52 protein-coding genes (2 of these 52 cut by a window edge) are annotated in these 56636 nt (G+C 65.9%); 22 read left to right on the top strand and 30 right to left on the bottom strand.

Features of this window, described 5'->3' with window-relative positions; genetic code table 11:
• The 5 genes from OYT13_RS13035 to OYT13_RS13015 all read left to right on the top strand — a co-directional run.
• Positions 1–664: the end of a 3-hydroxyacyl-CoA dehydrogenase NAD-binding domain-containing protein gene (locus OYT13_RS13035; protein ID WP_261938481.1), read on the top strand. 1433 nt of this gene lie to the left of the window's left edge; 664 of the gene's 2097 nt are visible here — the last part of the coding sequence; its start codon lies off the left edge, out of view; its stop codon occupies positions 662–664.
• Positions 665–725: 61 nt separating this feature from the next.
• Complete coding sequence (gene pncA, locus OYT13_RS13030; RefSeq protein WP_261938482.1) at positions 726–1331, top strand: bifunctional nicotinamidase/pyrazinamidase; 606 nt, start codon at positions 726–728, stop codon at positions 1329–1331.
• A gap of 113 nt (positions 1332–1444) precedes the next feature.
• Entirely contained in the window at positions 1445–1885 is a 441-nt protein-coding gene (locus tag OYT13_RS13025) for a PaaI family thioesterase (protein ID WP_017234792.1), read from the top strand.
• Between the two features lie 121 nt (positions 1886–2006).
• The gene (locus tag OYT13_RS13020) at positions 2007–3002 is read left to right on the top strand and encodes an NADP-dependent oxidoreductase (RefSeq protein WP_017234793.1); all 996 of its coding nucleotides are present in this window, start codon (positions 2007–2009) and stop codon (positions 3000–3002) included.
• A gap of 268 nt (positions 3003–3270) precedes the next feature.
• On the top strand, positions 3271–3906 hold the full coding sequence (locus OYT13_RS13015) for a class I SAM-dependent methyltransferase (protein WP_268567882.1): 636 nt from the start codon (positions 3271–3273) through the stop codon (positions 3904–3906).
• Between the two features lie 75 nt (positions 3907–3981).
• On the opposite strand, the gene OYT13_RS13010 is transcribed toward OYT13_RS13015, so the two are convergent.
• The 20 genes from OYT13_RS13010 to ygfZ form a co-directional block, all read right to left on the bottom strand.
• Positions 3982–5229, bottom strand: a complete 1248-nt coding sequence (locus tag OYT13_RS13010; RefSeq protein ID WP_268566350.1) for a beta-ketoacyl-[acyl-carrier-protein] synthase family protein — start codon at positions 5227–5229, stop codon at positions 3982–3984.
• Positions 5229–5708, bottom strand: a complete 480-nt coding sequence (locus OYT13_RS13005) for a hypothetical protein (RefSeq protein ID WP_017234796.1) — start codon at positions 5706–5708, stop codon at positions 5229–5231. Before OYT13_RS13005 ends, OYT13_RS13010 begins: the two co-directional genes overlap by 1 nt.
• Before the next feature lie 48 nt (positions 5709–5756).
• The gene (locus tag OYT13_RS13000) at positions 5757–6986 is read right to left on the bottom strand and encodes a beta-ketoacyl-ACP synthase (protein WP_268566349.1); all 1230 of its coding nucleotides are present in this window, start codon (positions 6984–6986) and stop codon (positions 5757–5759) included.
• The gene (locus OYT13_RS12995; RefSeq protein WP_150562948.1) at positions 6986–7711 is read right to left on the bottom strand and encodes a 3-ketoacyl-ACP reductase FabG2; all 726 of its coding nucleotides are present in this window, start codon (positions 7709–7711) and stop codon (positions 6986–6988) included. The genes OYT13_RS13000 and OYT13_RS12995 overlap by 1 nt, the downstream gene beginning before the upstream one ends.
• Entirely contained in the window at positions 7708–8175 is a 468-nt protein-coding gene (locus OYT13_RS12990) for an ApeP family dehydratase (protein WP_017234799.1), read from the bottom strand. Before OYT13_RS12990 ends, OYT13_RS12995 begins: the two co-directional genes overlap by 4 nt.
• Complete coding sequence (locus tag OYT13_RS12985) at positions 8175–9380, bottom strand: beta-ketoacyl-ACP synthase (RefSeq protein WP_017234800.1); 1206 nt, start codon at positions 9378–9380, stop codon at positions 8175–8177. The genes OYT13_RS12990 and OYT13_RS12985 overlap by 1 nt, the downstream gene beginning before the upstream one ends.
• A complete protein-coding gene (locus OYT13_RS12980; protein WP_261938488.1) occupies positions 9377–11803 on the bottom strand; it encodes an MMPL family transporter in 2427 nt (808 codons plus the stop codon). The genes OYT13_RS12985 and OYT13_RS12980 overlap by 4 nt, the downstream gene beginning before the upstream one ends.
• Positions 11800–12489: a LolA family protein gene (locus OYT13_RS12975; protein ID WP_017234801.1), complete on the bottom strand. Its 690-nt coding sequence runs from the start codon at positions 12487–12489 to the stop codon at positions 11800–11802. The genes OYT13_RS12980 and OYT13_RS12975 overlap by 4 nt, the downstream gene beginning before the upstream one ends.
• Positions 12474–12932, bottom strand: a complete 459-nt coding sequence (locus OYT13_RS12970) for an acyl-CoA thioesterase (protein WP_017234802.1) — start codon at positions 12930–12932, stop codon at positions 12474–12476. Before OYT13_RS12970 ends, OYT13_RS12975 begins: the two co-directional genes overlap by 16 nt.
• Positions 12922–14562 carry an HAL/PAL/TAL family ammonia-lyase gene (locus OYT13_RS12965; RefSeq protein ID WP_254440946.1) on the bottom strand — a complete coding sequence of 547 codons (1641 nt, stop codon included), beginning with the start codon at positions 14560–14562 and terminating at the stop codon, positions 12922–12924. Before OYT13_RS12965 ends, OYT13_RS12970 begins: the two co-directional genes overlap by 11 nt.
• Positions 14559–16355, bottom strand: coding sequence for a glycosyltransferase family 2 protein (locus OYT13_RS12960; protein ID WP_017234534.1), 1797 nt, complete (start codon positions 16353–16355; stop codon positions 14559–14561). The genes OYT13_RS12965 and OYT13_RS12960 overlap by 4 nt, the downstream gene beginning before the upstream one ends.
• Positions 16352–18283: an AMP-binding protein gene (locus OYT13_RS12955; protein ID WP_261938490.1), complete on the bottom strand. Its 1932-nt coding sequence runs from the start codon at positions 18281–18283 to the stop codon at positions 16352–16354. The genes OYT13_RS12960 and OYT13_RS12955 overlap by 4 nt, the downstream gene beginning before the upstream one ends.
• On the bottom strand, positions 18280–18834 hold the full coding sequence (locus tag OYT13_RS12950; RefSeq protein ID WP_017234536.1) for a hypothetical protein: 555 nt from the start codon (positions 18832–18834) through the stop codon (positions 18280–18282). Before OYT13_RS12950 ends, OYT13_RS12955 begins: the two co-directional genes overlap by 4 nt.
• A gap of 105 nt (positions 18835–18939) precedes the next feature.
• Positions 18940–19185, bottom strand: coding sequence for an acyl carrier protein (locus tag OYT13_RS12945; RefSeq protein ID WP_026132055.1), 246 nt, complete (start codon positions 19183–19185; stop codon positions 18940–18942).
• 33 nt (positions 19186–19218) lie between these two features.
• Positions 19219–19482, bottom strand: a complete 264-nt coding sequence (locus OYT13_RS12940) for a phosphopantetheine-binding protein (protein WP_026132056.1) — start codon at positions 19480–19482, stop codon at positions 19219–19221.
• Positions 19463–20131: a lysophospholipid acyltransferase family protein gene (locus OYT13_RS12935; protein ID WP_017234539.1), complete on the bottom strand. Its 669-nt coding sequence runs from the start codon at positions 20129–20131 to the stop codon at positions 19463–19465. The genes OYT13_RS12940 and OYT13_RS12935 overlap by 20 nt, the downstream gene beginning before the upstream one ends.
• Positions 20132–20288: 157 nt before the next feature.
• Positions 20289–21101: a beta-ketoacyl synthase chain length factor gene (locus OYT13_RS12930; protein WP_268566348.1), complete on the bottom strand. Its 813-nt coding sequence runs from the start codon at positions 21099–21101 to the stop codon at positions 20289–20291.
• 351 nt (positions 21102–21452) lie between these two features.
• Entirely contained in the window at positions 21453–22286 is an 834-nt protein-coding gene (locus OYT13_RS12925; protein ID WP_017234541.1) for an NRDE family protein, read from the bottom strand.
• Complete coding sequence (locus OYT13_RS12920) at positions 22277–22582, bottom strand: DUF4936 family protein (protein ID WP_017234542.1); 306 nt, start codon at positions 22580–22582, stop codon at positions 22277–22279. Before OYT13_RS12920 ends, OYT13_RS12925 begins: the two co-directional genes overlap by 10 nt.
• A gap of 23 nt (positions 22583–22605) precedes the next feature.
• Positions 22606–23721 carry a CAF17-like 4Fe-4S cluster assembly/insertion protein YgfZ gene (gene ygfZ, locus OYT13_RS12915; RefSeq protein ID WP_017234543.1) on the bottom strand — a complete coding sequence of 372 codons (1116 nt, stop codon included), beginning with the start codon at positions 23719–23721 and terminating at the stop codon, positions 22606–22608.
• 182 nt (positions 23722–23903) lie between these two features.
• On the opposite strand from ygfZ, the gene mltG reads away from it, so the two are divergent.
• From mltG to OYT13_RS12890, 5 genes are all read left to right on the top strand, one after another.
• Positions 23904–24899 carry an endolytic transglycosylase MltG gene (gene mltG / locus OYT13_RS12910; protein WP_130026127.1) on the top strand — a complete coding sequence of 332 codons (996 nt, stop codon included), beginning with the start codon at positions 23904–23906 and terminating at the stop codon, positions 24897–24899.
• Complete coding sequence (gene tmk, locus OYT13_RS12905; protein ID WP_150562955.1) at positions 24896–25567, top strand: dTMP kinase; 672 nt, start codon at positions 24896–24898, stop codon at positions 25565–25567. The genes mltG and tmk overlap by 4 nt, the downstream gene beginning before the upstream one ends.
• 109 nt (positions 25568–25676) lie before the next feature.
• Positions 25677–26717, top strand: coding sequence for a DNA polymerase III subunit delta' (gene holB / locus OYT13_RS12900; protein ID WP_017234546.1), 1041 nt, complete (start codon positions 25677–25679; stop codon positions 26715–26717).
• 29 nt (positions 26718–26746) lie between these two features.
• Complete coding sequence (locus tag OYT13_RS12895; protein ID WP_261938493.1) at positions 26747–27529, top strand: TatD family hydrolase; 783 nt, start codon at positions 26747–26749, stop codon at positions 27527–27529.
• A gap of 73 nt (positions 27530–27602) precedes the next feature.
• Positions 27603–28277, top strand: coding sequence for an ankyrin repeat domain-containing protein (locus OYT13_RS12890; RefSeq protein WP_017234548.1), 675 nt, complete (start codon positions 27603–27605; stop codon positions 28275–28277).
• 78 nt (positions 28278–28355) lie between these two features.
• On the opposite strand, the gene otsA is transcribed toward OYT13_RS12890, so the two are convergent.
• Both otsA and otsB read right to left on the bottom strand, forming a co-directional pair.
• Complete coding sequence (gene otsA, locus OYT13_RS12885) at positions 28356–29786, bottom strand: alpha,alpha-trehalose-phosphate synthase (UDP-forming) (protein ID WP_261938494.1); 1431 nt, start codon at positions 29784–29786, stop codon at positions 28356–28358.
• Positions 29783–30604: a trehalose-phosphatase gene (gene otsB / locus OYT13_RS12880; RefSeq protein WP_150562957.1), complete on the bottom strand. Its 822-nt coding sequence runs from the start codon at positions 30602–30604 to the stop codon at positions 29783–29785. Before otsB ends, otsA begins: the two co-directional genes overlap by 4 nt.
• A 354-nt stretch (positions 30605–30958) precedes the next feature.
• Between otsB and OYT13_RS12875 the strand changes: the two genes are divergently transcribed.
• Together OYT13_RS12875 and OYT13_RS12870 are read left to right on the top strand one after the other, a co-directional pair.
• On the top strand, positions 30959–33547 hold the full coding sequence (locus OYT13_RS12875; RefSeq protein WP_268566347.1) for a sulfite reductase flavoprotein subunit alpha: 2589 nt from the start codon (positions 30959–30961) through the stop codon (positions 33545–33547).
• 109 nt (positions 33548–33656) lie between these two features.
• The gene (locus tag OYT13_RS12870) at positions 33657–33941 is read left to right on the top strand and encodes an acylphosphatase (RefSeq protein ID WP_017234551.1); all 285 of its coding nucleotides are present in this window, start codon (positions 33657–33659) and stop codon (positions 33939–33941) included.
• Positions 33942–33957: 16 nt separating this feature from the next.
• Here the strand turns inward: OYT13_RS12870 and OYT13_RS25165 are convergent, their stop codons facing one another.
• Positions 33958–35601 carry a methyl-accepting chemotaxis protein gene (locus OYT13_RS25165; protein ID WP_026132061.1) on the bottom strand — a complete coding sequence of 548 codons (1644 nt, stop codon included), beginning with the start codon at positions 35599–35601 and terminating at the stop codon, positions 33958–33960.
• A gap of 272 nt (positions 35602–35873) precedes the next feature.
• Here OYT13_RS25165 and OYT13_RS12855 point away from each other — a divergent pair, with 272 nt between their 5' ends.
• Entirely contained in the window at positions 35874–37565 is a 1692-nt protein-coding gene (locus OYT13_RS12855; RefSeq protein ID WP_261938496.1) for a sensor histidine kinase, read from the top strand.
• Here the strand turns inward: OYT13_RS12855 and trhA are convergent.
• The 3 genes from trhA to OYT13_RS12840 all read right to left on the bottom strand — a co-directional run bounded on the left by trhA (position 37556) and on the right by OYT13_RS12840 (position 39537).
• Positions 37556–38200 carry a PAQR family membrane homeostasis protein TrhA gene (trhA, locus tag OYT13_RS12850; protein WP_130026117.1) on the bottom strand — a complete coding sequence of 215 codons (645 nt, stop codon included), beginning with the start codon at positions 38198–38200 and terminating at the stop codon, positions 37556–37558. The two genes, OYT13_RS12855 and trhA, sit on opposite strands and share 10 nt — an antisense overlap.
• 28 nt (positions 38201–38228) lie before the next feature.
• A complete protein-coding gene (locus OYT13_RS12845; protein ID WP_017234555.1) occupies positions 38229–38786 on the bottom strand; it encodes a peroxiredoxin in 558 nt (185 codons plus the stop codon).
• A gap of 274 nt (positions 38787–39060) precedes the next feature.
• Positions 39061–39537 carry an Lrp/AsnC family transcriptional regulator gene (locus OYT13_RS12840; RefSeq protein ID WP_017234556.1) on the bottom strand — a complete coding sequence of 159 codons (477 nt, stop codon included), beginning with the start codon at positions 39535–39537 and terminating at the stop codon, positions 39061–39063.
• A 172-nt stretch (positions 39538–39709) separates the two neighbouring features.
• Between OYT13_RS12840 and ilvB the strand changes: the two genes are divergently transcribed.
• The 6 genes from ilvB (at position 39710) to astA (ending at position 46837) form a co-directional block, all read left to right on the top strand.
• Positions 39710–41551, top strand: coding sequence for a biosynthetic-type acetolactate synthase large subunit (gene ilvB, locus OYT13_RS12835; protein WP_268566346.1), 1842 nt, complete (start codon positions 39710–39712; stop codon positions 41549–41551).
• A gap of 204 nt (positions 41552–41755) precedes the next feature.
• The gene (locus OYT13_RS12830; RefSeq protein WP_017234558.1) at positions 41756–42535 is read left to right on the top strand and encodes a basic amino acid ABC transporter substrate-binding protein; all 780 of its coding nucleotides are present in this window, start codon (positions 41756–41758) and stop codon (positions 42533–42535) included.
• 150 nt (positions 42536–42685) lie between these two features.
• A complete protein-coding gene (locus OYT13_RS12825; protein ID WP_017234559.1) occupies positions 42686–43438 on the top strand; it encodes an amino acid ABC transporter permease in 753 nt (250 codons plus the stop codon).
• The gene (locus tag OYT13_RS12820; RefSeq protein WP_017234560.1) at positions 43422–44144 is read left to right on the top strand and encodes an amino acid ABC transporter ATP-binding protein; all 723 of its coding nucleotides are present in this window, start codon (positions 43422–43424) and stop codon (positions 44142–44144) included. Before OYT13_RS12825 ends, OYT13_RS12820 begins: the two co-directional genes overlap by 17 nt.
• A 207-nt stretch (positions 44145–44351) precedes the next feature.
• A complete protein-coding gene (locus OYT13_RS12815; RefSeq protein WP_150549997.1) occupies positions 44352–45593 on the top strand; it encodes an aspartate aminotransferase family protein in 1242 nt (413 codons plus the stop codon).
• 179 nt (positions 45594–45772) lie between these two features.
• Positions 45773–46837, top strand: a complete 1065-nt coding sequence (astA, locus tag OYT13_RS12810) for an arginine N-succinyltransferase (protein WP_026132063.1) — start codon at positions 45773–45775, stop codon at positions 46835–46837.
• Between the two features lie 29 nt (positions 46838–46866).
• On the opposite strand, the gene OYT13_RS12805 is transcribed toward astA, so the two are convergent.
• The 4 genes from OYT13_RS12805 to OYT13_RS12790 all read right to left on the bottom strand — a co-directional run bounded on the left by OYT13_RS12805 (position 46867) and on the right by OYT13_RS12790 (position 51741).
• Positions 46867–47844 carry a Csu type fimbrial protein gene (locus OYT13_RS12805; protein ID WP_017234563.1) on the bottom strand — a complete coding sequence of 326 codons (978 nt, stop codon included), beginning with the start codon at positions 47842–47844 and terminating at the stop codon, positions 46867–46869.
• On the bottom strand, positions 47841–50330 hold the full coding sequence (locus tag OYT13_RS12800) for a fimbria/pilus outer membrane usher protein (protein ID WP_268566345.1): 2490 nt from the start codon (positions 50328–50330) through the stop codon (positions 47841–47843). Before OYT13_RS12800 ends, OYT13_RS12805 begins: the two co-directional genes overlap by 4 nt.
• Positions 50331–50430: 100 nt before the next feature.
• A complete protein-coding gene (locus OYT13_RS12795) occupies positions 50431–51180 on the bottom strand; it encodes a fimbrial biogenesis chaperone (protein ID WP_017232248.1) in 750 nt (249 codons plus the stop codon).
• Between the two features lie 33 nt (positions 51181–51213).
• Positions 51214–51741 (bottom strand): Csu type fimbrial protein, encoded by a 528-nt coding sequence (locus OYT13_RS12790; RefSeq protein WP_268566344.1) that lies wholly within the window; start codon positions 51739–51741, stop codon positions 51214–51216.
• Positions 51742–52488: 747 nt separating this feature from the next.
• Between OYT13_RS12790 and dps the strand changes: the two genes are divergently transcribed.
• The 3 genes from dps to corA all read left to right on the top strand — a co-directional run.
• On the top strand, positions 52489–52974 hold the full coding sequence (gene dps / locus OYT13_RS12785) for a DNA starvation/stationary phase protection protein Dps (RefSeq protein WP_017232245.1): 486 nt from the start codon (positions 52489–52491) through the stop codon (positions 52972–52974).
• Positions 52975–53117: 143 nt separating this feature from the next.
• Complete coding sequence (locus OYT13_RS12780) at positions 53118–55823, top strand: bifunctional acetate--CoA ligase family protein/GNAT family N-acetyltransferase (RefSeq protein WP_150562963.1); 2706 nt, start codon at positions 53118–53120, stop codon at positions 55821–55823.
• Positions 55824–55898: 75 nt separating this feature from the next.
• On the top strand, positions 55899–56636 hold the 5' portion of the coding sequence (gene corA / locus OYT13_RS12775; RefSeq protein WP_017232243.1) for a magnesium/cobalt transporter CorA. The gene runs 240 nt beyond the window's last position; the window shows 738 of its 978 coding nt (coding positions 1–738); it begins with the start codon at positions 55899–55901; its stop codon lies off the right edge, out of view.

Here is a 56636-nt window from a genome sequence, read left to right as displayed (position 1 = left end):
CGACGGCTTTATCGGCAATCGCATGCTCGAGCCGTATTTCAAGCAGTCTCAGTGGATGGTCGAGCAGGGCGCGACGCCCGCGCAGATCGACGCCGCCATAGAGCGCTTCGGCTTCGCGATGGGGCCGTTCCGCACCAGCGATCTGGCCGGAAACGACGTTAGCTGGGCCATTCGCAAGCGCCGACATGCCGAACATCCCGGCATCGTCTATCCCAAGATTGCCGACGTCGTATGCGAAGCCGGACGCTTCGGCCAGAAAACGCACGCGGGTTGGTACGATTACGCCGAGGGCGATCGCTCGCCTCGTGAATCGGCCAAGGTCGGGCAGATGATCGACGACTATCGCAAGGCGAACGGTATCGCGCCGCGCCCCTTCTCGGACGAAGAGATCGTGGATCGCCTCGTCTACGCGCTGGTGAACGAAGGTGCGAAAGTGTTGGCCGACGGCACGGCGGCACGCCCGTCGGACATCGACATGGTGTATCTGAACGGCTACGGCTTCCCGTTGTGGCGTGGCGGGCCGATGCACTATGCCGATGCGGTGGGGCTCGACAAGGTGCTCGCACGGGTGCGCGAGTTTGCGCAGGACGCGCACGGCGAAGATTGGATGCCTGCCGCGCGGCTTGTTGAACTTGCCGACGCCGGCAAGCGCTTCAACGGATAAGCGGGACGCGCGCGATGGGGCCAGAATGGGGCGGTCGCTGCGACGAATGAGGGGCAAACCCATGAAACCGATGGACGAAGTGCTGCTCGTGATAGACGTGCAGAACGATTTCATGCCGGGCGGCGCGTTGGCGGTTCCCGAGGGCGACGCCGTGGTGCCCGCGATCAACGCCTTGGCGGGCAAGTTCGCGCGAGTGGTGTTGACGCAGGACTGGCATCCCGCGGGGCATGTGTCGTTTGCCGAGAATCACGCGGGGCGTCGGCCGTTCGAGACGATGGTTCTGCCGTATGGCGAACAGGTCTTGTGGCCGACGCATTGCGTTCAGGACACGCCTGGCGCCGCATTGCATGCCGGGCTACGAATTCCGCATGCGCAGGCGGTGGTGCGCAAGGGGTATCACGCGCACGTCGATAGTTATTCGGCGTTTCTGGAGGCGGATCGCAAGACGCCGACCGGTCTGGCGGGATATCTGCGCGACAAGGGCGTGAGGCGGGTGCATTGCGTAGGATTGGCGACGGATTTCTGCGTGGCATGGAGCGCGCTCGACGCGAAGGCGGCGGGTTTCGATGTCTGTGTGATCGAGCACGCCTGTCGTGCCATCGATCTCAATGGCTCGCTCGCCAACGCTTGGGCTTCGCTGAGCGCGGCCGGCGTGTCGCGCGAGTGAGTCGAAGGCGACTGATTGAATACCAGACGCCGCGCATGATGCGCGGCGTCGCAAGCTGATGAAATGACGATGGACAAGCTTTACCGTAATGGCCGGTGCGGCCGGAGTGCCCGATGAGTACGCTATCGATTCGTTCTGGGTTTACCGACCATCTCGGCATCGAACTGCTGCGCGCTGAAGGAGGCGAGTCGGAACTGCGTCTCCCGCTGGCGCCTCACCATCTCAATAGCTGGGAGGTCGTGCATGGCGGCGCGACGATGGCGCTGCTCGACATTGCAATGAGCACCGCCTGCCGGAGCGTGGCGCCGGAAGGCACGGGCGTCGTGACGATCGAGATGAAGACGAGCTTCATGCAGCCGGGTGCCGGTGAGATGCGGGCGTTTGGTTGCCTGCTGCACCGCACGACAACGATGGCGTACTGCGAGGGCGAGGTGCGCGACGCCGATGGCAAGCTCGTCGCCAAGGCGATGGGCACCTTCAAGTATTTGCGTCGACTCGCGGTGGGGCGCGCCGTGCGTGAGCAGCGACGTCCGGACGAAGCGCGCGGCGACTGACTGCGGTCGATGCTTTGCGTCGTTGCCAGACGACTCATCAACGATGTCACTGAGATGATGTCACCGCGAGACAACGCGCATTCGAGATGTCGCGGCGACTCACTAACGTGGAGGAAAGGCCATGACGATTAATCGACAGATTCTGCTGGTTTCACGCCCGAAGGGCGAAGCCACGCTTGACAATTTTCACCTGGCGGCGCCCGAATTGCCGGAGATCGGCGAAGGGCAGTTGCTGGTGCGCAACTTCTATCTTTCCCTCGACCCGTACATGCGCGGGCGGATGAACGACACCAAGTCGTACGCGCCGCCGCAACCCCTCGACACGGTCATGATCGGGGCGACCGTGGGTGAGGTGATCGAGTCGCGCCATCCGGACTGGCAGCCGGGCGACGCCGTTGCCGCCATGTTTGGCTGGCAGGAATATGGCATTTCGGACGGCAGCAACCTGCGCCGTATCGACGATGCACGCATTCCGATGAGCGCCTATCTTGGCGCAGCGGGCATGCCGGGCGTGACGGCCTGGTATGGCCTGAATCGAATCATCGCGCCGAAGGCCGGAGAGACGGTCGCGGTCAGCGCGGCCTCGGGTGCCGTGGGCAGCGTGGTCGGTCAACTCGCGAAGCGCGCCGGTTGTCGCGTGGTCGGGATTGCGGGGGGCGCCCAGAAGTGCGCCTACGTCGTGGAGACGCTTGGCTTCGATGCGTGCGTCGATTACAAGGCGGGTCATCTCGACGAAGCACTGCGCGCTGCTGCGCCGGATGGCATCGACGGCTATTTCGAGAACGTCGGCGGCGACGTGTTCGACGCGGTCATGCGCAACCTCAATGCCCACTCGCGTATCGCGCTGTGCGGCATGATCTCCGGCTACAACGGCGAGCCCATTCCGCTGAAGTACCCGGGGCTGCTGTTGACGAACCGGGTTCGGCTCGAGGGCTTCATCGTGACCGAGCATCTGGACGTCTGGCCACAGGCACTGAAGGAGCTCACCGACGCCATCGCCGCAGGTGAGCTGCGCTATCGCGAAACGATGGCGCAAGGGATCGAGAACGCGCCTGCCGCATTCCTCGGTCTGCTCAAGGGCGAGAACTTCGGCAAGCAGATCGTGAGGCTCGTGTGATTCGGGATTTTTCTCGAATTTAGAAAGCATCCCTGAATTTCAGGAGTATTGCACTTTACGTACTTCTCATGGACTCGTGCAGTGGGCACAATAGCGGGCTTCCACCCGATAAGCCGCCAGGGCGGTATTCGCTATTGTGACCACTGCTGCCAAACCGCCTCCCGCACCGCCTGCGCTTCCCCCGCGCCCCGAATCGTGCGCAAAGGCCTTTGTTCCCGAGACCCGCTTCGGGAACTGGTTTCTGAAGACCTACACCTGGCGTCATCACGTGCTGCGCGTCGCCATCGAAGACCTGATGAGGCTGGCGCACGGTGCGATACCGCAGGCCCCCGTCATTCTCGATGCGGGATGTGGCCACGGACAATCTCTGCCGCTTCTGCATCGCTATTTCGCACCGTCGCGCCTGATCGGGTTCGACTGCTTCGCCCCGGCGCTGAGCGAAGCGCAGACACACGTGCGAAGCGCGGGGATTTCCGTCGATCTGCGCGCGGGCGATTGCGCCGCGATCCCGCTGCCCGACGCCAGTTGCGACATCGTGTTCTGCCATCAGACCTTCCACCACCTCGTGCACCAGGAGGCGGCTCTGTCTGAGTTCTATCGGGTGCTGAAGCCGGGCGGTTTGCTGTGTTTCGCCGAGTCGACCGAGGCCTATATCCGCTCGTGGGTGATCAGACTGCTGTTCCGGCATCCGATGCACGTTCAGCGAAGCGCAACGGGGTATCTCGAGATGATCCGCGCGGCGGGATTTACCTTTGGTCCCGAGAACGTGTCTTATCCGTACCTGTGGTGGAGCCGAGCCAAGGACTTCGGGCTGCTGGAGCGGTTGAAGTTGCAGCGTCGCCCGGCATTCGGCGCGCGTGAGGAGACGCTGGTCAACGTCGTTGCGAGAAAGCCGCTCGCGTAAGCGTTTAACGGGTTTGACGTGTTTAACGTGTTTGTCGCGTCTAAGGTCTAATGCGTGGAAGGTCGGGCGGGGGCGTTAAACCCGTGCGAGCGTCAGCGCGCCGTAAGTGCCGCCGAAGCCAAAGGTGTTGATCAGCACGCGGCTCACCAGCGTCTCTTGCAGGGTTGTCTGGATCGGAAAGGGTGCGGCGTCGGCGTCCAGGCATGCCAGATTGGCTACGCCCGGCACGAAATCCTCTTGCATCGCCCAGATCGCGCACGCGATCTGCATTGCCCCCGCGGCCGCCACGGTGTGTCCCGTCAGGCCCTTGATCGAGGTGATGGCCGGGACCTCGGCCACCCCACCGAAGGCGTGCGCCAGCGCATGCAGTTCCGCGATATCGCCGTCGATGGATCCGTTGGCGTGGGCGCTGATGAAGGTGGGCGGTGCCGTCAGCCCACGACACGCTGTTTCGACCACCGCGCTCATGGTCGGGATGTCGACACCGAACGCTTGCGACGCGCAGGTGGCGGAACCGACCCCCGTGATCTCGGCGAGCGGGCGTGCGCCTCGCGCCACGGCGTGGGCGAGTGTTTCCAGGACGAGGATGGCGGCACCACCGCCGAGGACGAAACCGTCGCGTTGGGCGTCGAACGGGCGCGAGGCGCCCTCGGGCGTCGCATTGTGGGCGCGCGAGAGTACCCCCATCGCATCGAAACACATCGCCGCGCCCCAGGGGGCCTCTTCGCTGCCGCCCGCGAGCATCACGTCCTGCCGTCCGAGCTGCAACACATCGACGGCGTGCCCCACGCAGTGAATCGATGTCGAACACGCCGACGAAATGGCATAGCCGACCCCGCGCAGGTCGAAGAGCGCGGAGAGGGCGGCTTGCGCGGTGCTCGACATGGCGCGTGGCACCACGTAGGGCAGCACCCGCGCCGTGCCGCTTTCGCGCGCGACGTCCAGCGCCGCTTCAAAATCCTTCATCGCCCCGGTGCCGGAGCCGACGACGACACCACATCGCCCGCGACTCAATGTTGCGGTATCGAGCCCAGCGTCGGCCACGGCGCGAAGGCCGGCATGGCAGGCATACAGCGCCGTGTCCCCCATGAAGCGGCGCAGCTTGCGCGGCACCACCGTGTCGTCGAGCGATCCGGCGTGAGGGCGTCCGGTGACTGTCGTGCGCAGGTCGTGAGCGACATAATCGGGCGCCTCATGAACGCCGCTCGTCCGATGTCGCAGGGCGTCCACGATGGCATCGCGCGTGTGACCGGCGGCGGACACCATCCCGATGCCGGTGACGACGACCCGGGGCAATCCGTCGGGGCGATGATAGGACGTCATCAGAGACGGCGCAGCTCCGTGTTGATGTCGCGGATGAGCGTGTCGACCCAACGGTTGTAGTTGGGATGGATCAACGGCGTATTGGGGGGCGGCGCGGAGGGGAAGTCCTCGCGGCGCGCCGAGGCGTTGGGGTGGGAGAGTTGGTACTCAAGATTGGTGCTGTCGCGATAGGTCACCGAGTAAGCCGTTTCGGTGTATTTGATCGTCACCGAGGCAAAGTGCTTGTTGCGCACGTTCAGCGAGGCCACGAGTTCTCCCGGATGCACGGGGCTCACCGTCCAGTCGTGCACGGCGGCGCCGCGCGCAATGGCGCCGCGAATCTCGTCGAGCGAGAGTGTTTTGCCGCTGCCGGAGACGATCGGCACGTTATCGTGCGGCACGATGGGCACCGCCGGGCGCGCCGCGTGGGCGGCGGGCGCGAGGACGGCCGAAGCGGTGATGGCAAGCGAGGCGATCAGCCAGTGTCGACGAGTCTGCATAGGTTCTCCTTCTCCGTTGTGAATGGACGTTGCGCTGCGCAACGCCCGTCAACCCGCAAATCGATGAAAGATCAGCGACGTGTTGATGCCGCCAAACGCAAAGTTGTTGCTCATGATTCGCTGCGTTTCCAGATCGCGGCCCTGAGCGCCCGCGATGTGATCGAGCGGCGCACAGGCCGGATCCGGTGTGTCGAGATTGAGCGTGCCGGCAAACCAGTCGCGAAGCATCATCTCAATAGCCCACCATGCTTCGATGGCGCCGCACGCACCGAGGGTATGGCCCAGATAGCTCTTCATGGCGCTGATCGGCACGTGCGTTCCGAAGAGGCTGCCGGTGGCTTCGCTCTCGGCAACATCGCCGCGGTCCGTGGCCGTGCCGTGTGCGCTGATGTAGTCGATGGCCTGCGGGGCGAGACCCGCATCGTCGAGCGCGAGCCGCATGGCGCGTGCCATCGTGGCCGCGGTCGGTTGCGTGACGTGATTGCCGTCGGTGTTGCAGCCGAAGCCGACGATTTCCGCGAGAATCGTGGCCCCTCGCGCTTGCGCATGTTCGAGCGATTCGAGCACCAGCGTGGCAGCGCCTTCGCCGACCACGAGGCCATCGCGCGCCGCATCGAACGGGCGCGGCGTGAGCTTCGGTTCGTCATTGCGCGTGCTCGTCGCGTACAGCGTATCGAAGACGGCGCTACCGGGGCCGGACAATTCTTCGGCACCGCCAGCGAGCATGACTTTCGCGCGGCCGAAGCGAATGGCTTCGTATGCGTATCCGATGGCCTGGCTGCCCGACGTGCAGGCGCTCGACGTCGGGATGATGCGGCCTTGGAGTCCGAAGTGCACGCCGATGTTGACAGCCGTCGTGTGCGGCATCATCTGGATGTAGCTCGTCGACGTCACGCCGGCCATCGATCCCGTGTCGACCATGACGCCAAAGGCTTGAATCGGCGCGATGCTGCCCGATGACGACCCGTACGCCACACCGATATCGCCGGGGTCGTGCGCGGCGACATCCAGCGCTGCGTGGGCGAGGGCATGTTCCGTGGCCCGAAGCGCGAGTTGGGCAACCCGTCCCATGGAACGCAATTGCTTGCGCGGCCAGTGCGACGGCGCAGCGAAGTCTTCCACCGGGCAGGCGAGGCGCCCGTTGAGCGTTTCGAAGTAGTCCCACTCCGGCATGCGGCGCACGGCGTTCTGCCCGGTGCGCAGCGCCCGCTCAATGTCTTCCCAGCGGCTGCCAAGCGCTGTCACTCCGCCATATCCAGTCACTACGACGCGTGTCATCAGACGATCCCTCCATTCACGCCGATGACTTGGCGAGTCACGTAGCTGGCCCCGTCCGACATCAGGAACGACACCACATGCGCCACCTCGTCAGGGCGGCCGACGCGTTGCATGGGCACCATGCGCAGCGCTTCGTCGAGCGCCACGCCCTCGAGCATGCCGGTGTCGACCAGCCCCGGCGCCACGCAGTTGACGGTAATTCGGCGCGACGCCAATTCGACCGACAAGGCTTTCGTGGCGCCGATCAGACCGGCCTTCGCGGCGCTGTAGTTCACCTGGCCGCGATTGCCCATCACCCCGGAGACGGACGCCACCGTGACGATGCGACCGCCGGCGCGCAGTCGCACCATGGGCATCGTGAGGGGATGGACGACATTGAAGAAGCCGTCGAGGCTGGTGTCGATGACACTGTCCCAATCGTCGTCGGACAGCGCGGGGAACGCGTTGTCGCGCGTGATGCCTGCGCCGCAGACAATGCCGTAGTACGCGCCGTGTTCGGCAACGTCGGCGTCGAGCACTTGTCGGCAGGTATCGCGATGACGGACATCGAACGACACGAGCGTGGCTGTGCCGCCCGCTTCGCGAATCTGCGCGACGGTGGCTTCGCCGGGAGCGATCTGCTCACGGCAATGAACGGTGACGGCAAAGCCGTCCTGCGCGAGGCGCAGGGCGATGGCCCGTCCGATGCCCCGGCTGCTGCCGGTGACGAGAACGCGTCGGGTCATGATTGGGGCTCCATCAAGAAGGCAGAGAAATCGGTTGGCTGATGCACCTTGATCGTGGCATCGACCACTGTCTCGTCGTCGGCCTGCACGCAGCAGTCGTAGGCACCGTTGCCGTTGTCGTCGTGTAGCACGCATGTGGCACGCACGAGAACCGGCACGCCGGCGGGCAGCGAGGCCACACGCGCTTCGAGGCGGCGTGTGCCGAGCAGCACGCCCGGCGCGGGGGGCAGGCCTTCGATACGACGGGTGAGCGCTTCGTGCGCGGCAATCGCCTGCGCCATGAGTTCGATGACGATGTGAACGGGCATGTTGCCGTGCGCATCCGCATACCAGGCGTGAGCATCGGGCGTTGCCTGCACGCAGATCGACTCGGCGTCGTGCTCGCAAACGTTATCGATGAGCAGCATCGGCGGCCGGTGCGGCAGCAGCGTCTCGATCGGCGGCCAGACAGAAGCGGCGGGCATCACAGGGCCTCCGCGCGCGAGAGGATGACGCTGACGTTGTTCCCGCCAAATGCATAGGCGTTCGTCATGACGTGGCGAGGGGCGCGACCGAGCGTGGTGCCGGGGGTGACGAGCCGCAGGGCGCTGAGCTCGGGGGCGGCGTCTCCATCCCAGACGTGCGGCGGGAGGCGGCCATCGCCTGAAAGCGTGAGCCAGCACAATCCGATGCCGGTCGCGCCCGCGGCGCCGAGCAGATGTCCGGTCATGGGTTTGGTGCCGCTTGCCCACGCGGTGGCACCCAAGCAGGCATGTGTGGCAAGGCTTTCCATCGCGTCGTTCTTCGGCGTGCCGGTCGCATGCAGATGAACATAGTCGATCTGCGAGGGCGCCAGGCAGGCGTCGTGCAAGGCGGCCCGCATAGCGTCGATGGCGCCACGGCCGTCCGGCGCGGGGGCCGAGATGTGATAAGCATCGCTCGATTCGCCAATGCCGGACACGACGATGTCGCCGGGCGCTCGCGACATCAGGCAGAGCATCGCGCCTTCCCCGATGTTGATGCCGTCGCGCTGGCGGCTCATCGGGCGCGCGAGCCCCTGCGAGAGCGACTCGAGCGCGCCGAAGCCGCCGAGGGTCAGATCGCATAGCGTGTCCGCACCGCCGGTCACTACGGCATCGCAGATCCCGCTGTCGATGAGGCGACGCGCCGCACCGAATGCCTTTGCGCTCGACGTGCACGCGGTCGAGATTGTGTAGGCGGGGCCGTGCACGCCGAGCAACTCGGCAACGAACTGCGCCGGTGCCCCGAGGGCTTGCTGGACGTAGTGATACGCCGCCGGTAACGCGCCCCGGTCCGCGAGCGTGCGCAGCGCGGCTTCGCCTTCGGCGATACCCGACGTGCTCGTACCGATCACGACCCCGATGCGCGTTGCCCCATGGCGTGCGATATGGCGTGCGAGGGTGGGGTGCAACGGTTGCGCTGCGGCGACCAGAAACCGGTTGTTGCGACAGTCGTACCGCTGTAGCCGGGCGGGAAGCGAAGGCAGCGCGTCAGTGGTCACGCGCACGGCGCCCACCACGGGGGCGGGGGACGTAAGCGGCGCGGGCACCTCGTCACGAACCCGCATACCGGACGTATCGCCGGCGAACAGTCGCGCGGCGATGCCCGGCAGGTCGTGACCCAGCGCATTGATCATGCCAAGAGCGTGGAGATAGACAGGAGACTTCATGAGCGCAGTTCCGGGTAGCGCAGGCTATAGGGGGCGAGCCACAACGCAAATGCGATGCCGATCGTCAAGGTCAGGCCGAAGGCATGCAGGCTCGGCATGGCGCTGAAGGCGAGCAGGCCGAACGACAGCAGGGTCGTCGCGGCCGACATCAGCGTGCCGGCGACCGCAATCGCGGCCATGCGCGGGTCGCCGCCGGCACGTAGTTCGCCCTCACGCAGAAAGATCGCGTAATTCACGCCGACGCCCAGGACCAGCATCAAGCCCATCTGCGCGAACAATGTCAGCGGCAGGTCGAGATAGCCGAACGCCGCGAACACTGCCGCGGTGGCGAGCAATGTCGGAGTGATGGTGGCGATGGCGCCGCGCCACCCGTAGCGACGCGTGAGCAGTCCAGTCACCACGATGAGGGCGGCGGCGAACCAAATTCCGCTTGCGACGCGATACCGGGCAAAAAGCGCCGAGATGGATGCGGCCTTGTCGACGTAGGTCACGCCGGGCAAGTCGACCGCCACGCGCCCGGCTGCGGCGCTGTCGCGCAGGCCGTGGGGGCGCACGAGGCTGGCGAAATGACCGGCCTTCGCCGGGGCGGACGCCGCTCCCGCCGACGTGCTTACCCGGCCCATCCAGAGCATGCGTAGCGGCGTCGAACCGGGCCACGCGAGCCATTGGTCGACCCGAAGCGGCGGCGTGTCGCCCTCGACGGCGTAGGCATCGGCGTATTGCCGTGCGAATGCCGGGCGGAACCCGGCCCGCGTCATGGCGTCGACCAACGCGTCGGGCGCGTCGAAGCGAGCCGCGCCCAACAGCGCCCGATTGTCGAGTTGACGTTGCATGGACGGCACGAACTGGGAGACGCCGGTCCATCCGTCGAAGGGGGCATCGCGGCGGGCCGCCGCGTCGTCGAGGCGCGCGCCGAGTTGTTCCTCGCGCCGGAGCAGCGCTTCTTCGCTGTCGGCTTGTACCAGCCAGAACTGCGTGGCTCCGTCGATACCGGTGATGCGCGAGATCGCCTGCTCTTGCGCGACCAGTGCGGGATCGCGGGCAATGAGCCGGCGAACGTCGTCGTCGACGCCCAGCCGCCACCAGCCCGGCACGCATGCCAGCAGGATCAGCCCCCCCACCGCCGTGCCGCGCCGCCCGGCAAGCGCGCCGCGCCAGATCGCCAGCCAGCGTTGGGCAAGGGCGACGACCGGCGCGCGCAGCGCAGGCACCTCGCGCGGCAGAAAGGCGGGCAAGGCCCAAACGACGAACACATAGGACGAGAGCAGGCCCGCCAGCGCAAACACGGCGATCTGACGCAACGCAGGGAACGGCACAGTGCCGAGAATCGCGTAGCCCAGCACGCTGGTCGCGAGGGCGATGCGCAATGCCGGACGCAGCATCGGCAGGGTGCGCTGGGCTGCCTCGCGCGTCAGACCGCCAACGCCGACGAAATACTGAATGGCATAGTCGACGGTTTCGCCGATCAGGGCCGCGCCGAAGACGAGCGTCAGCAAGTGCAGCTCACCGAAGATCAGCAGCGTGGCGAGCGCAGCGCACAGCGTGCCGAAGGCGATGGTCGCGAGCCCCATGGCGAGCAGGCGGCCCGAACGGAACGCCCAGAGCGTGAGCAGCGCAATACCGAGCGTTGCAACGATGCCGATGCGATGCAACTCCGTTTCCGCCTGCGATCGTGCCCCTGCCGCATGGAAGACCGCGCCGCTGCGCAGCACTTCCACGCCGGGCGAGAGGTCTACGATCCGCGCTTGTGCCGTGTCGAAGAATTGAGTGATTCGCTGCTGCACCGCGCTGTCGAAGGCCGGGCCTTGCGTTTGCAGCAACACGAGCACCCATGTCTTCCCCGCTTGGCGCGCGCTCAGCCAACCGTCGTCGGGCAACATCCGAAGCTGGCCGAACGGCAGCCGCGTGAGCCAGCGGTCGAGCCAGCCAAAGGGGTCATCGGCCGCGTCGGTCAGGCCGAAGGGGGAATGGGCCAGCGATAGCGGCGGCAAGCTCGCGTCGCCAGACGCATGTCGGCGAAGCTGCGCCTCCAGGTCGCCGCGATCCGCTGGCGAGAGGAGTTGGAAGCGATGCGGCCGATAGAAATTCGAGAGGAAGGCCGGGTCGAACGGCGGCACCCGACCCTGCACGCTCGCGAAAGCGCCGCTCGCACGGGCCAGCGCGTCGAAACGCGCAGCGGCGGCGCGGGCCGCGTGGGCGTCGGGCGCGCCGATCAGGACCACGACACGGTCGCTGACGCTGCCCGCCAGATGGTCCACGGCTTGCTCCGCGACGGGATCGCGCTCGGTCGTGGGCAACAGCGCGAGCACATTGGTCTGCAGCGGCAGATGGCGCACCGCTAGCAGCCAGATACCCAGCAGCACGAGGCCCGCGACGAGGGCGAAGGTGAGTGTGCGGCGCAATGCCCGAGTGCGTGGCGTCATTCGACCATTCGCAGCAGGCGTTGCGCTTGCACGTCGAGCGTGTCGCCGGTGCGCACCTTGTCGAACTGCCACTGGACGGTCTCACCGCGCCGGGTCTCCAGCGTCACGGTGCGCACGGTCGTGTCGCCGCTGAGCGTGAGACGCCGCATCGCTTGAGCGATCTGTGGTTGTGCGGGCGTGAGCACCACCTGCCAGCGACGCAGGGTGCCCGTGACGGAAATGCCGAATTGGGAGGCGAGTCCGCTGGTGTCGCCCTGCATGAATGCATTGGCCCATTCGTTGATCTGCTGCGAGATGGCCGACGGCTGCCCGTCGAGCGACAGCAGCTTGCCGTCGGCATCGATGCGCGCGCTGCGTTGCCGGCCGTAGACATACCCTTGCGGCTGCGGCGAACGCACTTGCCAGATCACGCCGCGCTCGCGCGCGAAAACCAGCGTGCCGCGCGTGAGCGCAGGCGCCGTCAGCAAGGCCGAGGTTCGCGTCTGGACGAAATCGGCGTGCACCACGGGATGCGCACTGACCTGCGCGAGGATTCGCTGGAGCAACGCCGAATCGGCCGCCGCTGATGCCGCAACGGGGGCGGTCTCGGTTTCGGTCGCGACGGCGGGTGCCGACGACAGCCCGACGCCGACCAGTAGGGCGAGGGCAAGCACGCTCGTAGCACGCGGCATCAGATGGCGGCCCATACGGCCTCCAACTTGCTCAGTACGACGGGGGGACTCACGAATTGCAGTTCGCCGTTGCGCGCGTCCACCGCGACCTGGACGGTATATCCCTTGGTCATGCGCGTTTCGGTAGCGATGTCGTGAATCTCGTAGGCGATGCGAAGCCGATTCTCATACTCGGTCAGTGATGCCGTGACACGCACCCGCTGCCCGTAGCGCGCGGAGCGAACGTACTTGAGATGGCACTCGACGATGGGCCAGAGATAGCCGGACGCCTGCATCTGTGGATAGTCGTAGTCGAAGCGGCGCAGCAGCGCGCAGCGTGCGATCTCGAAATACTTGACGTAGTGGCCGTGCCAGGCGACTTCCATGACATCGACGTCATGGAACGGAATCTCGACGTCGGCGAAAGCGCTGAGCCAGGGGGCCTTTTCCGGTCGGCGACCGGTCGTCTCAGTCGTCATTAGGCAGATCGCCTCCATCGGCAAGCCAGGCACGCACGGCGCGCAATTCATGTTCAAGCGCGCGATCTTCGTCGACGAACGGCGATTGGGCGGTGACCGTTTCGAGCCACGCCCGCAGTGCGGCGGGCAGCGGCGCGGCGTCCGGCGAGTGCCGCAAGCGTAACTTGACGGCCTGCGCCACCGCGAGCGTGTGAGCGGCGCCGACCTGTTCGGTGAGCGTCAGCACGCGAAGGCAATCGCGTGCGGCGATCGTTCCCATGCTGACCTTGTCCTGATTGTGCGATTCGGTCGAGCGTGAGAATACGCTGGCCGGCATGGTGTGCTTGAGCGCTTCCGCCGCCCACGCCGATGCGCCGATCTGCACCGCCTTGAAACCATGGTTGATTGGTGCGCGAGGGCCCGTCGCGCCGCTGAGATTGCGGGGCAGGCCGTTGTTGAACTTGTCGTCCACCAGCAGGGCGAGTTGGCGATCCATCAGGTCGGCGAGGTTGGCGACCGCCGTCTTCAGGCTGTCCATGGCGAAGGCGATGTGCCCGCCGTAGAAGTTGCCGCCGTGATGGACTTCGCCGGTGTCGGGATCGATGAGCGGGTTGTCGTTGGCACTGTTGATCTCGTTTTCGACGTCGCGCCGGACCCAGCTCAGCGCGTCGACGAGCACGCCGATGACGTGCGGAGCGCATCGCAACGAATAGCGATCCTGGAGGCGCGCCTCGGGCGGTTCCGTGCGTCCGGACAAGTCGTCGCGAATCCATCGGGCGGCGTCGCGCTGACCGTCGTGCGGCTTGGCGTCGAACAGCGTCGGATGGAAGTGCGCGGCGCGGCCGTCGAGCGCTACGGTCGTCAACGCTGTGAGCCGGGCGGCCAGACGCGCCAGCGTGCGACTGCGTGCGAAGGCGAGACTCGCCAGCGCGGTCATGACGGCCGTGCCGTTCATGAGCGCGAGGCCTTCCTTCGGGGCCAGCGTGATCGGCGCGCCCCCCGTGGCGGCCAGGGCCGCCGACGCTGCGCAGAGGCGGCCGCGATACGTCACGTCGCGCTCGCCGATGAGCGTAGCCGCGACGTACGACAGCGGCGTGAGGTCGCCGCTCGCGCCGACCGAGCCTTCGGACGGAATGCGCGGCAGCACGTCGTGGGCGAGCAGGTGGACGAGTGCCTCGAGGAGTTCCGGGCGCACGGCCGAGTACCCCTGGGCGAGCGACGCCAGCCGGCACGCGAGCACGGCGCGCACGGCCGGGTCGTCGAGCCATTCGCCCATGCCGCACCCATGGTAGCGCGTCAGTTGTGCGGGCAATGCTTCGATGAGCGACATGGGCACGTCGACGACACAGGCATCGCCGTAACCGGTCGTGACGCCGTAGACGGGACGACCGGCCGCAAGGTGCGCGTGCAGCGCGCTCACGCCGCGGCGTATGCGGTCTTGCCACACGGGGTTGGTGGACAGACGCGCGCTGCGGGTGCGTCGGGCCAGCGCGAGAATGTCTTCGATCGTCAGACGGGCCTGGCCGAACACGACGGCCGGCGCTGTCGCGCGGCGCGCGTCGGCGTCAGGGGGCGCATCGTGAAGCCCATGGCGCGGGGGTGTGCCGGCGCGCGCATCGGCGTCGCTCAGTGAAGTCGGTAGTTGCATCATGATTGTGGCGACTTGCCTCGCCAGAAATCGAAAAAGTTGAACCACTGCATCGGGTACTGACGGCAGTAGTGCTCGAGCCGACGCGCATAGCGCTCGGCGTAGGTGCGCAGGGCGACCTCGCGTTGGGCGCGCGGCAACGCCACGGCATCGGCGAACGGTTCGAAATAGAGTCGGTAAGACGCTTTGTCGCGCAGGCAGAAAAGCAGATACACCGGGCACTCGAGCAAGGCGGCGAGAATGAACGGCCCTTGCGCGAACGGCGCCGATGCGCCGAGGAACGGGGCCGGCACGACCCGACCACCCTCGGTGGAAGGCACGCGGTCTCCGACGATGACAAGCCAGTCGCCCCGGTCGATGCGCTCACGCAGCATGATGGCCGTGGCGGGGCCGATGTCGTCGACCTCGATCAGGTTCTCGGCAAACGCGTCGTTCGACCCGGCGAGCATCGAGCGGAATCGCTGGGCGTGACGGGTGTAGACCACGGCATGGATGCGGTCGATGCCGCGCGAACGGGCGAGTGCGCGGGTCATCTCCAGGTTGCCGAGGTGCGAGCCGATGACGAGGGCGCCGCGCGCATCGCTGGCCGCCGCGTCGAGCGTGGCACGGTCGTCGATCTGGACATGGCGCTCGCCGAGGAGTCCGCGCCAGGCGGCGAATTTATCCAGTGCCGCGTTGGCAAACGCCAGAAGATGCCGGAACGTGTGCCATCGCGTGGGCGCCGGCAGCCCGAGTTCGGGGGCTGCGTTCCGGAGCCGCTGCTGATAATCGCGCGAGGCCGCGCACGCTTGTGTGTCCTTCAGCGCGAAATAGGCCGCCACGGGAATCAGGCAGACGCGCGCCGTGCGCAGACCGAAGCACCGGCAAGCCAGTGCCAACAGGCGCATGCCCAGCAAGCTGCCGCGCTCGGGGCGCCGCCACCACGCCAGGCCGTCGTCGACGGTGGGCGTTGCGGAGGATGTCGCGGAGGATGTTGCGGCGGCCGGCATGGCTGCCACCGCCTGGGCATGTGCACTCGGCTTGCGGCGGCACTTCCGCCACAGCAGTCCCGGCGCGCGCGGGATCATGGCGCATACGAGCCGCGTGTGCATCCAGGAAATGCCGACGTTGTCGCGCAACATCTGGAAGTGCGAAACCCCGTTCTCCGGATAGACGACGCGTGTGCGCCGGCTCTGGATCGGCACGCCGCGCCAGTACAGACGCACCAGAATGTCGGTGTCGAAGGCCATGCGCGATGGTGGCCGGTGGCGCGCCAGCAGCGCGGTGGTGGCCGAAAGCGGATAGACCCGGAAGCCGCACATCGAATCGGCGATGTCGAACGACAATGTCTCGATCCACACCCAGAAGTGCGTGATGTAGCGGCCATACAAACGCCCCTTGGGCACGGACGCGTCGTAGCGTGGCGTGCCGCAGATCACGGCGCTCGGGTGCTGGCGGGCGTCTTCGAGAAAGGCGGAGACGTCGCACAGATCGTGCTGACCGTCGGCATCGACTTGCAGGGCGTGCGTAAATCCGAGCGCGTGGGCGCGGCGCAATCCGTGGGAGACGGCGCCGCCTTTGCCGACGTTGCGCGGTAGCCGTTCCAGCGTCACGGTCTGCGGGTGGTTGGCCTGAATGGCCACGAGCAAGTCGCGCGTCGGGGCGTCGCTCCCGTCATCGACCAGCAGCACCGGAAGGCCTTGCGCGAGCAGCGTGTCGACGATGCGTGCGATTTGCGCCGGGTGGTTGTACACCGGGATCAGCACGCACGGCAGGAAAGGGCATGGCGACAGGCTGGGACCGAGTGTTGTCGTCATCGTTGCGCCTCTCCGGCAAGCGCGGGCGGCGCGGCGTAGACGAGATATCCGGTCGCGGCAGGTCCGCGGGCACCTTCGTAGGCGTAGTGCACGCGACGGCGTGAGGTATCGAACGTCAGCGTGAGGTCGAAGCGTGTTCCCGGCAATACGGGCGCGGAGAATTTGACTTGATGTAACGACGTTGGCGCGACCGCCCAGCCATGACGTGCGGCGTCTTGCGACGCATGCGCTGCGGCAAACCGCGTTGCCCAGTCGATCAGCACCACGCCGGGCAGCAGCGGCAGTCCTGGAAAGTGACCGTTGAAGTGCGCCAGCTCGGGCGGCACGCGCAGGGACATCACGAGCGAACCGTCGAGTGCGGTTGCGGGGGCAGGGTCGTCGGCATCGTTCCACCGAACGCCCAGCACCGAGGGCAGCCACGGGGACGCCGGTGTGAAAAGTGCCGCAATGTCGGCGGCCGTGCGCTTGCCGCGTTCATTGACGGGCAATGTCATCAGGAAACGCCAGCGCTTCGGGAGCATCGTCGCATCGAAGGTCGCGGCCAACGCGTGACGCAGCGTCTCACGCACGGTCTTGAGCGAGCGCTCTCGCCAAGCGCACCGGCCGGCAGGGCTGAGGACGACGGCGACGGCGAGGCGTCCCGCGACCACGGCCGCGGCGGCATCGTCGATCCATTCGTGGCGCAGCAGCGCCGCTTCAACGCCGGGCAATGAGAGCCGCTTGCCCTCGATCTTGACGGTGCGATCGAGGCGCCCCGTCAAGGCGAACGACCCGTCGGGATGCACGACGGCGCCGTCGTCGGTCGGCCACCAGCGCCCGTGGTTGACACGCGGCGAGCAGATTGCCAGTGCACCCTCGTCGGTCAATCGCACGCGTGTGTCGTCGAGCGGGGTCCAGTCGGACGTGCGATCCTGCTGACGCCACGCGATGCCGCCTGTTTCCGTACTGCCGAACACTTCGACCGGGGCGTGCGCCACGTCTGCCGGCAACGAAGGCCGAGCGGTTCGCACGAGGTGGGCGCATTGCAGCGCCGCGTCCTTGGGCAGTGGACCGCCCGACGAGAAGGTGAGGCGGGGCGCATCGCGCCAAACGTCGTCGCCCAGCCATGCGGGCCAACGCGTCAGCTGCGCGGGGCCAGCGATCCAGACGACGGCAGGCCACGTGCGCCACTGCTGCGTTTGCGAGGGCTCCGCGAAGGTGTGCCGAGCAAACGGCACGCCAGCGGCCAACGGCCAGAGCATGCGAAACCACAGCCCGTAGATGTGATGGCACGGCACGCTCGCGACGACGAGCGCCGCTTGCAATTGCGCACCCCAATGCCGGTGCAGCATCTGCACTTCGTCATCGAGTTGCGCGAGCGTCTTCGTGATGGCTTTCGGCTCGCCGGTACTTCCCGAGGTGTAGACAATCAATTCGCTCGAGGCGGGCAGCGCTGCGGCGAGCGCCGTGTGCGCGATCCCTGGCACGACGTTCATGTCATCACGACGATCCGCACAGGAAGCCAACGTGGCCGCATCGATGGCCTCGTCGAAGGCGAAGGCGAAGTCGCGGCGTGTCTGGGTCAGTGCGTTGGGTAACACGACCGGGGTTCGCCCCGCGGCCCACGCGGCGAAAAGGGCGCAGCTCATGTCGTACGGATCGTCCAGACACATCGCCAGTCGCAGGGCAGGGCGTGCCGCAAAGACAGCGTGCAACGCCCCGACGCGTTCGCGCCAGGCGCGCGTGGTGAGCGAGCCAAACGTGCCGAGCCCATGCACGTCGTCTGCGGCGGATCGGCCGTCCACGCATACGACGAGCGACGGCGCGCGAGGCGCGCGCAGCAGTTCGGCTAGCGGCGTGCACGCGCAGGGCGCCAGTCCTGCGGAACGCTCGTGTGAGGCAGGCGATGCTGACGGGGCGGACGATTCGATCGAGGCGGGAACGCTCATGCCGCGCCCTCCGGCGGCGACGTGCCTGCCGCGCAAGCGGACGCTTTTCGCGCCAACATGCGCCGACGCCACCACCATTCCGCCGCAAACAGCAGGCCGATCAGTACGTATGCGATTCCGCCGTTATAGAGCGACCAGATCTCCCGCGACGCCCAAAGCGCCGTGGCGAGCGCGACGGCGCCGTTGAAGATGAAAAATACGATCCACACGCGAGTGACGTTGCGCAGGTAGGGCGTCGCGTCCACCGGCAGGTCGGGCTGATGCAACCGCGCGATGCGCTCGACCATCGACATGGGGGCGCGGAGCGACATCGCAAACGTGAGCCCCATCCCGAGATTGACAGCGACCGGATAACACCGCAGCAACAGCTCGCTGTTGCTCAGCGCTGTCGCGAACGCGAGCGCGGCCAATCCACCGGCCACCGCCCATTCGACGGGCATAAGCAGCCGATGGGCGCGCAAGTTGTGCCGGTATCGCAGGCCGAGGCCGGCAAGGAGCAGCAGTGCCAGATAGCGCGGCGGAACCAGCGAGATTCCGGCGAGGATCAGCATCGGGTAGGCGAGTGCCGCGACGACAGATGGCCAGCGGACTCGGGCTTGTGGGGTGCGCGGCAATGACGCTGGCGCGTCGGCGTGAAGTCGGGGCATGCCGGACGATCAGTCGTTGAGCAACGTACGCACGGCCGCCACAACGTCGTCGACGGTGCGCACGCTCTTGAACTCGTCGGGCTTGATGCGTTTGCCCGTCAGGCGCTGCAGTTGGATGGCAAGGTCTACGGCATCGATGCTGTCGAGGTCAAGCTCCTCGAACAGGTGCGCCTGCAAGGTCACCCGTTCGGGTTCGATCTCGAAGGTGTCGTGCAGGATGGTGCGCAAACGGGAAAGGATGTCTTCGTCGGACAAGGGCAACGTCAATGAACTCATCATTCGGTTTCCTTACTGGGTGCAGCCGCGCTCGCGCAGCAACTGGGCGAGGGTGGCAACACTGCGGAACTGGGCGCGCGCGGCGTCGTCGCCCGCTTCGATTTGCAGGCCGAAGCGCTTGCGCAGGGCGATGCCCAACTCGAGCGCATCGATGGAGTCCAGGCCGAGGCCATCGCCGAACAAGGGAATGTCGTCGGCGATGTCGTCCACCGCAATGTCTTCCAGTTCAAGGGACTGGACGATCAATTGCTTGATTTCAAGTTCTAGTGAAGCCATGTTGAGAAATCTGATCGATGAAAAAATGTTCGGCGAGCGCCGTCAGGCGTCTCGCCGCCAATGGGGCAAGCACGTCCTCGTTGGCGGGCGCGAAGCGAACCGGCGCGGCGGCCACGTGCTCGCTCAAGTCGTCTTCCAGCACACGAACGCGCAGGGTCGGCGTGGAGGGGGGGAGTGAGTGCCACCGGTGTTGTTTCGTATAGGCAGGCGGATCACAGTCGATCAGCACGGGCAGGATCGGGCAGTCATGTGCCAGCGCGATGTGCGCGAAACCCCGGGAGAACTTGCCGAGCTGGCCTCGCGACGGGCTGCGTGTGCCTTCGGGAAACACGATGAGGGGCACCTCGTCGGCCAGCGCCGCTTCGCTGGCACCGACGAGCGAGGGTCCGCCGTCGTTACGGAGATAGCCGGCCGCGCGTACGATGCCGGCGAACAGCGGGTTGCGCCAGTGCCGACTGGTGACGATGCAGCAGGCGCGCGGCATGAGTGAGAGCAACACCATGACGTCCATGTACGACGGGTGATTGGCGATCACGATGGCGCGGCCCAGGTGCCGCAGTTTCTCGGCATTCTGGATGTCGAAGCGGATGACGCCCAGGGCACGCGAAGCCGCGACGAGCGCGGCGAAGCCGTGATGCACGATAGCCATGGCGCAGCGGCGGCGGCGGCGCGTGGACATCGGAAGCAAAAGGAGTGCGGGGAATACGATCAGCGAAAAGAGGAGACCGCCGACGGCGAAGCACGACCATAGCCACAGCGACGCCGTGCGCCGCCGCAGGAGCTCCCACCGTAGTTGTGTACAAGAATCAGACATTGGCATGCCGTGCGTCCTCGTGCCATTCCCACTGCCAATCGTGGCGTTCGCCGCGCCAGAGGTCGCTGCCGCCCTCCAGCAGCGACGTGACCAGACTCTGACATTGCGCGCGGCGCTCCGCGTGCGCCTCGCGAGCGGTCGGCAGATGCATCGTGCAGGTCAGGCGCGCGGTGGCACCGGATTCGATCAGTAGCGCCAGAGCGCTCGCGCTGTCGTCGATCTGGCGCGACGTCGGGCCAAAGCAGGCCGGCGGCGCTTCGAAGGCGTAAATCACCAGCAGCGGCGAGTCGGGGGCCTCCCGATGTTGCGTCCATGCGTCGAGCAATGCGTAGCCAAGCGTATCGTCGAGCGCGGCGATGGCATTGATGGCCGAGCGGTCGTCGCGCGCAATGCTGAGCACGCCGGGGGTTGCATTGAGGACCGACAAGCTGAACGCGGTTGGCGAGGGCGGCTCGCCGCGAACCAGCGCGTCAAGCATTTGCGTGGTGCGCTGGATCTCGCCGTGCTGAGAGGCGTACACGACCCGGCACTTGGGCGGCAGCGGACCGCACGCCGTGGCGGCCGACAACGCCAGTCGGGCGAGCGGGCTCAGACGCCGGCGCAACATGGGATCGATGTCGCCGACCTCCGGCTTGCGGGCCGACGCTGCGTCATGTTGACGATAGGCCCACCGGCGCACAGGCAATGCCCAGTGGGCAACGGTGCGGGACGATCCAGCCGTCGCCGAGTGCGCGGGCACCGTGGGTAGCGGCGTCGATTCCCCAGCGGGAACGGCTTCCGAACTCCATAGGGCTGTGCGACGCATCGTTCGCGGGTCGATGTTGTCTGGCATGGCGTTTGAGTGAAAAAAAGCGATTGCCGCTTTGCTGAGCCACGCGCTGTTTCGCTAAATGCGTTGTCACGGCCGTCGCTCGATACGGCCGGATATGGCGGGAGATTCGATAATGAATCGGGTCGCCCTTCCATAGCCCCCCCAAAATGGTTGGCGAGCAATTATAGCCAAATGTAAGACACCGAAATATCTGTCAGGCGAAATTTGTGGCGTTTCCGCAGGAAATCAGGAAATGCCTAATGACAGTTTTGGGCGAACGTCTCGGGCGTCATCCAGAAACGGCGGGGCGCATCCCCTTGAGGCGACAAGCGTGAAGGGGTCGCACTATCGAGCGAGTGTGGCCTGGGCGGTGAAGGTGAAATCGCGACGGCCGGACAAGACCGTGGGCGACTGACCTGGCGTTACGGTGACTTCCGTCATGTCGACGGTGCCGTCACGATGGTAGCGAAGCAGGGTGGTGCATCGGGTCCCGTACGCGGGCGACGCAATGAATGCCGCCGATAGCGAGCGTTCCCACGCGCGTGAGACGCCCGTCTCCGGCAACGCGCTGTCGGGCGCTTCGCTGGCGTCGCGCATGATCCGCAGCAGGCTGGCGTCGTCGGCATGGTGTGTCAGTGCATGGGCGAAAGCCTCGCGACGGCTGACCAGCTTGGGCCAGGGCGTGTCGAGCACGGCGTTGGACAGACCGTGGACGCCGGGCGCGATGGCCTGAGCGAGTGGCATGGCGAAGGCGGCCGGTGCCGTGCCGCCGACGTGGTGGGCGCGATTTCCCAACCAGAACAGCTTGCCCGCCGGCAAGTCTCCCGCGAGAAGATTGAATCCTGTGTACTCGTGTGCGTGCCGTTCAATGCGCACCAGATCGTCGTCGAACGAAGTCGCATCGAGCATGGCCGAGACGAGCAGGCCACGCGATGGCGAGTCTTTCGGCGCCATTGGGGCGCGCCCGTCGCGAAAATTCGTCAGTGCGCTGAAGCGTCCCGCACGATTGACGCCCATCCACGTTCCACCGCCGCGTAGATCTCGGCCGGCAAGGACGTCCGGGCGATCGCGCCACCAGTGCAACGGTTCGGCGGGACGCTCGAAGAACTCATCGCGATTGGCGAGCAGGACCAGCGGCGTGGCGGCCTCGGGCTGCCAGGAGAAGACGATCAGGCACATGGTGGCTCGGCGTCGACAAAGCACTCGGCGTGACGCTCGCCGTCGATGCGCATCGTCAAGCCGGCCTCGGCGGCCAACGGCGTCAGCGCCGCGACGAACGCGTCGCTGACGCCGTCGTAGCGCTCCATCCACGTTGTGGTGCCGGCGGCGGTGTCGTGGGCGGAGGCGTCGGCGCGCCATTGCAGGCGCCCCGTGACGCCGAAGCGCGCTGCCGTCAGCGCGAAAAGTTGCGCGACGGCCAGACGAGCCGCGCCGGCGTTGTGCGATGAAACGCGGTAGTAGACGTAACAGTCCATTCTCGGGCGCCGCGGCGGCCGGGTCAGGACGCCGCCGCAGACGACGCGGGCGACTCCGTCGGGTCCACGATGTCGTACGGCAATTCGGCGAAGGTCAGCGCGGGGCCATCGGCGGCGCCAAGGCGCACATCGTCGGCTTCGCGCGCGGTGAGCTTCACTTCAACGAGCGCGTCGTAGCCGCCGTTCGGTGCCGGTGCCGCGTGCACGACCATGCCGCATGGCTGGTCCGGATCGCTTGTCTCGACGAGTTCCTGGCCCGGTGCGGGTTGCGTGGCATCGACGTGCGCCAGATGCAGACGCCGTTTGATGGTGCCGCGATACTGGCTGCGCGCGACAACCTCTTGGCCCGGATAGCAGCCCTTGCGGAAGTTCACGCCACCCACGACCTCCCAGTTCACCATCTGCGGAACGAACTGCTCCTGCGTCGCGCTCGTGACGCGCGCCACGCCGCTATGCACATCGAGCCATGCCGCGAGGGCTGGGGCAACGGCGACCACCCCGGGGGCTTGCGTCAGCGAGGCCCAGACCTCGGCGACACGCGCCACCGGCACGCTCCAGAGGAAGCGCGAGAGCGAGCGTGCCGTGCCGGCCGCCGGCAGTCGGATCAGGTGGGTCGCGTCGTCGCCGAGGGTTGCGTGGGCAACGGCCAGCGATTCGGTGGGCAGTGCGGCGAACGTGTTCGCGAGGACGGCCTCCGCCGCCGGGCCACCGACCTGCAGCAACACGTGCGTGGCAGCACCGTCGGTCAGCTTGACCTTGGCCCGCAGGACGAACATCGACAGTCGTTTCTGTACGGCAGCCTGCACCGTGGCGTCGCACGCCAGATAGATCGTGGCGTCGGCGGACGCATCGCGCCACATCAGGAAGGTGGCGAGCAGGCGCCCCTTTGCCGAGCAGTAGCCGGCCAGCCGCGCCTGTGCGGGCGCCAGGCGCTCGACGTCGTTGGTCAGTTGGCCGTGCAGAAAGCTCGCGGCATCGGCGCCGCTCAGGGCGATCAGGCCGGTGTCGCTCGCCAGCGCGACGAAGCTGCCGGTTTGCAAGGCGTCGAACTGGGCGGCGCGTGCGCTCGCGTTGGACAAAATATCGGGGGAATTCACGTCTGCCGCTTGCGGCAGGAGATCACGCCATTGGGAGGTCATAAACGAAGGTGGCTGTCAATCTGTGAGGGTTCGGCAAGTCAAAGTATTATATTGGGTCTTCCGCCAGAACGTGCGAGCTCGGTTCGACGCGCAAAACGCGCCGCTCGACGCCGTCGGCGCCACGCTGTCTGACCGAGTCCCCCGAACCCGCTGCCGTCGCTGGATGGCTTACCCTGCAATTCATGTCTTTCATCAAACGCCTGTTCGTACTGTTGATTGTCGCTGCGCTCGCGGCGGGCGGCGCATTCTATTATTGGGCGCAAGCCCCCTTGCAGTTGGGCAAGCCAACGCTCGACGTCACGATCAAACCCTACAGCTCGGTGCGCAGCGTGGCGACGCAATTGCGTACCGGCGGCGTGCCGGTACAACCGCTGTTGTTCAATCTGCTGGCTCGCGTCATGGACGTGGGGACCAAGCTCAAGTCGGGCAACTACGAGTTTGCGACCGGCATCACGCCATTCGAGGTGATGGAAAAGCTCGCGCGTGGTGACGTCAACCAGTATGTCGTGACCATCATCGAAGGCTGGACCTTCAAGAAGATGCGTGCCGAACTGGACGCGAACCCGGCGTTGCGGCACGACACGGCCGGGCTTCCCGACGCGGATCTCATGCAGCTCGTGGGCGCCGATCGTGCGGAAGCCGAGGGCATGTTCTTTCCCGACACCTACCTGTTTCCAAAAGGCACGAGCGACGTCGATATCTACAAGCGGGCCTATCGCCTGATGCAGAAGCGCCTGGACGAAGCGTGGGCCGCGCGTGCGCCGGGGTTGCCCTACACGACACCGTACGAGGCGCTTATCATGGCGTCGCTCATCGAGAAGGAAACCGGGCAGGCGGTGGAGCGCGGCCAGGTCGCGGCCGTGTTCGTCAATCGGCTGCGCAAGCGTATGTTGCTGCAGACCGATCCCACGGTGATCTACGGCATGGGGGATCTGTATACGGGGCGCCTGCGCAAGCGCGACTTGCAGACGGACACGCCCTACAACACCTACACCCGCGCCGGCCTGCCGCCGACGCCGATCGCGCTACCGGGCATGGCGTCGCTTGCGGCAGCGTTGAATCCCGCGTCGACCGACGCGCTGTACTTCGTGGCGCGCGGCGACGGCACGAGCCATTTCTCGGCGAACCTCCAGGAGCACAATCGCGCCGTGGACAAATTTCAGCGAGGTGAGCAATGACGCATTCCCCCGAGGCCACGGCCACTGTGCCGGGCAGGTTCGTCACGTTCGAAGGCATCGACGGCGCCGGCAAGAGCACGCACGTCAACGCCTTTGTCGACACGCTGCGTCAGGGCCTCGCCAGTGTGGGGCGCAGCGTCGTCGCCACGCGCGAGCCGGGGGGCACCCCCTTGGGCGAGGCGTTGCGCAAGCTCGTGCTCGATGAGCCGATGGATCTCGAAACCGAGGCGCTGCTGATGTTCGCCGGACGTCGCGAGCATCTGGCGAAGGTGATCGAACCGGCGCTCGCGCGCGGCGACTGGGTCGTCTCCGATCGCTTCACCGATGCGACGTTTGCCTATCAGGGCGGCGGGCGGGGGCTGTCACGCGACAAGCTGGCGATCCTCGAACAATGGGTGCAGGGCACGCGTCAACCCGATCTGACGATTCTGTTCGATCTCGATCCGGCGATTGCCGCCGCGCGGCTGGCGGGCGCCCGGGCGCCGGACAAGTTCGAGCGCGAATCGGCGGCGTTTTTCACACGGGTGCGAGATGAGTACCTGCGTCGTGCCAAGGCCGCGCCGGAGCGATTCGTCGTGATTGACGCCGCGCAAAGCATCGAGGCCATTGCCGGACAACTCGCGGGCGTATTCGCCCGTCTGGGCGTGCCCGGGCACGGGCCGCGCTGACGCGCGATAATCCGCTTGTTCGACCGACTCGCAGCGTCGGTATTTCGCGAATTCGCCATGGCGTAATTTCGCTGTCTCGCCCGACGCATTTATCGGCCAAGGAGCCCATATGCTGTATCCCTGGCAGTCACAGGACTGGACACGCCTGAACGACCTGCGCGCCCAGATGCCGCACGCGCTGCTGTTGCAGGCGGTGCCCGGCATTGGCGAGCTGGCGCTCGCCCGCACGTTCGCGCAGGCCCTGCTGTGCGAATCGCCGCGCGCCGACCACCTGCCATGCGGCACGTGTGGTGCGTGCCAGTGGTTCTCCAGCGGCAATCACCCGGATTTTCGTGCCGTCTGTCCTGAAATATTGGCCGATAGCCTGCCCGGTGCCGACGCCCGTGCCGACGCCGAGGGCGACAAGAAAACCAAGACACCGAGCAAGGAAATCAAGATCGAGCAGGTCCGCGAAGTGATCGACTTCGCGAGCCTGGGTTCGCACCGTCAGGGGCGACGCGTGGTGCTTCTCTATCCGGCGGAGGCGCTCAACGTGCATGCGGCGAATGCCCTGCTCAAAACGCTCGAAGAGCCGCCCGAGGGCGTGGTGTTCCTCCTGGTGACGACGCAGCCGGACCGTCTGCTGCCGACGATTCTGTCGCGTTGCCGCCGCATGGTGTTGACCCGGCCCGATCACGCGCAGGCAACGCAATGGTTGATGGGCGACGCGGGACTCGACGCCGCCACCGCCGCCGCGGTACTGGCCGAGACCGGCGGGGCGCCGCTTGCCGCCCGCGCACTCGCCGAGCCGGACGAGCGCGCCTGGCGCGACTGGCTGATCGGCCAGCTCGCGCAGGGCGCCGCGATCGACGGCTTTGCCTGTGCGGAACAACTGCACAAGGGCAATTTGCCGGGCATTCTGGAGACGCTGCAACGCTGGTGCTTCGATGTGCTCGCGCAGCGCATGACGGGCACCGTACGCTTCTTCCCGAGTCATGCCCAGGCGTTGCGCCGTTGCGGCGACGCGACGGACGACGTGCACCTGCTCGGCTTCCTGCGTGAGCTGGCGCAGCAGCGTCAGGTGCAAAATCACCCGCTCAATACCCGCGTGCTGCTCGAGGCCCTTTTCCTGCAATACCAACAGTTGTTCGGTGGGCCGGCGTCGCGTTGACGCAGGGCACCGGACACCGATCGCACATCATGTTCATCGATTCGCATTGTCATATCAATTTCCCGGAACTGGCCGAGCAGATGCCCGACTTGCTCGCGCGCATGCGTGAGAACAAGGTGAGCCACGCCCTGTGTGTCTCGGTCGACCTGCCGACGCTGCCGCAGGTGCTGGACATCGCAGCACAGCACGACAACGTGTATGCCTCGGTCGGTGTCCATCCCGATTACGAAGACACGCCCGAGCCGAGCGTCGACGACCTCGTGCGTCTGGCCGCCCACCCGAAAGTCGTGGCCATTGGTGAAACCGGGCTCGACTACTACCGGCTCGAAGGTCGCAGCATCGAGGACATGGCGTGGCAGCGCGAGCGCTTTCGCACGCATATTCGTGCCGCGCGCCTCACCGGCAAGCCGCTCATCATTCACACGCGCGCGGCCGCCGAGGATACGCTGCGCCTCATGCGCGAAGAGCAGGCGGGCGAGCCCGCCGGGGTGATGCACTGCTTCACCGAGAGCTGGGAGGTCGCACAAGGCGCGCTCGATCAGAACTTCTATATCTCGTTCTCCGGCATCGTCACGTTCAAGAGCGCCCGCGATTTGCAGGACGTGGCGCGGCGCGTGCCGCTCGAGCGCATGCTGATCGAGACCGATTCGCCGTACCTCGCGCCCGTGCCCTATCGCGGCAAGCTCAATCAGCCGGGCTACGTGCGGCATGTGGCCGAATTTATCGCCGATCTGCGCGGCGAGCCGCTGCAGAAGATCGCCGATGTCACGACGGAGAATTTCTTCCGCCTGTTTGCCACGGCAAAGCCCTGAACCGTAAGACCCGTACCCCTAATCGACCGAACTGCCTTTCCGTTATTCACCGGACTACCGACAGGAGCTCCCAATGCGCAAATTTTCGATGATCCGAGCCTGGATGTTGCTCAGCGTGCTTTGTCTGACGGCATGCGCCACGGCGGCCACTTCCAATAGCGCTCTGGTCAAGGCGGTCGTCTTCAACGACACAAAATCCATCGCCCAAGCGCTCAAGGCGGGGGTCGACCCGAATTCGACGGACGAAAAGGGCAACCCGCTGCTGGTGATCGCGATGCGCGAAAAGTCGGTGGACGTGGCGCGCCTGCTCATCGACGATAAGCGCACGGATCTCGATGCGACCAACGCGGCAGGCGAGAACGCGATGATGATCGCCTCGCTGCAAGGCCTCACGCCGATGGTCAAGCTGCTCATCGACAAGGATGCCGAAGTCAACAAGAAGGGTTGGGCGCCGCTGCATTACGCCGCGACCAACGGGCACGATGACATCGTGCAGATCCTGCTGGACGCGTCGGCTTACGTCGATGCCGAGTCGCCCAACGGCACCACGCCGCTCATGATGGCCGCTCGCGGGGGGCACATCACCACGTGCAAGGTGCTGCTCGATGGGGGCGCGGATGTCCGTCTCAAGAACCAGATCGGCATGACGGCCATCGACTTTGCCAAGCAAACCCACCAGAAGGAAATCGCGGACGGCCTGCAAAAACGTTTGGCACAGGTGCAGCAGTCGCGTCCGGCGGGCAAGTAAGACCGTCCGCCCGTCGCGACCTTATCGTGGCAGATCATGGCGGCGCGTCGTGCGGCTCGCCGCGCCCTCTGGCGACGTTCACCCGTCGACTGAGGCCGCGGCCGGTTGCGTACGCAGCAAGGCTGGTTTAGCGGCGGTCGTCGGCGGTCGCAGATCGGCGATGAACCGGTTGCGCCACGTCGACAGATTGTGCTCGCGCAGCGTCGCCATCATGCTGGCGTGGCGCGTCTGGCGCTCCGAAAGTGACATGTTCAGCGCCGTGCGCAACGCTTCGGCCATGCCGTCGATGTCATAGGGATTCACGATCAGCGCGCCGTCCAGTTCCTGAGCGGCGCCCGCGAAGCATGACAGCACCAGCACGCCGGGATCCGCCGGATCCTGCGACGCCACGTATTCCTTCGCCACGAGATTCATGCCGTCGCGCAGCGGCGTGACGTAACCCACCTGCGACGCCCGGAAGAACGACATCAGGACTTCGTGAGCGTAGCGTTTGTTGATATAGCGAAGCGGCGTCCAGGCCAGATCCGAGAAGCGCCCGTTGATATGCCCCGCCTCGGTTTCCAACTGTTGGCGAATTTCCCCATAGCCCGCCACGTCCGAGCGGCTGGGCGGTGCGACCTGAACGAAACTCACGGTTCCTTGCTGGTTCGGCCACAGTTCGAGCAGGCGCTCGAACGCGCGAAATCGTTCGAGCATCCCCTTCGAATAATCGAGGCGATCCACGCTCATGATGAGCTTGCGGTCCTGCAGCCCCTGTTTCAGATCGAGGATGTGCTTGACCGTCGCGCGCGCGGTCGCCTGCTGCGCAATCTCGTCGGGATACACGCCGATCGGGTAGACGCCCGTGCGCAGCGTGCGACCAAAGGCCGTGACGGTGCCGTCGTCGTGCAGGGTCGCACCGGCGTGGCGTACCAGATAGTCGGTAAACGCCGTGCGGTCGGTTTCGGTCTGGAAGCCGACGAGGTCGTACTCGCACATCGCGCGCACCAGCGCTTCGTGCGGCGGCACGGTCATGAGGACCTGTGGCGAGGGGAACGGAATGTGCAGAAAGAAGCCGAGTCGCTGCTGTACGCCGATCTGGCGACACGCCTGCGCGAACGGCAACAGGTGGTAGTCGTGCACCCAGATCAGGTCGTCGGGCTCAAGCAGCGGTGCGAGCAGCGCGGCAAAGCGCGCGTTGACGTGGCGGTAGCCGTTGTAGTCGTCGCGCTGGTAGCGCGTGAGGTCGTCGCGGTAATGGAAGGTCGGCCACAGGGTCGCGTTCGAAAAGCCACGATAGTAGGTGTTGTAGTCGCGGCGCGTGAGCGGCACGGTCGCGAACGTGACGTTGTTGCGGTGGGCGATCTCGGGCACCGTGGCCGGCTCGGCGTCGATTTCCCCATTCCAGCCGAACCACATGCCGCCGGTATCCTTGAGTGCTTCGTACACACCGATCGCCAGTCCGCCTGCGGTCGGTTTGCCCTCGGTGATGGGGGCGACCCGATTCGATACGATGACCAAGCGACTCATGCTCCGTTCTCCTTTGAGGGTGGGGGCGGGCTGGCGGGGGGCAATGTCAGCAGCCAGGCCGTGAGGGCCTCGGGCGACGGCAGACGGTGGCGGGCACACGTCTCGCCGTCGCCGATCTTGATCGTGATGCCGCCCAGCGCATTCACCTCGGCAAACCCGGCCTCGTCGGTCAGGTCGTCGCCCGCGAAGAGCGGCGTTCGACCGGCGAACGGCGCCTCTTGCAGCAAGGTGGTAATGGCTCGGCCCTTGCTGACGTGGCGCGCACGCAGCTCGAAGACCAGCTTGCCGGGTTGCAGCACGAAGCGCTCGGCATGCAGTTCGGCCAGGGCGCGCATGGTATCGCGCGCCACGCTTGCCAGTTCAGGGGCCCCACGGTAGTGCAGCGCCAGCGCGCTGCCCTTGTTCTCCAATAATAGGCCGGGGTGCTGGGCGACGAGCGCGTGCAGCGGCGCGATCATCGACGCAATTCGCTCCGCGTCGACGGCATAGCCCTCGGCGCGAACGCGTTCGCCGTCGGCATGGCGGATTTCCGCCCCGTGCAGGCCGGCGGCGGGCACGCGTAACGGGGCGAGCAGGCCGTCGATATCGTCGATGGCGCGCCCCGAGACGACGGCGATGGCGCCGCACGCGCGGTGGAACAGGCTGGCGAGAACATTGGCCGTGTCGAGCGGCAGTCTGACCGCGTCGGGACGCGGTGCGAGCGGGGCCAACGTGCCGTCGAGGTCGAAAAAGAAGGCGACCGTGGTGACATCGACGTGGCAAGTGTCGGCCGGTGTCGTGTCGCGTGTCGCGGGCGGGGAAGACGCTAGGGGTTGCATGGCACTCCGTCGCTATCGTGCCGCAGGTCGATAGGTCATCGCCGGGGCCGAGCGGCGGGCGCAGGGGAGGGCAGACGAGACGTGACGTGCGGCGGTTCGGTGGGCGGGAGCGCGGACATCCGCGCGGAAGACATCATCCTACCCCGTCAAAAACCGACAGGAAGTCGTCCGTTCAATGAAACGCTTGTCGGATGACGCCTACAAGGTTTGGAAAGTTAAATTGGTATTGAATATGAGAATCGTTTGCAATAACATTCCACAATTGCCGTAAAGTAGACGATCGGGGACGGCGGCACGGCATACCTGCCGCGCATGCGCCGATTCCGGCGCTCGAATGTGCGCCGGACGATAACGATGATGAAAAGACTCTGGTTTCAGTTGCATTGGGCTTTCGGCATTACCGCCGGGCTGGTGTTGGCCGTCGTCGGTCTGACCGGCGCGCTGCTTTCTTATGACGACGCCCTGACTCGGGCCTTCAGTCCGGGCGTGATGACCGTAGCGGTGCGCGACACGGCGCCGCTGCCGATTCCCGAGTTGCTCGCGCGCGTGCATGAGGCGGCGCCCGACCGGCGCGTTCTGCTCATGACGATGACGCGCGCGCCGCAAGACGCGGTCGGCGTGCGGCTGTCCGTGGGCGATGGGCCGCGCGGCGAGACGTATTTCGTCGACCCCTACACCGGGCAGATGCTTGGCCGGTCGCAGGCCGATGCCGTCTTCCGGTTCATTATGGATATTCACCGTTTCCTCACGGTGGACGGAATCGGCAAGCAGATTACGGCGGCGGCCACCATGCTGCTGTTCGTGCTGGCGCTGAGCGGCCTGTATCTGCGTTGGCCGCGACGGGTGGGTCACTGGCGAGCCTGGTTTCATATCGATCTCAAGAAGCGCGGTCGTCCATTCCTTTGGAACCTGCACGCCGTGATCGGCACGGTGGTGCTGGTGCCGTATCTGCTTTCCGCCACGACAGGCTTGTATTGGTCATACGACTGGTGGCGCGGCATGCTGTTTTCCATCGCGGGTGTGTCGCCGCCGGTGCGCAATAAGCCGGCTGCCCCGCCGACGCGGCGCGCGCACGGCGAAGGCAAGCCGGCGGCGCTGCCGGATCTGGCCGCGACGACGACATCCGAGATGACCACGGCGTGGCGCAGCTTCACCGGGCACGTGCCGGACTACACCAAGGTGTCCCTGCGTCCGGCGCAGAAATCCGGTGGTCCGCTGCAGGTGACGTGGCTCGACACGTCGGCGCCGCACGAGCGGGCGTTCAACCGTCTGGAGATCGATGCGGCGTCCGGCGCGATTCGCAACGAAGACCGGTACGCTCAGAAAACCACGGGCGGCCAATGGATGGCGAGCATCTACGCGCTGCATCGCGGCAGCTTCTTTGGACCCGCGGGCGTCGTTGTCATGATGCTCTCGAGCCTGATGATGCCGGTGTTTTTCGTCACGGGCTGGATGTTGTATCTGGACCGGCGCAGGAAGCAACGCGCGCTGGCGGCATCGCGCCCGGTCGTGGCGAGGTCTGGCTCGCCGGTCGCTGCGGGGGGGACGTTCGCGGACGATGGGGTGCTGATCGGCTACGCCAGTCAGAGTGGCGTGGCGGAAGACCTTGCGTGGCAGACCGCCGGCATGCTCGAAGGCGCGGGCGTCCGGGCCCAGATCCAGCCGCTGGCGCGCATCGGTCAGGCGCAACTCGGCTCGGCCAGGCGGGCGCTGTTCATCGTCAGCACGTTCGGCGATGGCGAGCCGCCCGACAGCGCGCGCCGCTTTGCACAGCAATTGATGAATCGGGCGATGGCCTTGCCGACGTTGCGCTTCGCGATGCTCTCGTTGGGGGACAGTCATTACGACCGATTCTGCGGATTCGGCCGCAAACTCGATGGTTGGCTGCGTGCGCAGGGCGGCGTGGCGGCATTCGAGCCCATCGAAGTCGACCGTGGCGATCCGGGCGCGTGGGTGCGCTGGCAAGACCGGCTTGGCGAGTGGTTCGGCCATCCGCTGGCGGCGTCGAAGCCACACGACGGCCCCCGCTTTCAGCCGTGGACGTTGGTCGAGCGCGACCTGCTCAATCCCGGCAGCGCTGGTTTGCCGGCCTTTCACCTGGCGTTCACCCCGCCGTCGGGCGTGCAATGGATGGCGGGCGATCGGGTCGACGTGCGGCCGCGCCACTCGGTCGCACGCGTGGACACTTTCCTCTCGAGGAGTGTCTGGGCACGCGACGTGCGGGTGAGTGTCGCTGGGCGCGAGACGACGCTGGGCGACGCGTTGCGCGAACGCCTGTTGCCCGACACCGCTCCGCCGGCAGGCATCGATCTGCACGATTGGCTGGCGCGTCTGGCGCCGTTGCCCGTGCGCGAGTATTCGATTGCATCGACCTGCGACGAGGGGCGACTGATGTTGCTCGTGCGCCAGGTTCGCCATCCCGATGGCTCGCTGGGCCTGGGTTCCGGCTGGCTCACCGAGGGCGTGGCGTTGGGCGAGTCTGTGTCGATGCGGGTGCGTCCGAATCCCGGCTTTCACGGCCCGGCGGCGGGGCGCGGCATGATCCTGATCGGTAACGGCACGGGATTGGCCGGACTGCGAGCGCACCTTGCCGAACGTATCGCTAACGGACAGCGGCGCAACTGGCTGATTTTCGGTGAGCGTCACGCGGCGCACGATGATTTCCACGACGCGACGTTGTGTGCATGGCACGCGCAGGGCGGCATTGCCTGCCTCGACCGCGTGTATTCGCGTGACCAGGCGCAACGCCGCTACGTCCAGGATCGGGTGCGCGAAGCCGCACAGGACATTGCGGCCTGGGTGGCGCGCGGCGCGTCGATTTATGTGTGCGGCAGCCTCTCCGGCATGGCGCCCGCAGTGGATGCCGCGCTGGCCGACGCCATCGGAACGGACGTCCTGCTCGACCTGTCGGCGCAGGGACGCTATCGCCGCGACGTGTATTAGACGTGCCGAGGCGGTGTGCTAACGTAGTGACAGGGCCCGGTCTCGATCGGGCCCCTCGTCCGTTGGTTTCGCGTGGACTTGCCCATCGTCCATCACCGTAGGAGGGGCCATGACGGCAACGTGGCAGATCGTAGTGCATGGGCTGGTGCAGGGCGTCGGCTATCGCGCCGCGTGCGTGGACGAGGCGCGCCGGATCGGACTCCGCGGTTGGGTACGCAACCGGCGCGACGGTACGGTCGAGGCCATCGCGCAGGGGGAGCCCGATCAGCTACTCGCGTTGTGCGAATGGATGCGCGAGGGGCCGCAGCACGCGCAGGTCTCGTCGTGCGAAGTCGACAAGGCCTGGGTTGCGGATTCGCCGATCAAAGGCTTCGAGCAGCGCGCGAGCATTTGATCGGCGGTGGCGATCCTCAAGCCGCGAGCGCCAGTCTGCCCTGGGGCGTGTCGAGCGTCGCGACGGTCTCGTTGAGCGCGGGGGGCCGCGCGGCTTCGTGAGCCGACAGTCGGAACAGCGCGACCGACTCGCGCAGGCGCATGGCCTGCGTTTCCAGCGCGGCAGCCGCGGCGGAAGCCTCTTCCACGAGCGCGGCGTTCTGCTGCGTCATCTCGTCCATTTGCGTCACGGCCCGGTTGACTTGTTCGATCCCGCTCGACTGCTCCACACCGGCCGCCGAGATTTCGCCCATGATGTCGGTCACGCGTTTGACCGACTGCACGACATCCACCATCGTCGCGCCCGCGCGCTCGACCAGGCGGGTGCCCGTCTCGACGCGGTTACCCGACGCCTCGATCAAGCCCTTGATTTCCTTGGCCGCCGACGCGCTGCGCTGGGCCAACGTGCGGACCTCGCCTGCCACCACGGCAAAGCCGCGGCCCTGCTCGCCAGCGCGGGCGGCTTCGACCGCTGCGTTGAGCGCCAGGATGTTCGTCTGAAAGGCGATGCCGTCGATGACCGTCAGGATATCGGTGACTTTTTGCGACGCCGCGGCGATGTCGCGCATCGTCGTCACGACCTCCTGCACCACGTCGCCACCGCGCGACGCGGTCTCCGACGCGGTGACGGCGAGTTGGCTGGCGGCTCGGGCGTTTTCGGCATTTTGTTTGACCACGGCGGTCAGCTCTTCCATGCTCGCCGCTGTTTGCTCCAGCGACGACGCTTGCGCTTCCGTACGCTGCGAGAGGTTGGCGTTGCCTTCGGCAATCTCGTGAGCGTTCGCGTGAATGGCTTCCGTACTCTCGCGCACCGTGCCGACCGTGCTGGCGAGACCGTCGCGCATCCGGCCGAGGGCACCGAACAGTTGACCCATCTCGTTACGCGTGTGTTGCTCGACGCGCTGGCTCAGATCGCCGGCGGCCATCCGCTCGAAATGCGAGATGGCGTCGCGAATCGGACGCAGCACGGCGCGCGCGAGCATGGCGCGGCCCCACAGCGCGAGGAGCAGCGCAACGGCCAGGGTTGCCCCCAGGGTGATGCGCATGACGTTGTAGCGGTGCTGGGCCACGTCGAATCGGGCCTTTTGCCGCGCGATCTGGATCTCCTGCAACTCGCGCATGGCCGCGTCGAGCGCCGCATAGGCCGGCGGGGCGACGCGCGCCTGAATCTGATGGAACCCAGCGACATCGCCTTGTTTCAGGGCGTTGAGCGCAGGCGTGACGACCTGATCGAAAAAGGCGCGGCGCTTGGCGTCGGTTGACTTCGCCAACTCCGCTTCGTGCGCATCTTCTTTGGGACGTTTCAGATAATCGCTCCACAGAGCGTCCGACGCCGCGATGTATTGGCTGCCTCGTTTGAGGACTTTCGCCGACTCGTCCGGGTCGGCGCCCAGGCTGACGTATGAGGCATAGGCCGCCATCGCCAGGCGGTTGCGCAGCATCTGCTCTGCAGTTCCCTTGACCTCGGCCAGGGCCGGCGTGTCTTGCGTGGCCATCTCGCTCAGGGAGGCATTGCTGGACCCTAGCGCCTGGAGGCCCAGGACGCTAACGAGGACGAGTAGTGCGCCAAGCAAACCGAGGACCAGTGTCAGACTGGTCCGAATCGTAATGTTCTTATACATAGGGATCGATAGTTTGAATGCCTGGGCCGCAGAGTCAGCGCGCGCGGCCTCCCTGCCCGTCGGTGTCTCCAGAACGGGTCATAGGGATTATCGGCAGATGAGAGGCAGAACTTGAACCGTTCGGCTCGGGCGATTCCGAAAGTGCGGCGTCCACAAGAGAAGATCGGAATTTGCGCAGTCGCAAACGACTTGCAAAAGGCCAGACTTGAAGACTCTTACGGTTTCTTCAGTACGCCAAAACGCGCGAATCGTGATGCGGCGTCAACGACGCGATGAATCTCGACAAATTCAAATTCCCGCGCGGCGGCCGCGATGTCGGCGGGTTTTCCTCCGACGGGGCACACGTGGCAACGTCAAGCGGGCCGGAGGGGTGGGGTAGTGATGCCCCATGGGCTGCCAGTACCTTTCGACTGGCATTGGTGCACGAATTGCGTGCTCCGTTGCAGGTGCTGCAAGGGCATCTGGATGCGCTTTGGGGCGAGGGCGGCCGCCTGGAGGATAGGCGTGACCTGGGTGACCCGCCTGTCGATGCGGGCGCGATGGCGCCAAGGGAACGACTTGGCGCCATGCGCAATATGCTCGACGTCGTTGCGAGCGCGGTGGACGACGTGCTGCACCTGGGGCAGGACGAGGTCACGGAACTCCCGCTTCGCGAGGCCGCTTTCGAGGTGCGCGCGTGCCTCGACGCGGAGGTTGACGGGTTTGCTGGGGCTGCGCACACCAAAGGGCTCGTGCTCGAGTGCCATATTCCGACCGAGGTGCCCGTCATGATTCAGGGAGACGCAGCCCGATTGCGCCAGATCCTGCGAACGCTGCTCGACAATGCGCTGAAATACACCGTTTGTGGCGGTGTGGCGGTCAAGGCATCGTGGCGCGCCGCTGCGGCGCACGACGCTGCCTTGACCGGGAAGCGGCGCGACGCCGGTACGGGACAACTGACGATTCACGTTTGCGACACCGGGCCCGGCATTCCGGCGGGCATGGAAAACGCCGTCTTCGCGGCATTTGCCCGTGCCGACCGCTCGGTGCCCGGCTCCGGGCTGGGATTGTGGATCGCCCAGCAATGGGCGCGGCGCATGGGGGGCGCGCTCAGCGTTGAGCCGTCGACGACCGGCGCCCGCTTTCGCTTGTCGGTACCCTTCGCCACACCCGATGCCGTGCCTTCCTCCGGCGTAGCTCGCGCTGAGGCGTGCGAGTCGCCCGCGTCGCCAGCGACGCCAATGGCTTCGCCGCCCGCATCGGCGCCGGCGGTGCCTGTCGCACACGTTGACGTGCGTCCCGGGTTGCGGGCGCTGGTGGTGGACGACCACGTCATGAATCGCAGGATCCTCGGCGACCAGTTGTCGTCGCTCGGTTGCGTCGTCGCGCGTGCGGGTGAACTGAGCGACGCGTTGCTCCAATGGACGGCGCAAGAGGTCGATGTCGTGCTCACCGATGTGCAGCTCGGCGGTGCATGCGGCCTGACGCTGGCGAAGACGCTTCGCACATTGGCCCCGGTGCTCGGTCGCGCATCGCCCGTGGTGTTCGCGGTGACGGGGTCGGTCGTCGGCGCGCGGGCAGCACGAGACGCCGGTATCGACGGCGTGTTGACGAAGCCGGTATCGCGCCAACGGCTGGCGCAGATGCTGGCGGTGCGGTGGCCTTGCGAGGCGAGCGAGGTGAACGAGGTGAGCGAATGCGTTGCGCCGCCGAATGCGGGTGAGCGCCCGAAGGCATCGCGGCCGCCGCTGCATGACGATCCGTACGCACGTCGCTTGATGCGCGAGGAAATGGCGAAGGATCTTGCGCGCTTTCGCCGCCTGATCGCCTCACGGCGCGCGGAGGACATCGACGCGGCGCAGGCACTGCTGCATCGCATGCGCGGGGCGTGCCGCATGTTCGGCGATCCGGCGTTGACGGCGCGATGCGATCGGCTGGCCGAGAAGCTCACGGACTGCCGAATCGCGCTGGACAATCAGACGTAGCGGTAGACGGCGAGAAAGTGACAGGCCGTACCGCCGATGGCAAATAGATGCCAGACCAGATGGCCGAATTTGATATGGCCGTCGAGCGAGTAGAAAAGGGCGCCGACGGTGTAGGCAACGCCGCCGGCGTACAGCCAGTCTGCGCCAGGGCCGGGGATGGCGGCGAGCACCGGACCGGCGACCAGTACGGCGATCCAGCCTAGCCCAACGTAGAGCAGGGTGGAGACGAGCGGCCGGTCGAGCAGGCCGAGTCCCTTGGCAACCAGCCCGGCAATGGCCATGGCCCATACGCCGGTCAGCAGCGGCCAGCCCCACGGGTCGTGAAGGATCTTGACGGTAAAGGGGGTGTACGTCCCGGCAATGAAGAGAAAGATGGCGCAATGATCGACACGCATGAACAGCCGTTTCGCACGGCCATCGGGCAAGCCGTGATACAGCGCGGACGCCAGATAGACGATCACCATGGTGATGGCGAACACGCCGATGCCGATCTGCTCTCCCGTGCTTGGCAACGGCGGGCGGACCGCCGTGAACAGGGCGGGCGTGGCGGCGAGGGCGGCCATGCAGGCAATGCCGTGACTCGCGCTATTGGCGAGTTCTTCGCCGCGCGTCTGTGCGCGTCCGGTCGCTTTCATGCCGCCTTCTCCTGTGTGGATCTCGCGATCACGACGGATGTGCGTCGCGCCATTTGCGAACCGCTTCCATCGTGTTGGTGACGTGTTTATCCGGATCGAGGCTCACATAGCTGTAGATCACCTTGCCGTCGGGGGCAATGACATACGAGACGCGATTGGCATAGTCGGGTTTGAGCGAAAGCACGGCGTCGTAGGCCCGCATGATGCGCTGATCCGTGTCGGCCGCCACGGCAAACTTGCTGCGGCACTCGGACACGGAGAACTTGTTGAGCGTTTCGATGTTGTCGTGCGAAACGCCGATGACCGTGGCGCCCATCGCCTTGAACTTGTCGGTGGCCTCCGCGAAGTCGTGCGCTTCGATCGTGCATCCTTCGGTGAACGCGGCCGGATAGAAGTACAACACGACGGGGCCCTTCTTCAGGGCGTCGGCCAGCGAGAACGTGAAGACCTTGCCGCCGAGCGACGCTTGGGCAGAGAAAACAGGGGCGGGGGTGCCGTTCTTCAGGGCGGCGTGCGCGGGAATGAAGCACCAGGCCGTCACCCCGACAATGGCGGCTGCGGCAGCGATTCCGAACCAACGTTTCATGCAGGACTCCTGGAGTGAATGCTTAAGCATAGAGGCTCGCGACGGCGGTGTCCAACGGGGAGGATATCCTTCGCGGATGCCCTCCATGCCGCAGCCATCGGGGCAGGGCAGTCGGCAGTCTACTGCGGGAATCGTGACACGATTCGGTCACCGTCGTGTCATGAAGCGTGCGAGGTCGCGTCGGCAGGCTCGCCGCGATCGCGGCCGCCCTGCCTGAGCGTCGCCTGCGGCGCGTTACCGCTTCTTGGCGCTCCTCACCGTTCCCCACCGTTCCTCACCGCTCGTTACCGTTGCCGATCGGCAGAACCGTCGTCGACTTGATCTGCGAGAGCGCGATCATCGAGTTGACCTCCTGGACCATTGGCAATTGCGAAAGACGTTCGAAGAAGAATCGCTCATAAGCCTCGACATCGCGTGTGACGATGCGCAGCAAAAAGTCGACATTGCCCATGAGCACGTGGCATTCGAGCACTTCCGGAAAATCCTGAATGGCTTTCGAGAACTCGGGCAGCGCGTTGCGATTGTGGCCGGCCAGTTTTACGTGAGCGAACAGCATCACGTTCAATCCGACCTTCTTGCGATCGACGAGCGCAACGCGTCGTTCGATGACGCCTTCGGCATCGAGTCGGTCGATGCGACGCCAGCACTGCGATTGCGACAGTCCGATGCGCTCGCCGATTTGTGCGGCCGAGAGCGAAGCGTCTTCTTGAAGCAGTGCGAGAATTTTCTCGTCGAATTCGTCAATTTGCATGATTAATTCTCAATGGCCTGAATATTTGAATGAATCATGTGAAATCAATGGCGTTTTGTCAACGATACGCGAAGCATTTGCTGGCCGATCCCGGTAAGCTGGGTTCTCATTGGGCCTAATCGCCGCCACAATGCCTCCCGATTCGATGGATCCCGCAGGAATACACGTACCCATGAAACTTGATCTGACGTTCCCCGCTGCCGAAACCGCGACCGGCGCCGTCGCCCAGCCTGTTGCCCCGTTGTCTGCGAAGGGGGCCGAGTTGATTGCGCGGACCTTGGTCGAGATTGGCGTGGATACCGTCTTCTGCTATCCCGGTGGCGCCAACCTCGAAATGCTCGACGCGCTCTCGCGTGTGGCCATCACACTGGTACGAACAGAGCACGAACAAGGCTCGGTCTTCGGTGCGCAAGGCTATGCGCGTGCCACGGGCAAGCTCGGCGTATGTCTGGCGACCTCCGGCCCCGGCGCGACGAATCTCGTCACGGGCATTGCCGACGCCGCAAGCGATTCCGTGCCGATTCTCGCCATCACCGGCAACGTCGCCACGCATTGGCTCGGCAAGAACGCGTTTCAGGAAGTCGACATCGTCGCTATCACCCAGCCGGTGACAAAGCTCGCCCGGCAGGTCCGAGAGGCGCGGGACATTCCCGCCGCGTTGCGCGAAGCGTCCGCCTGCGCCATGGCGGGGCGGCCAGGGCCTGTCTTGCTCGATTTTCCGAAGGATATTCAACAGGCGCGTCCCGATCATCCGACCGACAAGCGTGTCACAGCGCCGGTGCCGGCGGGCATGAGCGACGAGACCGCCCAACGGATCGCGGCCTTGCTTGCCCGAAGCGAGCGCCCGGTGATCTACGCCGGGGGCGGCGTCATCGCCTCGGGGACCGGGTCGCAGCTCGTGGCACTGGCCGAAGCGCTCGATTGCCCGGTGGCGCTCACGATGATGGGGCTGGGTGCGATGCCCGACAACCATCCGTTGCTGCTCGGCCCGCTCGGCATGCATGGCGCCTACGCGGCCAACGTCGCGGTCAATGAAGCCGACCTTGTGCTGGCGCTCGGCGTGCGTTTCGACGACCGGGTGATCGGCGATCCGGCCTCGTTCGCGCGGCATGCCACGATCGTCCATATCGATGTCGACGCCGCCGAAATCGGTAAGAACAAGCCCGTCGCGCTCGGCGTGCATGCGGATCTGCGCGACGCCTTCGCCGGCCTGCTGGCGCACGCGTCGCGCCGCAACGTGCCGGATTGGCACGCCTACTTGCGCGAGCGGTGTGAGGCGCATCCGCTGCGGGCGCTCCGGCAGGAGGGCGCAGCGGATGCGGTCAATGAGGCCGACTCTGTGGGCGCGCTGACGGGCGTCGCTGTCATCACGGCACTCGCGGCGCTTCTGCCGCCGCAAGCGGTCGTGACCACGGGCGTCGGACAGCACCAGATGTGGGCGATGCAGCACCTGCGACTTCGCCAGCCGCGCACGTTCCTGTCGAGCGCGGGGTTCGGCACGATGGGCTTCGGCTTGCCGGCAGCGATCGGTGCCAAAGTGGCGTTGCCGGACGTCCCGGTCATCGACATCGACGGCGACGGCAGTCTGAACATGTCCGTCAACGAACTGTCGACCTGCCGCCGCTATGGGCTGGGCGTCAAGGTGCTGGTCATCAACAACCAGTGGCTGGGCATGGTCCGCCAATGGCAGGACATGATCTACGCACGCAATCGCGTCGCGTCATCGCTTGTCGACCCGAACGCGCCGGACGCGGCTGGCGACGGGCGTCCGTATCCGGACTTCGTCACCATTGCGGCGGGGTATGGGGTGGCGGGCGCCCGTGTGACCCGGGCAGACGCGTTGCCCGCCGCCCTCGCCCGCATGCTCGAAGACCCGAGCGAGCCGTATCTGCTGGACGTCCTCGTCGCCCGCGAGGACGACGTTTATCCGATGATTCCCGCAGGCAAGTCGTATCGCGATATGGTCTTCGGTCCCGGCCAGACGGCAGGCCCCATCGCGGCGGGGGCGTTCTGACGCACGGGCCCGGCAGGCGAGGCGCGACCGTGCGGGCGGGCACTGGCGCGTGCCAACCCTGCATTTGTATTCTCATCCCACGGGAATTGGATCGCACGTCGCGAGATCGCAACGTCCTAAACCGAGGCGGTGGCTTTTTTTCATTTCGGTGACGGCGCGGAGTATCATTGCGCTCTTTCAAGAATTCTCGCCAAGGAAATCAATATGTTGACGAAGCGCCTCGTGCTGGCCGCCGCCTGCTTTCTGACGACCTTCGCCGCGTTGCCGGCAGCGCAGGCCGCCGATCCCACGTACACGGTGGGCGCAGGCGGTACGTATCGCCCGTTCGAGTTCGAAACGCCGCAGAAGGAGCTGGCCGGGTTCGACGTCGACATCATCAAGGCCATCGGCAAGGCCGGAGGGTTCAATGTGAAGCTGGTCAGCACGCCGTGGGAAGGCATCTTCGCCACGCTCGACCAGGGCGATCGCGACATCATCATTTCGGGCATCACCATTACCGACAAGCGTCGTGAAATGGTGGACTTCTCGGCCCCATATTTCCCGGCCGATCAGGTCATCATCACCTCGCCGGGCGCCAAGGTCGCGGGTCTGGCCGATCTGAAGAAGCTTCAGGTGGGGGTGGTCAACTCGAGCACCGGCGACATTTCCGTGTCGGAAGAACTGGGCCGCACGAGCACCGCGATCCGCCGCTTCGACAATACGCCGCTGATGCTCGAAGAGCTGTATCGCGGGGGTGTTGACGCCGCCGTGGGTGACGTAGGCGTCATCAAGTTCTACATCAAGAGCCATCCGGAAAAGCCGTTCAAGCTGGTCTACGACAGCAAGTTCAAGCGCCAGTACTTCGGCATCGCCGTGAAGAAGGGCAATAAGGTCGCGCTCGACAAGATCAACACCGGTCTGAAGAAGATCGTGGCCGACGGCACCTACGCCAAGATCTACAAGCAGTGGTTCGACGCCGACGTGCCGTCGCTGCCGCAACAGTAAGCAACGCGTGTAAGATTCGCGCCACGCTCGCCAGAGACCTGGCCACTCGCGGCCCGTGAGCTGATCGTCGACTTCCGACGTCAACCCCCGGGCCGCGAGCGTTTTTCTGCCGGCCCGCCGGTTCGTTTCATTTTGTGAGAAAGGTGCTTCATGGGTGGGTTCCAGTGGAACATCATCAGCGAATACATGCCCCTGTTCGTCGAGGGCACGCTGATGACGCTCAAGTGCACGGTGATCTGCGTGATCGCCGGCACGTTACTTGGGCTCGTGCTGGGCGTCGGCCGACTGGCCGAAGCGCGTCACGGCTTCTATAAGTATTTCCTGCGCTACGCGGTGCAATACCCGGTGCGCTTCTACGTCAGTTTTTTCCGCGGCACGCCGCTGTTTGTGCAGATTCTGCTGATTCACTTCGCGCTGATGCCGGTGCTGATCAACCCCTCGGAAGGGTTGCTCGTGAGTGGCGACCTCGCGCGGGAAATCCGTTCGCAATACGGCGCCTTCATGTCGGCGGTGCTGGCCATCTCGCTGAACGCGGGGGCCTACGTGTCCGAAATTTTCCGCGCCGGGATTCAGTCGATCGATCGTGGGCAGGCGGAAGCCGCGCGCTCGCTGGGCATGACCTATATGCAGACGTTGCGCAAGGTCGTGCTGCCGCAGGCCTTTCGCCGCATGCTGCCGCCGCTGGGCAACAACGCCATTGCGATCGTGAAGGATTCGTCGCTGGCGTCGGCCATCGGTCTGGCGGAACTGGCGTATGCCGCGCGCACAGTATCGGGGGCATACGCTCGCTACTGGGAGCCGTATCTGACGATTTCGCTCATCTACTGGGTGATCACGCTGGTGCTGTCGGCATTTGTTCAACATCTGGAATCGAGGTACGGCAAAGGTGATCGTCGTCAATAACCTGCAGAAGCAGTACGGCGAGGCGCACGTACTGCGCGGCATTTCGTGCCGCATCGAAGAGAGCGAAGTCGTGTGTGTGATCGGGCCGTCGGGCTCTGGCAAGAGCACGTTCCTGCGCTGCCTGAACGGCCTGGAAGACGTGAGCGGCGGTGAAGTGCTCGTCAACGGTTTTCACGTGGAAGACCCGAAGACGGACATGAACGCCATGCGCGCGAGCGTGGGCATGGTGTTTCAGCGTTTCAACCTGTTTCCGCACATGACGGTGCTCGAGAACCTGATCCTCGCGCCGATGCAGGTCAACGGCATCAAGCGTGGCGAGGCCGTGACCATCGCCGAGCAACTGCTGCGCAAGGTCGGCCTGATCGACAAGATCGATGCGTTCCCGAACCAGCTCTCCGGCGGTCAGCAGCAGCGCGTGGCGATTGCCCGTGCGCTCGCGATGCAGCCCAAGGTCATGCTCTTCGACGAGCCGACCTCGGCGCTTGATCCGGAGCTGGTGGGCGAAGTGCTCGAAGTCATGAAGTCGCTGGCCGACGAAGGCATGACGATGGTCGTTGTGACCCACGAAATGGGGTTTGCCCGTGAAGTCTCCGACCGCGTCCTGTTCATCGATCAGGGCGTGATCATGGAAGAAGGCAAGCCGGAGCAGATTTTCTCGGCCCCGAAGCACGAGCGCACGCGCGAATTCTTGCGCAAAGTCCTGTAATTCTCACGATGGCGAGGCCCGCGGAGGTATATCCGAGGGCCGCATCTGATTACAATGCGAGGGTACGCGCGCCAAGTGCCATTGCCGTCCGGCATTGGCGCGCCGCCGGCCCCCTGAGCCCCCAGCCAGGTTCTTTTCACAGGGCAGTGACCTTTGTCCAGGCCTGCCCCGCAATCGACGATTGCACTCCGATTTCACGAGGTAGTCATGAGCCAGCCAATCGCTGTGACCCGCCAGACGTTCGACGACGTGATGGTGCCCAATTACGCTCCTGCCCAGATGGTGCCCGTGCGCGGCGAAGGCTCGCGCATGTGGGACCAGCAGGGTCGCGAGTATGTCGATTTCACCGGCGGCATCGCGGTCAATGCGCTTGGCCACGCCAACCCCGAACTGGTGAAGGTCATCGAAGCGCAGGCGCGCAAGGTCTGGCACATCGGCAACGGCTACACCAACGAGCCGGTGCTGCGTCTGGCCACGGCTCTGACCGACGCCACGTTCGCCGACAAGGCGTTCTTCTGCAATTCGGGCCTTGAAGCCAACGAAGCGGCACTCAAGCTCGCGCGCCGCTACGCCTACGACCATGCGGCCGAGCGCGGCGGCAAGGAAAAGAGCGAGATCATTTCGTTCTACAACTCGTTCCACGGCCGCTCGCTCTTCACCGTGAGCGTTGGCGGTCAGGCGAAATACACCGAAGGGTTCGGCCCGATCCCGGCCGGCATCATGCACCTGCCGTACAACGACCTGGCGACCGTCGAGGCGACCATTTCGGACGCTACGGCGGCGGTCATCGTCGAGCCGGTGCAAGGCGAGGGCGGCGTGCTGCCCGCCGATCCGGAATTCTTGCAGGGCCTGCGCGCGCTGTGCGACAAGCACAACGCCTTGCTGATTTTCGATGAAGTGCAGACGGGCGTCGGCCGCACCGGCACGCTGTACGCGTATGAGCAATACGGCGTGACGCCGGATATTCTGACCACCGCCAAGGCACTGGGCAATGGGTATCCGATTGGCGGCATGCTCACCACGAACAAGATCGCCGCGAGCTTCTCGCCCGGCACGCATGGCTGCACGTACGGCGGTAATCCGCTTGCCACGGCCATCGCCGGGCGTGTGCTGGAACTGATCAACACGGCGGAGACGCTCAACGGCGTGAAGGCGCGTCACGATCATTTCATCAAGGGCATCGAGGCGATCAACGCGCGTCATGGCGTGTTCGACCACGTGCGCGGCATGGGGCTGTTGATCGGCGCGGTGCTCAAGCCGGCATTCGCTGGTCGCGCGAAGGACATCGTGGCGGAATCCGAAAAGCACGGTTTGATGGTGCTTGTGGCCGGGGGCGACGTGGTGCGCTTTGCGCCGTCGCTGAACATTCCGTTCGCCGATATCGACGCCGGTCTCGCGTCGCTGGAGAAGGCGGTCGCGGTCGTGGCGGCGACGGTGAAGGCGATCTGATCGCACCGGCCGACGTCACGACCTGACGGTATGCAGGACTTCGGGCCGGACCGACGGATGACGTCGCTCCGGCCTTTGTTTTACTCAATTCGCGGAAGGTGCTCATGACCCGTCAATCGACCATGGCGACGCCCCCGGCCGCCGACACGGACTCGCCCGACGCGGCAGCGACGACCTCGCTGCGCGTCGTGCGCCTGGCGCGTCGCGGCGATCTTCCCGCGCTGTTGAAGCTGGCGGCGCAGGCTGGCCCCGGCATGACGTCATTCAAGCCTGATGAAGCGGCGCTCGAGGCGCGCCTGGCCCGCGTTGCCGCTACCTTGGCGGGGCAAGCCCCCACGGCAGAGCAAGGGTATCTGTTCGTGATGGAAGACGTCACCTCCGGCGAGATCGCCGGCGTGTGCGGTCTGGAGGCCGCAGTCGGGCTGGAGCAACCGTTCTATACGTATCGCAAGGATACGATCGTGCATGCGAGTCGCGAGCTGAACGTCTGGTCGCGAATGCTGACGCTCTCGCTCTCGAACGACCTCACCGGTTATAGCGAACTGTGCTCGTTGCTGCTCGATCCTTCGTGGCGCGGACATGGCAATGGCGCACTGCTCTCGAAGGCGCGTTTTCTGTTCATGGCGCAGTTCCCCGAGCGTTTCGGTCCGCATGTGTGTGCCGAGCTGCGCGGTTTTTTCGACGACAACGGGCAGAGTCCGTTCTGGCAGTCGCTCGGGCAGCATTTCTTCAAGATCGATTTCGATCAGGCGGATTACCTCACCTCGATCGGCAAGAAGTCGTTTGTGGCCGAGTTGATGCCGAAGTACCCGATCTACGTCGACTTTCTCTCCCCGCCGGCGCAGGCCGCCATCGGGGTCACGCATCGCGATACGCTTCCGGCGCGCCGGTTGCTGGAACAGGAGGGCATGCGCTCCGGGGCACATGTCGACATCTTCGACAGCGGCCCGGTACTCGAAGCGCGCGTGGCCGACTTGCGCGCCGCACGCGACAGCCGTTATCTCAGCGTGACCCTCACAGGCACGGCCGGTCAGGACGAGGGGGCGGCGCCGGCCGTCCCCAACGCGGAACCCTACCTCGTGGCGTGCCTCGGGCTGGACGGCTTTCGCGCCACGCTCGTCACGGGGCGTCCCGAGCGACGCGCGTTCGCGCTCAGCCCGCTCGCGGCGCAGGCGCTGGGTGTGAAGCAGGGCGACCGCATTCAGGTGCTGCCGCTCAAGCCGCCGCGCGCCGACGCGATCTGATCGTGCGCCGACGGCGGTTCGCCGCCGTCTCAGAATTGAATCGTTGCTGTCACCGTGTCCGTGTAGACGCCGGGGGCCGGTGTCGATTGCGACGGCACGCGCGCGTAGATCGGAATGAACTGAACGAGGCCGGTGCCGATGCCGGTCAGTGGCGACGTGCCCGATGAGCCATCCCCCCAGATCGTGGCGTAACCACTGTCCAAGTAGAGTTGATAGGCGACGTTGGCGCCGGTCTCGCCAGCCATCAGGCGCGACGTGACCGTGCCCAGCAGCCCGCCGGACAGGCTGACGCGATACGCGTCGTTTTGCGTGCATTGCACCATAAGCTGGCCCGCACCGGTCACCGGGCGGTCGAGCGCCGTTTGCGTGGCGAACGTGATGTTCGTCGCGGCGATCGTGCAGTTGTTGATGACGCTCACGTTCACGGTGAACGGCGTGCCCGGCACGGCGGTCATGGCGCTGCCGCAGTCCGGGACGGGCGACAGCGGGCCGTAGGGCGCATAGTGCAGGCTCGTGTCGGCCGACGTGAATGTCCGCGTGTAGACCGTGTTGCCGTTGCCGGACGTGGGCACCGTGGTCTGCGCCGCTGCGATTCTCCCGTAGACATTGACGTTCTGTGTCACCGTCCCGCCCAGAAGGTTGCGGGTCATCGTGAACGCGATCGCCTGACTCGGACCGCCTCCCCATGGGTTGGCGAATGAGGGATCGACATAGAGACCGAAATTGATGGTATCGCCCGCGTTCGTCAGCGCAAGGGGCTGACTCGCATTCAGTGCGAGACACACCTTGACGTTGGCGCTGCCGCCGAGCAACGGCCACGTGCACGAAATGGGCACCGTGCCCGTTGCCGAGAGCGCGGCGCCGGAGATCGGACTGAAGGCCGCGAACGCGAGCGTCGGTGCCCCCACCGAACAAGTCTGCGCCTGCGCGTACGCGCACAGGAATGCGACACCGGCGGCCGCGATCGGGCGCCGCCGCGTCGGCAGGGTCCCGGTGGGAGGGGTCATGACGGATCCTCCTGTCCCCAGCGGACGGGGACGGGGCCAAAGGGCGCCGGGCGCTCGTTGGCGAGCGTGCCGAATGCGACGCAGGCCAGCGGACCGATGCGGGCGATGCGGCCTTCGGCGGGCGCGGCCCATTCGAACGAGACGCGGCAGCGCTGCCCAGCGTCTCGGGACTCCAGGGTGTTGATCGGCGCAAGGGCATCGACAAAGACGTCCCCGTCATAGCCGACCACCGTCGCGACGCCGCTCTGCACATGGCGCACCGCCGTCCCGGGGCGCAGCGGCTGGCCCGTGGCGCCTGTGAGGGTGACAAGCGCCGCACGATAGCGCCGCACCGGGAAACGCACCAGCACGCCGCTTCCCGCCTGAGGCGCAATGCGGCGCTCGGTCGTCAGCACTTCCATATCGACCGGTAGCTGCATGGGGTCGATGCCGATGCGCGCGGCTTCGAAGCCATTCAGATCCGGCACGAAATAGTAGCCGCGCGAATCGGTGCGGCCGATGGGCACCGATTCGCGCAGCACCGGCACGTCGACCTGTCGATCGGCGCTCACGAGGGCGAACGCATCGTAGGTGCGCCGTGTCGCGTGCACGCTGTTGTCCATGACGACCAGCGCGCCGGTCATGCCGAGGGCGGTGCCGGTACGTCGTCCCACCTGTTGCGCGAGGGCGGAGATCTGGCCGTGTCGCCCGAGATACTGCAATTCGCCTTGCACGGTGCGTTGCGAGAAGGCGCGTCCGCCAATGACCTGCCAACCCCAGCCACCACTGTAGTCCGGGGCACGGCTGGCACCCACCGATGCCTGCGTCTGCCCGTCCTGCTGGTTGAACGACACGCTACCCAGCGCGCCGCCGCCGAGCAACACGCTCAGCATGGCAAACACCCCATGGACGCGGTGGCGAGCGAAGTCGCGATATCCGCCGACGGAGAACATGCCGCGCGTGCCCGCCGGCAGTGCGAGGCTGGCCGACAGCACGCGGGTGGCCGGCTGGCCCGGCACGCGCTGTGAAAACCAGGCAAGCGAGGCCGTGCGGCTGCGTCCGAACGGCACGGACACACTCACGCGGTCGCTGGCGCGTGGCGCGGGCGCACCGTCGAGCGACGCGATATCACGATAACGTCCGGTGGTCCGGATCATTTGCACGTCGACGCCGATCCGTCGCGATAGGTATTGGTATCCCGCGCTCCACTGTGTGCCGGTGCCCCGGCCGCCCGAGATCGCGGCCGACGCGCTGACGACGCCCATCTGGCCGAGCGCCATCAGGGCGCCTGCGCCGCCCAGCGCGAGTCGGCGGCCGGCTTGTGCCTGCGCTTCCACCGTGACGGCGTCGGTCGCGCCATAGCGCGCGGTCACCGACGCCACAGGGTGGCGTCGATACGAGAATGAGCGCACGCCGTAATCGTCGCGCGGCAGGCCCGCTTCCACTGAAAAGCTCGACAAGCCGCTGGCCAGCCGCCGAGGGTCGATGTAGAGCGGGACGGTGGTGACCCGCTCGCGTCCGAGCGCGTCGCGCGTCACGACACTCGCCTGCAGGTCGCCGGTCAGACCGGGGGCATCCTGAATGACGAACGGTCCGGGCGGCACGTGTCCGCTCATGCGGCGCACACCATCGAGATAGACGTCGACCGACGACGGCACCACAGCGCTGCCGTGCAGCGTCGGTATCGGGAAGGTGACGAGGTCCGGACGCAGGCTGAAGTTGCGCCGCCATTGCAGGCCGGCAATGCGCAGCGAGCGCGTCCACGCGAGCGAGCCGGTGATGAGATCACCCGCCACCCAGGTCGTCAATCGGGCCGGGTCATCGTGCTGCCACCATGTGTCGTAGCGCCGATAGCCGTGGCGCCAGGCGGAGTGCTCCGCCAGCCCTGTCTGACGCACGGTGCCGCCGGGCCAGAAGCCGCGAACTTCGCTCCAGACGGACGCCCGCGTGAACCGGTCCCGCTGCACATACCCGTCGTAATTGATCAGCACGCCCGTGCCGGACGTCGCGGCCATGAAGACTGGGGGCGCACGGCCTAACGCATAGGGCGTGAGCCACGCGTCGCCGACTTGCAGGGCGAGCGTCTGGTGTGCGGCGTCGTACGTCGCACGCACGCCGTCGAGCGAATCGAGCGCGACGTCGGTCGCGTCGCGTGGTGGCAGTTGGGGCGAGGTCAAGCCGAGCAGGCGCAGATCGCCTGCTCGCACGAACCATCGCCCCTTCCGACGCAAAAACGGCCCGATCCGGCCGGTCGACTCGCCATTGACGATGACCTCCAGCACATAAGTTCCGTCAAGGCGGGACACGCTGCCGGCGCGCTGCGCAGACGGCGTGGCCGTGTCAGACACCGCGGCATTGTCGAACCGCGCGGTGCCTGCGGCGTCCGGTGCAGAGGTTGCGGCTGGTCCATCCTCCGACACCGTCGCAGCAGCGGCAGCGTGCGCATCGCCGGCCTTGCCGAAGGCGGCCGCGCCGAGCGCCATCGACGTGGCGAGCGCCGTAGCCACCGCTCCGGACGTGGCGCCGCTCCAACCCTGCGCCCCGGGAGTTCGCGAGTGACAGACCCGGGGAGTCGAGAGGGTGGCGGCACGGCCCCGGCGGACACGCTTAGCGCTCGCCATCCGACGCGGTGCCCGCGGCAAAGCGCATCGGTACGGCGTCGACGCGCGACTCGACCGTGAACGGCGCAACTGGCGGGGCGCCAGCGGGCCAACGCACGGCGAAGCGGCGCGTCTGCCCCGCGAGGACATAACCGAGCAGGCCGCGCGTCAACTGGACGCTGCGCCCGGAGGCGTCCAGCACGCGCGTGGCGCCAAGTTGCGCATGCCGTTCGCCATCGTTGTGCACCTCCAGTTCGCCTTGGGTGATGCGCACATCGAAGCGCAACGACGGCGCCCGCGCATCGCTTGCCTGCACGAACACCGGCAAGGAGTAACGCAGGCGGATCGAGATGCCCTCGACCGGCGTGGCACCGGTGGAGGGCAGTTCGTCGACGAGTAGCCGGTAGCTCTGCTCTTGCGGCTCGGCGACCTGCGCCATGCGCACGAGCCGCACGATCTGCCGCTCGCCGGGTTCGATGCGCAGGATCGGCGGGCTGGCGACGAGCGCGTCGCTCGGGGTGAGCACGTTGTCGCCATGGCGCTGCGTCCACGCAAACAGCCGGAGCTGACCGTGAATCGGCACGTCGCCGGAGTTGCCCAGCGTCAGCGTGGTGGCCGGCTGCGTGGGCAGGAAATTGACGATGACCGGCGAGACTTGCAGCGTGGCGCCGTTGCCGTCGGTCACGTACAGCGTCAACAGCGCGACGAACGCGCCGCCGCAAGCGTAGGCCGTTGGGCGGCGAACGGCGGGGCGCATGGGGCTTCTTGGGCGCATGATCGATCCCGTTTCTCAGAAGTACACCGTGGCGGTGACCGTCGACGAATAGGCGTCCGGGGCCGGCATCGTGGCCGAGAGCGTCGCTTGTCCGTAGACCGTATGCACCTTCACCGCGCCGGTGCCCGAATCGCTCAACGTATTCGCCCCCTGCGTGTTGCCCCACGGCGTCGCGTAGCCGGCGTCCTGATAGAGGCCGAACGGAATGGTGGTGGTATTGCCGGAGAGGGTGCCCGCCAGCAGACGATCCGCCTCCGTCGAGTTCGGCACCGTACCGGCATTCAGCCCGATGTTGTACCCCGTCGTCGCCGTGCAGGTCACGCTCAGCGACGACGTACTTGCCACCGGTCCGGTCGCGGATCCCTGCACCGCGTTGAACGTCATCGGTGTGGCGGCAATGGTACAGCCAGGGAGAATCGTCAATTGCACTCGCATTTGCGCCGTCGCCGACCCGTTGGTATAGACGGCGGCGCGTGCCGGCGCGCCGTGCGCCAGCAGGTAGACGATTCCGGAAAGGGCCAGGCACAGTAGAGATCGATGCATCGTCATTCTCCTTTGGAGTCCTATGGGAGGTTGCGGAAGTGAGACTCGGGAACTACGCAAATCGCGTCTGTTCTAACGTCCTTCGCGGCCGCTTTTTACGTAGTCTATGAAGGTATTTGCCTGATTTCGGCGTTGACGAAAGGCTTTCGGAATCATCCCATCTTCACGGCGGGACGCCGCACGTCACGTATCGACCGAATACGCGCAAAGCGCATGTATCAGCATGACGCAGTGCGCACGGCGCTGTCCCCGTCGACATCGTCTGGGGAACGCAATGGCGCAAGTTTCATCCCATGGATGAGCGGTTGCCTCGTTGCTGGCGGCGTTGGCAAGGCGAAATTCCCGCGGAGGCGAGTGCTGGCGCGACGAGAAAATGGCGGCGCGATGATGTCAATCAAAGCGCGTGAGGATGGCACTCGACGACGCGCATATTTCACTTGATCTCGAAAGTAAGCAGTCTCTAGAATGACTTGGTGCTATGCATCGGACATCCTTTGCGCCAACGGTGTGATATAGGCCATCGCGCTGCGGCCCCTGTGCCTGTAGGTGTCGTCGGTGATGGCAGGCTTCACGTTGCGGGGCGTCACGCACGGCGCGTCGCAATCCCGCTCGGACATCGGCTGACGTGGTCACGCCGAGGTGCCGAGTCTTGCGCGGTTCCCTTCGTCCGCATGGGGTGGTCTGCGACGCCCCGATGTCGACGCCTTCCCCGGCAGCCCGCGGGCTGCCAGACGTCAGGAGTGTGAAATGGCTCTGAATCATACGCGTAACACCCTCGGTGAAAAGATTCGTATCGAATCGGTCAACCTGCTGAATCGCGGACTGGTCAACGGCATCGACGTCCAGCGGCAGGCCAAGCAAGCGCACTGGAACGTGCACGGTCCGGGCTTCATCGAGCTGCACTTGCTGTTCGACGACGTCTACAACGCGGCCCTCGAATGGGCCGACCTGTGTGCGGAACGCCTGGTTGCCCTTGGCGGTGTGGCCGACGGTCGCGTGAAGTCCGTTGCCGAGAAGACCGAACTGCCGGTCTACAAGAACGAATTCAAACGCGGTCTCGATCACGCGGCCGCGCTGGCCGAAGCGCTCGCGGCCTACGGCGAGATCATTCGCGGCCTGATCGACGCCTCGGCAGAGATCGGCGACGCCACGACGTCGGACGTCTTCACGGAAATCTCGCGTGGCGTGGACGACCATCTCTGGAAGGTCGAAGCGCACCTGCGGGGCGACTAATGGCGATGACGACGGGCGCCCTTGCGGGAGCCCGGTCGCAGCCCCGCTAGACCGCCTGCCCGCGAAGCGACAACGAACGCGCGCCCCGGCCATGCCCGGTGCGCGCGTTCGCATGCGTTCCTCTCGATCCACCCGGAGTTTCCATGACCACGCGTAATCTGAGCCAGATGTTCGCGCCGAAGTCGGTTGCCGTGATTGGTGCGTCGCTGCGCGAGCGGCGAGTGGGCACGACGGTGCTGAAAAACGTCATCGACGGCGGCTTCAGGGGCGAGATCTATCCGGTCAACCCGAAGTATTCGACGCTCGCGAATCTCAAGTGCTATCGCGACATCGGCGAATTGCCGCACGCCCCCGATCTGGCGGTGATCTGTACGCCGCCGGCGACGGTGCCCGACTTGATTCGTGAGCTCGGCGATCGCGGCACGCGTGCCGTCGTGGTGTTGACCTCGGGGCTTGCCCGCGAACGCGATCGCCACGGCGTGACACTACAGGAGCGCATGCTCAAGCATGCGAAGCCGCATGTGCTGCGCATCCTTGGACCGAATTGCATTGGGCTGCTCAGTCCCGGTATCGGGCTGAACGCCAGCTTCTCTCATATGGGGGCGCGCGAGGGCAAGCTCGCCTTCGTGTCGCAATCGGGCGCGCTCACCACGGCGGTGCTCGACTGGGCCGATGCGCGCGAGATCGGCTTCTCGCATTTCGTCTCGCTGGGCGACAGTGCCGATGTGGACTTCGGCGACATGCTCGACTATCTGGCGAGCGATCCCGGCACGGACGCCATCCTGATGTACATGGAATCGATTCGGCACGCGCGCAAGTTCATGTCCGCCGCACGTGCCGCGGCCCGCAACAAGCCGGTGGTCGTCATCAAGTCGGGGCGGGTGCCGGAAGGCGCGCAAGCCGCAGCGTCGCATACAGGGGCACTGGCGGGCTCGGACGATGTCTACGACGCGGCGATCCGGCGGGCGGGCATGTTGCGCGTCGACACGACCGACGACCTGTTTGCGGCGGTGGAGACGCTGGCACGGCTGCGCCCGTTCTACGGAGACAAGCTGTCGATCATGACCAACGGCGGTGGCGCCGGGGTGATGGCCACCGACGCCCTCGTGCTCGATGGCGGCAAGCTGGCACATCTGACCGACAAGACGCGCGCCGCCCTCGACGCCGTGCTGCCGACAACGCTCGGCCGTGTGAACCCGGTGGACATCGGCGGCGATGCCGATCTGGCGCGCTATACGGCCACCTTGGAAGCGTTGTGCGAAGATCCCGACACGGCGGCCGTGCTGTTTATTCAAGCGCCCACGGCGGTCATGCCGAGCCTGGACGTGGCGAACGGCCTTGCCGCGCTGCCGAAGCCGTCGAAGAACGTGTTCACGTGCTGGCTGGGCGGTGAGACGGCCGAGCGTGCGCGGCGCATTTGCCGCGAAGCCGGATGGCCGACATACGACACGCCCGAGAACGCCGCCCGCGCGTTTCTGGAAGCCGTCAACTATCGTCGCAACCAGTCGCTGCTGATGGAAACGCCGCCGTCGATCCCGCCCGGTTTCGCGCCCGACGTGGCCCGCGTGCGCGCAATGGTCGAGCGCGCCATGGGCGAGGGCCGGGCATTGCTCACCGAGCCCGAAGCGAAGGGCGTGTTGGCCGCGTACGGCATTCCGGTCGTGGAGACGCTCGTCGCCACGACCCCCGAGCAAGCGGGCGAACTGGCGCAAGGGATCGGTTTCCCGGTCGCGGTCAAACTGATTTCGCCGGACATCACGCACAAGTCGGACGTTGGCGGCGTGGTGCTCAATATCGAATCGGCCGAGCAGGCACGCGAGGCGGCGTGCCAGGTTCGCAAGCGTGCGCTCGCGGCCAAGCCGGAGGCGCGCGTAACGGGCTATTCCGTGCAACGCATGGCCAACGGCGCGGAGGCGTTCGAATTGATCGTCGGGGTGGCGACGGACAACGTGTTCGGTCCGGTACTGCTCTTCGGGCAGGGCGGCACGGCGGTGGAAGTGATCGCCGATCGTACGATCGGTCTGCCGCCGCTCAACCTCAATCTCGCGCGCGACATGGTGGCGCGCGCGCGCGTGGCGAAGCTGCTCGCCGGCTATCGCAACCGACCGGCTGCCGATCACGAAGCCATCTACCTCACGCTCGTGAAGCTCTCGCAACTGGTGTGCGACGTGCCCGAGATCGCGGAGCTCGACATCAATCCGTTGTTCGCCGACGCGCACGGCGTGCTCGCGCTCGACGCACGTATCGTGGTGCGGCCGCCTGCCTTGCCGGGCCACGGGCGCCTGGCGATCCGTCCCTATCCGCAGGAACTGGAGTCTACCGTGGATGCGGGAGGCAGGCCGGTGCGGGTGCGTCCGATCCGGCCGGAGGACGAGCCGGCCTATAAAGCATTCTTCCACACGCTCACGCCACAGGACGTGCAGTTCCGTTACTTCGGCCTGATCAAGGAACTGTCGCATTCGCAGATGGCACGTGTGACGCAGATCGACTACGACCGTGCGATGACGTTCGTCGCCACGGAAAAGGACGAAGCGGGCAACGCGTGTCTGCTCGGCGTGGTGCAGGCGCTCGCCGATCCGGACAACACGGTGGCCGAGTTCTCCGTGACAGTGAGCCCTCAGGCGCAAGGGCGCGGCCTCGGGCGGGCGCTCATGGAGCATATCGTCGACTACAGCCGCAAGCGCGGCACCGGGGAACTGATCGGCTATGTGCTCACGGCAAATACGCGTATGCTGACCCTCGCCCGTCATCTCGGCTTTGTCGAGGACAAGGAGATGGAGGCGGGCGTCCTTCATATCCGGCTGCCGCTGCAACGCACGGCGCAGGCGCAGGACACCCGCGGGGCGTGACGGTCGAGGCCGGCCCGCTCACGGTGTCCCGGGCTCGCGCCGGGGGCAGGGCGGTCGCCTAGACCAGGAAGACGAATGCTAGTGAATTGCGTGGCCTATGAGGATGGCCGCAAGATTGCCGATCTGCATCCCGATGAAATCTCGGACTATCTACAGCGCCCGCACTGCTTCGTGTGGGTGGCGCTCAAGGACCCCGGGCCCGGCGAATTGTCGCAGATGCAACATGAGTTCGGTCTGCACGACCTGGCCGTCGAAGACGCGCAGCACGGTCACCAGCGACCCAAGATCGAGCAGTACGGCGACTCGCTGTTCGCCGTGCTGCACGTGCTGAACAAGGATGCCGACGGGGATTTTTCGACGGGCGAGGTGGCGATTTTCGCTGGGCACAACTACGTGCTGTCGGTGCGCTCGAACGCCACGCAGGGGCTCGGCATCGTGCGGGCCCGCGCGGAGAAGGAGCCGAATCTGCTGCGTCAGGGCTCGATCTTCGTGCTCTACGCGCTCATGGATGCCATCGTCGATAGCTACTTCCCGGTACTCAACGAACTCGAGGCACAGCTCGAAGCGATCGAGGAGCAGATCTTCACGCCGAATGCCCCCGCGAAGGGACGCGCGATCATCGAAGACCTGTATCAACTCAAGCGCCGGCTCATTACACTGCAGCACGCTTGCGTGCCGCTGATGGAGGCGGTCAGCAAGCTGTTCGGGGCGATGGCGCCCAAGCTCTGTGGCGGCATGCAAGAGTATTTTCGCGACGTCTTCGACCATCTTCAGCGCATCACGAAGAATATCGATCTGCTGCGCGAAATGGTC

This window comes from Pandoraea sp. XJJ-1 (genome assembly GCF_026802345.1).
Taxonomy (GTDB): Bacteria; Pseudomonadota; Gammaproteobacteria; order Burkholderiales; family Burkholderiaceae; genus Pandoraea; species Pandoraea cepalis.
Note: the sequence above shows the minus strand (reverse complement) of the source record. Positions and strands in the feature narration are given on the sequence as shown.

What these genes read in the sequence shown, in the direction of transcription:
- pncA (WP_261938482.1), top strand. Translation starts at nt 726, where the DNA reads ATGAAACCGATGGACGAAGTGCTGCTCGTGATAGACGTGCAGAACGAT.
- OYT13_RS13025 (WP_017234792.1), top strand. Translation starts at nt 1,445, where the DNA reads ATGAGTACGCTATCGATTCGTTCTGGGTTTACCGACCATCTCGGCATC.
- OYT13_RS13020 (WP_017234793.1), top strand. Translation starts at nt 2,007, where the DNA reads ATGACGATTAATCGACAGATTCTGCTGGTTTCACGCCCGAAGGGCGAA.
- OYT13_RS13010 (WP_268566350.1), bottom strand. Translation starts at nt 5,229, where the DNA reads ATGACGTCCTATCATCGCCCCGACGGATTGCCCCGGGTCGTCGTCACC.
- OYT13_RS13005 (WP_017234796.1), bottom strand. Translation starts at nt 5,708, where the DNA reads ATGCAGACTCGTCGACACTGGCTGATCGCCTCGCTTGCCATCACCGCT.
- OYT13_RS13000 (WP_268566349.1), bottom strand. Translation starts at nt 6,986, where the DNA reads ATGACACGCGTCGTAGTGACTGGATATGGCGGAGTGACAGCGCTTGGC.
- OYT13_RS12995 (WP_150562948.1), bottom strand. Translation starts at nt 7,711, where the DNA reads ATGACCCGACGCGTTCTCGTCACCGGCAGCAGCCGGGGCATCGGACGG.
- OYT13_RS12990 (WP_017234799.1), bottom strand. Translation starts at nt 8,175, where the DNA reads ATGCCCGCCGCTTCTGTCTGGCCGCCGATCGAGACGCTGCTGCCGCAC.
- OYT13_RS12985 (WP_017234800.1), bottom strand. Translation starts at nt 9,380, where the DNA reads ATGAAGTCTCCTGTCTATCTCCACGCTCTTGGCATGATCAATGCGCTG.
- OYT13_RS12980 (WP_261938488.1), bottom strand. Translation starts at nt 11,803, where the DNA reads ATGACGCCACGCACTCGGGCATTGCGCCGCACACTCACCTTCGCCCTC.
- OYT13_RS12975 (WP_017234801.1), bottom strand. Translation starts at nt 12,489, where the DNA reads ATGGGCCGCCATCTGATGCCGCGTGCTACGAGCGTGCTTGCCCTCGCC.
- OYT13_RS12970 (WP_017234802.1), bottom strand. Translation starts at nt 12,932, where the DNA reads ATGACGACTGAGACGACCGGTCGCCGACCGGAAAAGGCCCCCTGGCTC.
- OYT13_RS12965 (WP_254440946.1), bottom strand. Translation starts at nt 14,562, where the DNA reads ATGATGCAACTACCGACTTCACTGAGCGACGCCGATGCGCGCGCCGGC.
- OYT13_RS12960 (WP_017234534.1), bottom strand. Translation starts at nt 16,355, where the DNA reads ATGACGACAACACTCGGTCCCAGCCTGTCGCCATGCCCTTTCCTGCCG.
- OYT13_RS12955 (WP_261938490.1), bottom strand. Translation starts at nt 18,283, where the DNA reads ATGAGCGTTCCCGCCTCGATCGAATCGTCCGCCCCGTCAGCATCGCCT.
- OYT13_RS12950 (WP_017234536.1), bottom strand. Translation starts at nt 18,834, where the DNA reads ATGCTGATCCTCGCCGGAATCTCGCTGGTTCCGCCGCGCTATCTGGCA.
- OYT13_RS12940 (WP_026132056.1), bottom strand. Translation starts at nt 19,482, where the DNA reads ATGGCTTCACTAGAACTTGAAATCAAGCAATTGATCGTCCAGTCCCTT.
- OYT13_RS12935 (WP_017234539.1), bottom strand. Translation starts at nt 20,131, where the DNA reads ATGGCTATCGTGCATCACGGCTTCGCCGCGCTCGTCGCGGCTTCGCGT.
- OYT13_RS12930 (WP_268566348.1), bottom strand. Translation starts at nt 21,101, where the DNA reads ATGCGTCGCACAGCCCTATGGAGTTCGGAAGCCGTTCCCGCTGGGGAA.
- OYT13_RS12925 (WP_017234541.1), bottom strand. Translation starts at nt 22,286, where the DNA reads ATGTGCCTGATCGTCTTCTCCTGGCAGCCCGAGGCCGCCACGCCGCTG.
- OYT13_RS12920 (WP_017234542.1), bottom strand. Translation starts at nt 22,582, where the DNA reads ATGGACTGTTACGTCTACTACCGCGTTTCATCGCACAACGCCGGCGCG.
- ygfZ (WP_017234543.1), bottom strand. Translation starts at nt 23,721, where the DNA reads ATGACCTCCCAATGGCGTGATCTCCTGCCGCAAGCGGCAGACGTGAAT.
- mltG (WP_130026127.1), top strand. Translation starts at nt 23,904, where the DNA reads ATGTCTTTCATCAAACGCCTGTTCGTACTGTTGATTGTCGCTGCGCTC.
- tmk (WP_150562955.1), top strand. Translation starts at nt 24,896, where the DNA reads ATGACGCATTCCCCCGAGGCCACGGCCACTGTGCCGGGCAGGTTCGTC.
- holB (WP_017234546.1), top strand. Translation starts at nt 25,677, where the DNA reads ATGCTGTATCCCTGGCAGTCACAGGACTGGACACGCCTGAACGACCTG.
- OYT13_RS12895 (WP_261938493.1), top strand. Translation starts at nt 26,747, where the DNA reads ATGTTCATCGATTCGCATTGTCATATCAATTTCCCGGAACTGGCCGAG.
- OYT13_RS12890 (WP_017234548.1), top strand. Translation starts at nt 27,603, where the DNA reads ATGCGCAAATTTTCGATGATCCGAGCCTGGATGTTGCTCAGCGTGCTT.
- otsA (WP_261938494.1), bottom strand. Translation starts at nt 29,786, where the DNA reads ATGAGTCGCTTGGTCATCGTATCGAATCGGGTCGCCCCCATCACCGAG.
- otsB (WP_150562957.1), bottom strand. Translation starts at nt 30,604, where the DNA reads ATGCAACCCCTAGCGTCTTCCCCGCCCGCGACACGCGACACGACACCG.
- OYT13_RS12875 (WP_268566347.1), top strand. Translation starts at nt 30,959, where the DNA reads ATGATGAAAAGACTCTGGTTTCAGTTGCATTGGGCTTTCGGCATTACC.
- OYT13_RS12870 (WP_017234551.1), top strand. Translation starts at nt 33,657, where the DNA reads ATGACGGCAACGTGGCAGATCGTAGTGCATGGGCTGGTGCAGGGCGTC.
- OYT13_RS25165 (WP_026132061.1), bottom strand. Translation starts at nt 35,601, where the DNA reads ATGTATAAGAACATTACGATTCGGACCAGTCTGACACTGGTCCTCGGT.
- OYT13_RS12855 (WP_261938496.1), top strand. Translation starts at nt 35,874, where the DNA reads ATGAATCTCGACAAATTCAAATTCCCGCGCGGCGGCCGCGATGTCGGC.
- trhA (WP_130026117.1), bottom strand. Translation starts at nt 38,200, where the DNA reads ATGAAAGCGACCGGACGCGCACAGACGCGCGGCGAAGAACTCGCCAAT.
- OYT13_RS12845 (WP_017234555.1), bottom strand. Translation starts at nt 38,786, where the DNA reads ATGAAACGTTGGTTCGGAATCGCTGCCGCAGCCGCCATTGTCGGGGTG.
- OYT13_RS12840 (WP_017234556.1), bottom strand. Translation starts at nt 39,537, where the DNA reads ATGCAAATTGACGAATTCGACGAGAAAATTCTCGCACTGCTTCAAGAA.
- ilvB (WP_268566346.1), top strand. Translation starts at nt 39,710, where the DNA reads ATGAAACTTGATCTGACGTTCCCCGCTGCCGAAACCGCGACCGGCGCC.
- OYT13_RS12830 (WP_017234558.1), top strand. Translation starts at nt 41,756, where the DNA reads ATGTTGACGAAGCGCCTCGTGCTGGCCGCCGCCTGCTTTCTGACGACC.
- OYT13_RS12825 (WP_017234559.1), top strand. Translation starts at nt 42,686, where the DNA reads ATGGGTGGGTTCCAGTGGAACATCATCAGCGAATACATGCCCCTGTTC.
- OYT13_RS12815 (WP_150549997.1), top strand. Translation starts at nt 44,352, where the DNA reads ATGAGCCAGCCAATCGCTGTGACCCGCCAGACGTTCGACGACGTGATG.
- OYT13_RS12805 (WP_017234563.1), bottom strand. Translation starts at nt 47,844, where the DNA reads ATGACCCCTCCCACCGGGACCCTGCCGACGCGGCGGCGCCCGATCGCG.
- OYT13_RS12795 (WP_017232248.1), bottom strand. Translation starts at nt 51,180, where the DNA reads ATGCGCCCCGCCGTTCGCCGCCCAACGGCCTACGCTTGCGGCGGCGCG.
- OYT13_RS12790 (WP_268566344.1), bottom strand. Translation starts at nt 51,741, where the DNA reads ATGCATCGATCTCTACTGTGCCTGGCCCTTTCCGGAATCGTCTACCTG.
- dps (WP_017232245.1), top strand. Translation starts at nt 52,489, where the DNA reads ATGGCTCTGAATCATACGCGTAACACCCTCGGTGAAAAGATTCGTATC.
- OYT13_RS12780 (WP_150562963.1), top strand. Translation starts at nt 53,118, where the DNA reads ATGACCACGCGTAATCTGAGCCAGATGTTCGCGCCGAAGTCGGTTGCC.